At 37.0% G+C, this 42,823-nt stretch carries 30 protein-coding genes, 1 rRNA gene, 1 pseudogene and 3 riboswitches; of the genes and pseudogenes, 8 read left to right on the plus strand and 24 right to left on the minus strand.

The features are described 5' to 3' along the window. From ACFQU5_RS15010 to ACFQU5_RS15070, 13 genes and pseudogenes are all read right to left on the minus strand, one after another. Positions 1-77, minus strand: a 16S ribosomal RNA gene (locus ACFQU5_RS15010); the annotation flags it as partial. A gap of 555 nt (positions 78-632) precedes the next feature. Continuing rightward, positions 633-1,874 (minus strand): annotated as a pseudogene (locus tag ACFQU5_RS15015) (NCS2 family permease); the annotation flags it as partial. A 106-nt stretch (positions 1,875-1,980) separates the two neighbouring features. Continuing rightward, positions 1,981-2,082, minus strand: a riboswitch (purine riboswitch). Between the two features lie 228 nt (positions 2,083-2,310). After that, positions 2,311-2,472, minus strand: a complete 162-nt coding sequence (locus ACFQU5_RS15020; RefSeq protein WP_390289398.1) for a hypothetical protein — start codon at positions 2,470-2,472, stop codon at positions 2,311-2,313. Between the two features lie 40 nt (positions 2,473-2,512). Next, the gene (locus tag ACFQU5_RS15025; protein ID WP_390289401.1) at positions 2,513-3,307 is read right to left on the minus strand and encodes a YsnF/AvaK domain-containing protein; all 795 of its coding nucleotides are present in this window, start codon (positions 3,305-3,307) and stop codon (positions 2,513-2,515) included. A 236-nt stretch (positions 3,308-3,543) separates the two neighbouring features. Beyond that, entirely contained in the window at positions 3,544-4,467 is a 924-nt protein-coding gene (locus tag ACFQU5_RS15030; protein ID WP_390289404.1) for a TIGR03943 family putative permease subunit, read from the minus strand. A gap of 9 nt (positions 4,468-4,476) precedes the next feature. Then, a complete protein-coding gene (locus ACFQU5_RS15035) occupies positions 4,477-5,472 on the minus strand; it encodes a permease (protein WP_390289406.1) in 996 nt (331 codons plus the stop codon). A gap of 313 nt (positions 5,473-5,785) precedes the next feature. Continuing rightward, complete coding sequence (locus ACFQU5_RS15040) at positions 5,786-5,935, minus strand: hypothetical protein (RefSeq protein WP_390289409.1); 150 nt, start codon at positions 5,933-5,935, stop codon at positions 5,786-5,788. Between the two features lie 407 nt (positions 5,936-6,342). After that, on the minus strand, positions 6,343-7,893 hold the full coding sequence (gene guaA / locus ACFQU5_RS15045; RefSeq protein WP_390289412.1) for a glutamine-hydrolyzing GMP synthase: 1,551 nt from the start codon (positions 7,891-7,893) through the stop codon (positions 6,343-6,345). A gap of 123 nt (positions 7,894-8,016) precedes the next feature. Continuing rightward, a riboswitch (purine riboswitch) is annotated at positions 8,017-8,118 on the minus strand. A 31-nt stretch (positions 8,119-8,149) separates the two neighbouring features. Next, the gene (locus tag ACFQU5_RS15050) at positions 8,150-10,348 is read right to left on the minus strand and encodes a transglutaminase TgpA family protein (RefSeq protein ID WP_390289415.1); all 2,199 of its coding nucleotides are present in this window, start codon (positions 10,346-10,348) and stop codon (positions 8,150-8,152) included. Further along, positions 10,345-11,538: a DUF58 domain-containing protein gene (locus ACFQU5_RS15055; RefSeq protein ID WP_390289418.1), complete on the minus strand. Its 1,194-nt coding sequence runs from the start codon at positions 11,536-11,538 to the stop codon at positions 10,345-10,347. The genes ACFQU5_RS15050 and ACFQU5_RS15055 overlap by 4 nt, the downstream gene beginning before the upstream one ends. Beyond that, a complete protein-coding gene (locus tag ACFQU5_RS15060; protein WP_390289421.1) occupies positions 11,535-12,479 on the minus strand; it encodes an AAA family ATPase in 945 nt (314 codons plus the stop codon). The genes ACFQU5_RS15055 and ACFQU5_RS15060 overlap by 4 nt, the downstream gene beginning before the upstream one ends. Positions 12,480-13,123: 644 nt before the next feature. Next, positions 13,124-13,951, minus strand: a complete 828-nt coding sequence (gene nadE, locus ACFQU5_RS15065; protein WP_390289424.1) for an ammonia-dependent NAD(+) synthetase — start codon at positions 13,949-13,951, stop codon at positions 13,124-13,126. Between the two features lie 14 nt (positions 13,952-13,965). Beyond that, a complete protein-coding gene (locus ACFQU5_RS15070; RefSeq protein ID WP_390289426.1) occupies positions 13,966-15,435 on the minus strand; it encodes a nicotinate phosphoribosyltransferase in 1,470 nt (489 codons plus the stop codon). Between the two features lie 625 nt (positions 15,436-16,060). On the opposite strand from ACFQU5_RS15070, the gene ACFQU5_RS15075 reads away from it, so the two are divergent. From ACFQU5_RS15075 to ACFQU5_RS15085, 3 genes are all read left to right on the plus strand, one after another. Beyond that, entirely contained in the window at positions 16,061-16,795 is a 735-nt protein-coding gene (locus ACFQU5_RS15075; protein ID WP_390289429.1) for an ABC transporter ATP-binding protein, read from the plus strand. Next, entirely contained in the window at positions 16,792-17,550 is a 759-nt protein-coding gene (locus tag ACFQU5_RS15080) for an ABC transporter permease (RefSeq protein WP_390289432.1), read from the plus strand. Before ACFQU5_RS15075 ends, ACFQU5_RS15080 begins: the two co-directional genes overlap by 4 nt. Positions 17,551-17,637: 87 nt before the next feature. Continuing rightward, on the plus strand, positions 17,638-18,615 hold the full coding sequence (locus ACFQU5_RS15085; protein WP_390289435.1) for a proline dehydrogenase family protein: 978 nt from the start codon (positions 17,638-17,640) through the stop codon (positions 18,613-18,615). A 135-nt stretch (positions 18,616-18,750) separates the two neighbouring features. Here ACFQU5_RS15085 and ACFQU5_RS15090 read toward each other — a convergent pair whose 3' ends face one another. From ACFQU5_RS15090 to ACFQU5_RS15125, 8 genes are all read right to left on the minus strand, one after another. Further along, on the minus strand, positions 18,751-19,359 hold the full coding sequence (locus ACFQU5_RS15090; protein WP_390289438.1) for a response regulator: 609 nt from the start codon (positions 19,357-19,359) through the stop codon (positions 18,751-18,753). Between the two features lies 1 nt (position 19,360). After that, the gene (locus tag ACFQU5_RS15095; RefSeq protein WP_390289441.1) at positions 19,361-20,488 is read right to left on the minus strand and encodes a sensor histidine kinase; all 1,128 of its coding nucleotides are present in this window, start codon (positions 20,486-20,488) and stop codon (positions 19,361-19,363) included. 143 nt (positions 20,489-20,631) lie between these two features. Continuing rightward, positions 20,632-21,657 carry a Delta(5) desaturase DesA gene (gene desA, locus ACFQU5_RS15100; RefSeq protein ID WP_390289479.1) on the minus strand — a complete coding sequence of 342 codons (1,026 nt, stop codon included), beginning with the start codon at positions 21,655-21,657 and terminating at the stop codon, positions 20,632-20,634. 291 nt (positions 21,658-21,948) lie between these two features. Then, positions 21,949-25,380, minus strand: coding sequence for a methionine synthase (metH, locus tag ACFQU5_RS15105; RefSeq protein WP_390289444.1), 3,432 nt, complete (start codon positions 25,378-25,380; stop codon positions 21,949-21,951). Beyond that, positions 25,373-27,220, minus strand: a complete 1,848-nt coding sequence (locus tag ACFQU5_RS15110) for a bifunctional homocysteine S-methyltransferase/methylenetetrahydrofolate reductase (protein ID WP_390289447.1) — start codon at positions 27,218-27,220, stop codon at positions 25,373-25,375. Before ACFQU5_RS15110 ends, metH begins: the two co-directional genes overlap by 8 nt. A gap of 213 nt (positions 27,221-27,433) precedes the next feature. Next, a riboswitch (SAM riboswitch) is annotated at positions 27,434-27,533 on the minus strand. 86 nt (positions 27,534-27,619) lie between these two features. Beyond that, positions 27,620-29,017, minus strand: a complete 1,398-nt coding sequence (hemG, locus tag ACFQU5_RS15115) for a protoporphyrinogen oxidase (protein ID WP_390289450.1) — start codon at positions 29,015-29,017, stop codon at positions 27,620-27,622. Between the two features lie 182 nt (positions 29,018-29,199). Then, on the minus strand, positions 29,200-30,075 hold the full coding sequence (locus tag ACFQU5_RS15120; protein ID WP_390289453.1) for a tetratricopeptide repeat protein: 876 nt from the start codon (positions 30,073-30,075) through the stop codon (positions 29,200-29,202). 248 nt (positions 30,076-30,323) lie between these two features. Further along, the gene (locus tag ACFQU5_RS15125; RefSeq protein ID WP_390289455.1) at positions 30,324-31,208 is read right to left on the minus strand and encodes a LysR family transcriptional regulator; all 885 of its coding nucleotides are present in this window, start codon (positions 31,206-31,208) and stop codon (positions 30,324-30,326) included. Positions 31,209-31,398: 190 nt separating this feature from the next. On the opposite strand from ACFQU5_RS15125, the gene ACFQU5_RS15130 reads away from it, so the two are divergent. Beyond that, complete coding sequence (locus ACFQU5_RS15130) at positions 31,399-32,172, plus strand: alpha/beta hydrolase (RefSeq protein ID WP_390289458.1); 774 nt, start codon at positions 31,399-31,401, stop codon at positions 32,170-32,172. A 241-nt stretch (positions 32,173-32,413) separates the two neighbouring features. On the opposite strand, the gene ACFQU5_RS15135 is transcribed toward ACFQU5_RS15130, so the two are convergent. Next, positions 32,414-33,595, minus strand: coding sequence for an endonuclease Q family protein (locus ACFQU5_RS15135; protein WP_390289461.1), 1,182 nt, complete (start codon positions 33,593-33,595; stop codon positions 32,414-32,416). Positions 33,596-33,815: 220 nt separating this feature from the next. Here ACFQU5_RS15135 and ACFQU5_RS15140 point away from each other — a divergent pair, with 220 nt between their 5' ends. Together ACFQU5_RS15140 and guaD are read left to right on the plus strand one after the other, a co-directional pair. Continuing rightward, positions 33,816-35,777 (plus strand): methyl-accepting chemotaxis protein, encoded by a 1,962-nt coding sequence (locus tag ACFQU5_RS15140; RefSeq protein ID WP_390289463.1) that lies wholly within the window; start codon positions 33,816-33,818, stop codon positions 35,775-35,777. A gap of 142 nt (positions 35,778-35,919) precedes the next feature. Beyond that, positions 35,920-37,278, plus strand: a complete 1,359-nt coding sequence (guaD, locus tag ACFQU5_RS15145) for a guanine deaminase (RefSeq protein ID WP_390289466.1) — start codon at positions 35,920-35,922, stop codon at positions 37,276-37,278. Between the two features lie 48 nt (positions 37,279-37,326). Here guaD and ACFQU5_RS15150 read toward each other — a convergent pair whose 3' ends face one another. After that, on the minus strand, positions 37,327-37,698 hold the full coding sequence (locus ACFQU5_RS15150; RefSeq protein WP_390289469.1) for a DUF423 domain-containing protein: 372 nt from the start codon (positions 37,696-37,698) through the stop codon (positions 37,327-37,329). Positions 37,699-37,977: 279 nt separating this feature from the next. Between ACFQU5_RS15150 and ACFQU5_RS15155 the strand changes: the two genes are divergently transcribed. Further along, a complete protein-coding gene (locus tag ACFQU5_RS15155) occupies positions 37,978-39,015 on the plus strand; it encodes a PTS sugar transporter subunit IIC (RefSeq protein WP_390289472.1) in 1,038 nt (345 codons plus the stop codon). A gap of 171 nt (positions 39,016-39,186) precedes the next feature. Here ACFQU5_RS15155 and ku read toward each other — a convergent pair whose 3' ends face one another. Beyond that, positions 39,187-40,026, minus strand: a complete 840-nt coding sequence (gene ku, locus ACFQU5_RS15160; RefSeq protein ID WP_390289474.1) for a non-homologous end joining protein Ku — start codon at positions 40,024-40,026, stop codon at positions 39,187-39,189. A 101-nt stretch (positions 40,027-40,127) separates the two neighbouring features. Here ku and ACFQU5_RS15165 point away from each other — a divergent pair, with 101 nt between their 5' ends. Beyond that, positions 40,128-41,969: a DNA ligase D gene (locus tag ACFQU5_RS15165; RefSeq protein ID WP_390289476.1), complete on the plus strand. Its 1,842-nt coding sequence runs from the start codon at positions 40,128-40,130 to the stop codon at positions 41,967-41,969. Positions 41,970-42,823: the final 854 nt, after the last annotated feature.

Genomic DNA, 42,823 nt, shown 5'->3' on the forward strand with positions numbered 1-42,823 from the left:
CATCAAGTCCGCTCGACTTGCATGTATTAGGCACGCCGCCAGCGTTCGTCCTGAGCCAGGATCAAACTCTCCATAAAAGAGAAAATTTGATAAAGCTCAAATTTTGTGCTGGCATCAATTTTGATGTCCAAAATTTTGTTTCCCTAAATTAATAGAAGAAACTATGTTTCATTAACGTTTTGTTGTTCAGTTTTCAAGGTTCATATGTTATCTATTTATTATATTACTATAACAAATCGTTGTCAACACTTTTTAAAAGCATTGATTGTTTGAAAGTAACTTTTAAATAATAACATCTTTCAAAAGTAGATGTCAATATTTTTGCGGGTCATCTTTTTCAATTATTCAAGAGATGATTTTTAATACTTTATCATGTCAACAGCTTTTAATATCATTACTTTCAAACTGGCTAACCAGCTCATCAGCAACGTTTACAAATATACCACCCTTATATCTAGATAACAAGCCCAAAGTGAAAAGTAAAACAATTTAGTTTTATACAAATAATCAGATGAGTTTTCTTTATTATATAGAAGAAGATTAACAAAGCATCCTTTTTTATATTTAAAAATAGCGCGATCAGCTACTAATACAGTAGCTGATCGCGCTTTATAAATATTATTAAGTTAAANCATTGTTAATGGATAGAAGATGAAGCCAACTGCGATACCTGTTGCAATTGAATATGTTAATGGCATCATGATCATAGTTAAAAATGCCGGTACTGCAATTTCAAAGCGATTCCATGCAATTTGCCCAAGAGAAGCAACCATTAACACACCTACAACAATTAAAGCTGGAGCTGTAACTGCATTAGTTACAACTGACAATAAAGGAGAAAGGAATAATGCCAGCAAGAATAATATACCTGTTACTACTGAAGCAAAACCAGTTCTCGCACCAGCTGCTACCCCCGATGAAGATTCAACATAAGATGTTATTGTTGAAGTACCGAAAATAGAACCTATAATAGTAGCAATAGAATCAGAAATTAATGCTTTACCTGCACGAGGTAAACGATTATCTTTTACAAATCCAGCTTGGTTGGCAACTGCCATTAAGGTTCCTGCATTATCAAAGAAGTCTACAAACAAGAATGTAAGAATTACAGAAAGCATTGTTAATGAATAGAATTCCGGGTCTGAGAATGCACTGAACAATGAGCCAAATGTTGGCGCGATACTTGGTGGTGCCGAAACTACACTGCCAGGCAATTCAACTAGTCCAAAAATCATTCCTACGATCGCAGTAATAACCATACCGTAGAATACGCCACCCTTTAATCCTTTTACTAAGAAAATAACCGTGATGATAATACCAAAGATTGCTAGTAAAACTTCTGGATCGTGTAGGTTACCGATACCCACTAATGTTGCATCGTTATTAACGATAATATCAGCGTTTTGCATACCGATAAATGCGATGAACAATCCGATACCCGCACCTACCGCTAACTTTAACTCCATTGGAATGGCGTTAATTAATTTTTCACGTAAACCCGTTAATGTTAATAATAAGAAAAATACACCAGAAATAAATACTGCCGCTAAAGCATGTTGCCATGGGCTGCCATTTACCAAGATTACTGTATAAGCGAAGAATGCATTAAGTCCAAGCCCAGGAGCAAGTGCCAATGGATATTTTGCCAAGAATCCCATAACGAAACATCCAACCGCAGCTGAAATTGCTGTTGCTACAAAGACTGCACCATAGTCCATTCGCAAAGCATCTGGTAGATCTTTTACATCCGCTAGAGTTAACGTTAGTGGGTTAACAACTAGAATATATGCCATTGCTAAAAATGTAGTGAAACCTCCAAGAATTTCACGGCCATATGTAGTACCTAGTTGATCAAATTGAAAATACTTTTTCATTTTTTCCTCCGAATGATTCGTCCACAATGTCAAAAATAAAAAGACACGCACCTAACAAGAGTTGCATGTCTACGATTTATTAGAATAACTATACAAGTATAGCATTTACTAATACATTCTAAATCGTAGTCAAGCTATTTAAGGTAGCTTGGTAGAAACTCACGAGCCATATTCTCGACATTATACGACGATATATTTAATTTACTCATGTAATATATCATCTCGCTTTATGAATTTCAACCACTTTTACGAACATTTTTTTGTAAATTTTAATTAAAGTTCGTGAATTGGGCACTTATTTCATATGACGCTTTAATGATTATTTCGCAATAATACTGACATTGGAAGTATACACTACATTCGAAATTGATATGCAAACAATAAAGATCCCAAACGAAAAGAGCAAATCCACACCAATGGATTTGCTCTCAATTCTTTAGTTTTCGTCTACTCTTTCTTCCTCACTAGAAGATGTGTCTTTTGTTTTTTCTTTATTTTTTTCATCTTTCACTTTTTCATTCAATTCTTCGTTGGGCACATCATCAAACGTCGCGCTATCTTCCAATCGGTCAATTCTTTCTTTTCCTTTATGAGCCACGTCTTTTCTCTCCTTTTCTTAAATACTTAGATATAACGTATTAGAAACCACCTTGCTGGCGATTGAACGTATTATCATTCAGTCTATCTGTCGTATCATCGATTTCTGCTTCTTCACGTCGAACTGTATCAGTGATTGTTTCAGTATCCATTACTTTACGTTTACCGACCACGATTTCTTCCGTTACAACGTCTTTTTTTGTTACTTCTACTTTCTCTTCTGTAATCGGAATATGAATTGTGCCTTCTTCATCTAAAGTACTATTCGTAGAGAAGTTAGCAGTGCCGCCTTCTCCAACTTCCCGATCCACAGGTCGTCGCTCAATATATACTTCTTCACGTTCTACCGGCACTTCGATTGTTTGCTCGTCTATGTGTACATTTTTATTAACATTCACTTCACCGGTTTTTACACGGTTTTTATCAATATTCAAGCGTTCTTCATGAAGCTCCAATGTTTTTTCATCGTTAAAGTCAGAGTCAAGAGTACTGCCGTTGTAATAAGTGTCATAGTCTGAATCGACATACAATAGAAATTTGCCATTGCGTAGTTCATTGTAATAACGTTCTCTTTCGGCATCGTCAATCCCCAGGCGGCGGAAATTATCATTCACTAAATCTTCACCGGTCATAAAGGCTTTAAATTTATCCCACCAGCTCGCACCTTCCATTCCATCAGAGGTTCCGGCATATCCACGGTGCAATGTATATTGGTCATCACGGTTTGATACGATAAACATATCTTCCTCTTTATATCCTTGCAAGCGTAGTCGATCCATCTCCGCTTCCAATTGTGCCTCGGTATCATAAATCCCATATAATTCACGTTGTTCCATTTTAAATTTCCTCCTAAAGTAAAGTGATTGCATATGATTGTTACTACTCTTTCTATTACCGCATCTCGTCTCGATGAAACTTATATTATTAAAACCAGCTTCGGTTTATATCAAGCACGGATGTCAATTCATGATTTTCAAAGAGGCTATGCTGTCTCAAAAAACCGCCTCCAATGTTTCGGAGATGCCATGCACACAAAAAAGAGAGTCCCCATCCAGGACTCTCTCACAATAAATTAATTACCTAACACTTTTAGAACAGGGTAGATATAAGGTTCACTTGGTTCATCTATTACATTTAAACTTGTCGCCTTTAAAAGTGGTAAATCATAACCGTTATAGTTCCCCACTTCTAACACACCTTCTATTTCTACCCACGCATCTTCCTGTATGGTTTTTGCTCCACTAAATTCGGTTAGAAAACCAATGATGCTAGCATCCGCTATACAATGAGTAATCAGAAATCGTGAAATCACTAGCTGATTGCTTGTTAGCCCCTCTTCTTTAAAAACAAAGCCGCTCAATTTAATCTTTTTTCCAATATAGGATTCTAGGTTATCGTTAATTTCCTCATAATACGTGCTGAACATATCCTCGGTCATTTGAATACTTTCTGATTGCTGCAGCAACTGCAACTTCCCATCATACTCTTCTTCCGACAGGTAGTTCTCATTAGGGAGGGGAACATGATCGCTAGAATAGATGTCAATTCCTTCTTTTTCTACCAAAGATTCCGCACCTTCCATTAAAGACTTTCGCTCCGTCCCTCCATTCCGCCCCTCACTGCTGCCTTGAGATAATAGGAACCCTTTATTTGCAGCAATTGAAGAATCTAATGTAGCAGGTGGAATCATAAACCCCGTAATGATTGGAAAAGCAATGATACTATAGCTAACTACCCGCCTCAAACTCCAATGGCTATTTCCATGATCGGGATTACATCTATGCGAACAGACGTGGTGAGTATGTTTTTCCTGCCAGATACGTGTCACTTGAATAAGCAATAATACAAAAAAGCAGATGGCAGCCATCTTACTCATAAAATCATATTTCGGATTAATGTACTTGGTGATGTCCCCCGTAATATGAAGATTTGCTAAAAACAGAGTAAACAAACCCAGCAATAGCGCCTTTAAAAAATGCTGAAAATGGAACACCATGCACACCTCCTATAGTAAGCTTGATAAATTCACAAATATAAAGACGATACTCGTGATTAATATGAATAAAATAAAGACAAATTTCGCTTTGAATACACTTAATAACATAATCGTATTTTTCAAATCAATCATTGGTCCATAAACTAAAAATGCTAAAATAGACGTAGTTGAAAATACATTTCTGAAAGAAGCACCAATAAATGCATCCGCCTCCGAGCATAGCGATAGTATAAATGCCAACGACATCATAACCAAAGTTGATTGAAACTGTGTATCACCAAGTTGCAAAAGCGCTTGTGTAGATACATAGGTTTGTAGAAAGGCCGCAACAAAAGCTCCAGCAATTAAGTATTTGCTCATATCAAAAAATTCATCTACTGAATGATTTAACATCTCACGAATTCGTGTAACAAATGGCTGCCTTTTGTTCCCTCGCACCTCCCGATGATGGCTCTCCTTTGATTTTTTAAGTTGGTTTGATTTAAATAAGAAACTAATTATCAGGGCAATCGTCAACGCTGCAACAAATCCGACTCCCATGCGAAGCAAAGCCATCTCCAAATCATTCCCAAACGCCATATAAGTCGATAAAATAACTATTGGATTAATGAGCGGACCTGTTAATAAAAAACCTACTCCCGCATAAATAGGCACACCTTTTCCAATCAATCTACGTACAATCGGTACAATCCCACATTCACAGGCTGGAAACGCCGCTCCTACAACACAGCTCATTACAACCGCTAAAAACTTATTCTTCGGTATCCATGCACGTATATGGTCTTCTGTAATGAAAATCTGAATAAAGCCGGCAATTAACACCCCTATTAATACAAATGGTATCGCCTCAATTAATATACTGAGGAAAATGGTATTTAATTGATTAAATGAATTCGGAAGTGTGAACGAATTACTTTTTAGAAACAATGAAATTAAGCAAGTCAACAGAATTCCTAATACAAATACTGTTGAGATATTTACAGATCTCTTCTGCCTCGATTGCATCGAATCTCCTCTTTCTATCAGCTGTTTTTTATACTTGTACAAATTCAAAAGCAAAAAATAGATACCTCATACTATAGTATTTATTTCAAATCGTAATAATTCCTATTTATTTTAGATTGAACATAAAAAAACTCTCTTCTATTTGCTAGTAACAAATAAAAGAGAGCTATTTAAAATCATTTAATTATCGTTAAACGATCGCCTTCCCACTCAATTCTTGCTGGCGGCTTATAAGCAACATCATACAGTATGCTTGCCCACCATTGATATATAAGGGTTTTACGATTTTAGTCTTCCTATGTTTTCATTCATATTATTTATCTGTTTGTTCTTGCTTCTTTTTCAAATACTCTGCACGTATTTTTTCCAGTTGTTGCTTCTTATCAGATTTGGCAGGCTTGTGTTTTTCATGATACTTTGCCACAGCTACCTTACCTTTGGTATCCAATTGATATTTCCCCACTTTGTTCACCTACTTTTCCTGTCTTTAAAGAGAATCTATTCAACAATATAATATACCTTATTTTACTGAAGTAAATCTCTTTACTTTATTAGTGTACTGCCTAACCTTGCATATATCCGTAAAAACAATAAAAACTTAGTAAAATAATTCATCGCCAAATGGTATTCCTTATACTTATCTTTGCGTCCTTAAATTTGCCGATTCATTTTAAAGTCATCAATCTACTCGGTAATTTTGACCAACATAAAAAAACCTCTTCTAGTTACTTGTTATCAATAACTAAAAGAGGATTTAATTTTTGACATATAAATAGTTGCACGTTAATCACGATTCAGTTCTCAACAAACTGCATTAGACATTTATATGACCACGTTTATAAACTGTTTAGATTCTATTACTGAACAGCCCTATTCCCACTCAATCGTTGCAGGTGGCTTAGACGTAATATCATACAGCACGCGGTTTACGTGTTTTACTTCGTTTACGATACGTACCGAAATTTTTTCTAATACGTCCCAAGGGATACGTGCCCAGTCGGAAGTCATACCGTCGATGGATGTTACCGCGCGGATACCTACCGCATAATCGTAAGTACGTGCATCACCCATAACACCTACTGAACGGATGTCCGGAAGTACGCAGAAGTATTGCCAGATGTCACGATCAAGTCCTGCATTTTTAATTTCCTCACGCAAGATGTAGTCTGCTTCACGCAGGATATCTAATTTTGCTTCAGTGATTTCTCCAAGAACACGGATACCTAAACCTGGACCTGGGAATGGTTGACGCCATACGATTTCTTCCGGCAATCCAAGTTCTAGACCCAAAGCACGCACTTCATCTTTAAAAAGTGTATTTAAAGGTTCGATTAACTCAAACTTCATATCTTCTGGAAGTCCGCCAACATTATGGTGAGATTTGATTGTTTGAGCTGTTGCTGTTCCAGATTCAATAATATCTGTATAAAGAGTTCCTTGGGCAAGGAAATCCATATCTTTTAATTTTGTCGATTCTTCGTCAAATACATAAATAAACTCGTTACCGATAATTTTACGTTTTTGTTCCGGATCTGAGATTCCTTCCAATTTACTCATGAAGCGTTCACGAGCGTCGATTTTAATAACTTTCATATCAAAATCTTCTGTGAAAGTTTTCATTACCTGCTCAACTTCACCTTTACGGTTTAAGTTGTGATCCACGAACATACAAGTTAATTGATCCCCAATCGCTTTATGTATCAATACCGCTACGACAGAAGAGTCTACCCCACCGGATAATGCACAAAGAACTTGTTTGTCACCAACTTGTTCACGGATTTTATTCATTTCAATCTCGATGAAGTTTGCCATTGACCAGTCACCTTTTGCATGGCAAACATCAAATACGAACTGGCGTAAAATATCGTTTCCATATACAGAGTGACGTACTTCCGGGTGGAATTGCACGGCATAGAAGCCACGTTCTACATTTTGCATAGCTGAAATTGGGCAAGATGCACTTGTTGCAATAACTTCAAATCCTGCAGGCACTTCTGTTACAAGGTCACCATGACTCATCCAAACCACTTGTTCTTTTGGAAGATCACCAAATAATTGATTATCAGAAGTAATGTTGATTTCTGCTTTCCCATACTCACGATGATCTGCACCCTCAACTTTACCACCTAAAGCATACGACATTAATTGCATACCATAGCAAATCCCTAAGATTGGTAATCCTAAATCAAAAATGGCTTCGTCTACTTTGAATGCTTTTTCATCGTATACAGAATTTGGACCACCTGAGAAAATTATCCCGGCAGCGTTCATTTCTTTAATTTCTTCAGCCGTAATTGTGTGTGGATGTAATTCAGAGAAAACACCAAATTCACGAATTCGACGTGTAATTAATTGATTAAATTGGCTACCAAAATCGAGTACAACGATTTTTTCTTGTTCTTTTAACAATGGAGTCGTCACGCTTTTTACACCTCTTCTAAATTTTAAAGGCCCTTGCTTCTTTGTAAAAAAACGCGTTCAAAAAGAGATCTTTCTGACGCGTTCATTGTTTAAAGACAAGGCGGATACAGCTTAGCCTTAAGACATAACCGTACCCACCCTCATAGATAAGTTATTTAAGGTAACTTAGTAGATACATCCGAACCCTATTATCGGACTTATATGAAGGCAGCCTAATTATATTTTTTCTAAATTCTACCCTTAGTATAAGCTAAAATCAACTAGTTATCTGATTGATTAAATATTCCCAACTTTCTTTCATTTGGGGCACATCTACTTTATAAGCATTTTTTGAATAGATTGTTTGTTCATAAGACTTTGTTAACCTGGACATGTGACCTGTTTCAAAATAAGCATCAATTTCTTTCGCAAAAATTTGTAGTGTTTGACCTTCTTTTCGCTTGAAACCTTTCAGCTCCAGCAACTTCAACAATTGCAAGAAGGATGTTTCAAACGTAGATTCATTAAATTCTCTTCGTCCATATAACGTTCCGTATACTTTTGGCAGCCATACTCGACGTATTTTATAAAGAACAAAAACACCTACAATAACTAGCACAAACATAATAATAAAGATAAACTTATTTTGTTCAAAGAACTCGGATATATTCTTAGAAAACTGATTTTCTTGAGTGGTTGTTTGTTGTGTCTCGGGTTCCTCTTCAACCACTTCATCCGGTTCAGTTTCCTCCTCGATCGTCAAGACTTCCTCTTGATAAGCATCTGTTTCCAAGTCATAGTCAATTGAGCGGGAACTATTAAACCCAATAGTAGGTTCAAAATTAACCCATCCGACACTTGGAATATAAGCCTCTACCCATGAGTGAGCATCATTATTTGTAATTTGATAGGTACTTGTTGACCCCTGGTTATCAATTACATCCCCACCCGCAAATCCTTTCACCCATCTCGCCGGAATCCCCACAGAACGTAATAAAACAACCATTGAAGTCGAGAAATTGTCACAATAGCCGATTTTCGTGTCGAATAAAAATTGATCTACATAGTCCTGATCCTCAAAAGGGATTGCCACATTATCCGTATCGTATCGGAAACCATTTTGTTTAAAGTACATTTCGATTGCGCGAGCCTTGTCGTACGGCGTTTCTCTACCTTCCACAATATCAGCAGCTAATTCTTCCACTCTTGCAGGCAAGGTTTCAGGTAATTGTAAATAACGCTCCGCTATCATTGGATCTATCTCTTCTGTCGGATTTTTCAAGGAGCTATATAGATATACTGGCTTACTATAATCGACCGAATACTCCGGTAAAGCAATCGGAGCTCGATCTACATAAGGTATTACTTTTTCTGTATCCATCTCCATCATAAATTCAATATCAGGTATTCCTGTCACCGATGGATCTATGGATTTCATCCCATATGGCTGTATAACAAATTCATAGGGATACATCACATTAATAGTGGCTGTCTTCGTATCTTCTTCAGGTCCTTTTGGCAAGGAAGACTGGATCAATTCGCCAGGCGCATAAGGGCTCAGTGCTCCTTGAGAATAACTTGAGTTCTCCCAGCCTTTCGATGTATAAACATCCTTTGTTTCCACACGCCAATACTGCTTTGTAGTTGCCTCTGCTAAAAATACTACAGTATCATCCGCAACAAAGGATCCACCTAACTGACTATCATTCTCTCCATAGCCTACTTTCTTGATCCCGCCCTCATCAACTTCACCCCCACCTTGACCTGCAGCGGATTTAATAAAAGGAACTGGATCAGGCCACTGAGGAGGGGATTTTGGCAGGAAAATCGCTATACTGCTAACAGCAATTACCAACAAAACAACCGGGGCAGCTAATTTTGAATATTTCAATAAATCCATTTTAATATTAGCCTGATTGAATAGTCGCTTAATAAGTAAGAAGATCGTCATAATTAAACCGAGCAGCATAATTCTTACAATCGCAAAAGATCCATCATATTCTGTAAAAGTATCAAGTGCTCCAACAAAAAACACAGTTAACACGAGGAAGTAAAAGACATTCATCCGCACTACAATCCAGTGATGAATCAAATAGATTAGCATCCAAATTAAGACAAAGAACAAGAAAGTCCTGAATGAATCTGTAATATTCAGCCAATCCGCACTTAAAAGGGCTGCAATATTCTTTTGAAAATCATTAAATAAAAAATCGATTCCTTCTGCAGAAAGCACAAACACTCCGCCATATACAAAGACGATAAACCATATTATATAAGCAAATTTAACGAGCCAAGACACAATAAAATGTACTGGAAATAAGCTAAGTGCAAGGGAAATTGCAATAAACAATAGGATCAATTCCATGTATCCTGTTTTTGACAACTCCATAATCGGCACTAGCCACTCGCGTAAAATGAAAAAGATAATAATATAATAAATTGCTAATTCTATTAAACTAAAATTATTCTTCTTCACGGTTTCATCACCTCCGTGAATGCATTTTCAAATTGGTCAACTGTTATATGAATTACTTTTACATTTCCTGCACTCAAGCGTTTCTCTATAACTTTTTGACCTTTCCCAGCTACGACAAAGCAGACAATACCCCGTGCAAACTTTGCACTATTCATAAAGAAATCCTTCAATTCTTTAGAAAGCTCACCCGTCACAAGAACAAGAGTAGCCGAATTAATTAATCCCATTTCTTTAGCAAGAATTGAATCAATCATCTCTATGGAATCCGGTTTAATGACAGCTAAGTGCTGCATCACTTTTTCTAACCGACTTTGGGATTTTAGTTTCGGAAAAATCCCCCTTTTTTCACCTGTTGATAAAAAAGAAATGTCACCATGGTTTACGATGACACTTTGCAGGAGAGACGCAGTTAAATCCACAGCATATTCAAAATTCTTAGCCGAAGACTGATCGATCGCAAGGAATAGATCTTGAGTTTGACGATCTTCAAATTCCTTCGTCCGCAAAGTTTCATTTTTTGCGAAGGACTTCCAATGGATCCAAGAATACCTATCTCCTGATTGATAATCTCTAATTCCCGTTACCAAGGAGGTATCCTTTACCATCGAAAACTGAGCAGCTACTCCTCCATGCTCAAATTGCATTTGTAGAGGTTTGTATTTAATAGTTGTGAGTTTCGGCAGGATGACGACCGATTTATTTTCTTCAATCATTTTTGTACGCACTGTCCATCCAAAGAAATCTGTAAAAGTAAATTGAATACCTTGAAATTGCATTTTTCCTCGCTTTAAGTCATCCAACTCATAGGACCACTCGAATTTACGTTTCCAACCAACAAAATAAATCTGACTGAAGTTCCCTTGATATTTCCCCGACAGATGATCAGTCCCAACTTCCTCAACAGTCATAAAAATCAAAGGAATCCATGTCTTATTTCGAAAGCTCACAGATACTTTTGCAGAATCACCGCGATGCAGTCTAGAAGGTGTTATCTCCCGGTGCAATTCATCAATCTTAATAGGGGCAAATGATAGCAGCAGGGAATAAAGTAAAAACGGCGTTAAGGAATAGAACACAAACCAACTGACAAAACCACCTTGGAACATCGCATAACTAAATGTAGTGATTGCAAGTAGAATAATGATGACAAACCGACCACCACCACGTAAATACGCTTTCAGCTTCCTCATTGTTCAGCATACCTTTTAATTGGGATAACTGATTTTTCAATGATCCGCTTAACTACTTCTTCCGTAGTTACGCCCTCATATCTCGCTTCCGGCTTTAAAATAATACGATGACCAAATACAAATGGCGCTAAATACTGTACGTCATCTGGTTTTACGTAATCACGATCATGCATTTTCGCATAAGCTTGAGCTGCTTTCATTAAGGCAATAGATGCACGAGGGCTTACACCCAAATACACCTCACTTACATTTCTTGTTGCTCTAGCTAGCTGCACGATATAGCTCTTCACCGAATCTTCAATATATACATTTCTCACTTCCTCTTGGAGTTCCAAAAGTTCCTCTAGGGAAATGACCGGCGTTAGGTGAACAATCGGTTCGGAATTCGCGGCACGCCGCAATACCTCAACTTCTTCTTGGGCAGAAGGATAACCCATTTTTATTTTCAATAAAAAACGATCTAGTTGCGCTTCCGGCAGCGGGTATGTACCTTCGTATTCAATCGGATTTTGCGTTGCCATAACAAAAAACGGTTTTTTAATAGGCAATGTCTCTCCATCAATCGTTACCGAAGCTTCTTCCATACTCTCAAGTAACGCAGATTGTGTTTTGGGGGAGGTACGATTGATTTCATCTGCTAAAATAATATTTCCAACAATTGGTCCTGGTCGAAATTCAAATTGGAGGGTTTTCGGGTTATATATTGAAACACCTATGACATCGGATGGGAGTAAATCAGGTGTAAATTGGATACGTTTAAACTCGGCACTTACTGATCTAGCTAAAGCTTTTACCATCATAGTCTTTCCGACTCCTGGCACATCTTCCAGTAAAACATGCCCTCCCGATAGTAAAGCAACCACACTTAATTCAGCTACTTCCCGCTTTCCAATCATTACTTTTTCTATATTTCCTATTATCGATTCTACTTGTTTATGCATATCTACCAATCCTCCACAGTCTCTAACAATAGTCAGAATTTACACACATTATATATAGAGCATAAACGAAAAGGAGGTACGAAGCCAATTAATCGCACTGAAAATTTACCTAAAATTTTACAAGTAAAAATCCCTTTTTTAATCCAAAAAAATGCCCCAACATTTAGTTGAGACATCTTACAATCAGATTGATGAACGGTAAGCATGAATGCAAGTTACTTTTTTTCTAGCCTTTTCTATTTTCTCGGAATGTTTCAATAAAAAATTTCGCAAAGAAGCAATTGACAGCGCATCAAACCGCAACCCATTAACAGCTAGACTGTTCGAGTTCGTTTTCAGTACGACTTTCCGAGACGAATTAATTCTCTCTTGCCGTTTCTTTCTTTTGCGATTTTCCCGCCCATCAGAAAACTGACTATGCTCACCTTCTTGCATGACACGAAAAATTTGTTCATTCGAATGCAAATACTGCCTCGAATTGCGAAAAATACTATTAGGCGTTTGTTCTACTCTTGTTGTTCACATTCGCACTTACCTCCTTTTCTGACATTGTTAAATGAAATTATTTTGAAAAAATCATTATAAAATAAACATAGTGCAAAAAAGTTCAACGTATTAAAAACTTGTTAACACTATGTTGATTATTATTTCCAAAAATCATCAAAAATTGTTATTGGTAAGTGACGTTTATGTTGAGTTTTTAGATAATGTCCCTCAATAATGTTTCTTGTAGCTTCCGGCACTTCTTTACCTTCTAGATAATCATCAACCACATCATAAGTGACACCTAGTGCCGTTTCATCTGGTAATGCCGGGCGATCTTCTTCTAAATCTGCTGTTGGCGTTTTCAAGTATAAGTGTTCTGGACATCCTAAATGAGCTAAGATTTGTCTACCTTGTCGCTTGTTTAACCGGAAAATAGGTGTTAAATCTACACCACCATCACCGTATTTTGTGTAAAATCCAGTAATAGCCTCAGCTGCATGGTCAGTCCCAACTACTACCCCATTATTCATAGCAGCAATGGAATATTGAACCTTCATGCGTTCCCGAGCTTTTTCATTCCCTTTTGCAAAGTCACTTAACTGTATACCCGCTTCTTCCAAAGCATAAACACTTGCTTCAACGGCCCCTTTAATATTTACTTCAAGTATTTTTGTCGGTTGAATGAAGGCAAGAGCATCTTGGCAATCTGACTCATCCGCTTGCACACCATAAGGCAAACGAACGGCGATGGTAGAGTATTTTGCCTCTTTTGTTTCTTCATTCAATTCATCTACTGCGATTTGAATCAGTTTTCCAGTTAAGGTAGAATCTTGACCCCCACTTACACCAATCACGAAACTCTTCAAAAAAGAATGCTTTTTCGCGTATTCCTTTAGAAAGTCAACAGATTTACGAACCTCTTCTTCCACTTTAATCTCAGGTAGCACTTTCAACTCTTCAATAATTTGTTTTTGCAAATCTTGCATGAAAAGTCACTCCTTTATTGATTTTCAATATCATGAACCATATTGCGAACCTCTTCAATATTTCGCATTTTGTTATCCCAACATTTTTTACTTAAGTCAACTGGATACTCTTCAGGGTTTAAGGAACGTTTATATTCATCCCATAATAACTCTAAATTATCAGCAGCATATTGCTTCATATCTTGTACCGAAGGACTCTCATAAATTACTTTTCCTTCTTCCACTACTTTGATATGCATTTGTCTTGCATCAAAATTTGTTACAAATTTCGAGATAAACGTATGCACAGGGTGGAACATTTTAATTCGCTCTTCATCTTGCGGATTTTCATCAGCCATCACTATATAGTCGCCTTCCGCTTTACCATTTTCTCTGTTAATAATGCGATAAACATTCTTCAAACCCGGGGTAGATACCTTCTCGGCATTAGCAGAAATCTTAATTGTATCTTTCATTTCGCCTAGTTCATCTTCGATGGAAACCAACTTATATACTGCACCCAATGCAGGTTGATCATAGGCGGTAATTAATTTTGTACCAATCCCCCAAGAGTCAACTTTTGCACCTTGTGCTTTTAGATTTAAGATTGTATATTCATCTAAATCATTTGATACAATAATTTTCGCATTTTGAAATCCTGCTTCATCCAGCATCCGTCTTGCCTCTTTAGAAAGAAACGCAATATCTCCACTGTCTAAACGAATCCCGACAAAATTAATTTTATCTCCTAATTCCTTTGCTACACGAATCGCATTTGGGACGCCCGATTTTAATGTGTTATAAGTATCTACTAAAAACACACAATCCTTGTGTCGTTTTGCATAAGAGTGAAATGCCTCATACTCATTTCGATATGCTTGCACCATTGCATGTGCATGGGTACCCGAAACTGGAATATCAAAAAGCTTCCCCGCCCGAACATTTGATGTAGAATCAAACCCGCCAATGATTGCCGCTCTCGATCCCCAAATCGCCGCATCCATTTCCTGGGCTCTACGAGAACCAAATTCTGCCGCACCTTCATTCTTAATAATTTGTTTTATTCGACTTGCTTTTGTCGCAATTAAAGTTTGATAATTTACGATATTAAGAATAGCGGTTTCTATTAATTGGGCTTCCACAAGTGGTGCTTCTATTCGCAAAAGCGGTTCATTTGCAAATACTAATTCCCCTTCTTTTACAGAATAAACAGAACCAGTAAAAGTTAATTTTTTCAAATACTCTATAAAGTCTTCTTTATAATTTAATTCTTCTGATAAAAATGCAATGTCACTTTCCGAAAAACGGAAATTTTTTAAGTACTGTAAAATTCGTTCCAGTCCCGCAAATACAGCATATCCATTTCCAAAAGGCAGCTTTCTAAAATACAATTCAAAAACAGCTTTTCGATTATGGACGCCATCCGCCCAATAGCTCTCCGCCATATTGATTTGATATAGATCCGTGTGTAAAGTTAAGCTATCATCAGCATAATTCGATTTCATAGGATGCCCCTTCTCCCCGTTTCATAATTAGTCACATTATACACTATTTAACATTAAAGTAGAAAAACACAACTTGACCATAATCGTTTTGGGAGAAGTCGCATTTTCGTTGCTTTCCATGAGTTTCCTATTCAACAAACATGTTATAATTCCTTTTTCTCATTTCACATTAGATTATGTTACATTTCATCACACAGTTTACTGAGAATCTAAAAAGAGCTAGTTTATAATTGATAATATATAATATCTCCACTCAAAAAAAACATCTAATTATGTACCCAGACAATGTGTCGCGTGATAATTCCTAACACAAATTACAAAAAACTATTGATTTATTAATCAATAAGCATTATTATGTTAGATATAGTAACGCGAAGCAGTATTGAATGATGAATAACATCCTTATTACAATTCAAGGATATTCTTAACAATTGCGCTTCAAGGGATTTCTATCGATTACTAGACTTGTTCCCTTAGCAAGCTAGTTATCAATACCTTTTAGCTAACTCGTGCCCCCAAATCTTACGAGTTAGCTTTTTTTGTCTGAACTAATCAACCTATTTAAATTAACTTATAACAAGAGTTATAATATTGCTAAGTTTTACAAATAGGAGAAAAATATGATATGAAACAAACTTATACTTCTGCAATCAGATTTGAAAATATTTGTTATGAAGTGGACCAGATGTCTATTTTAAATAATATTACCGGTTCATTTTATAAAGAGAAAATCACTACCCTTGTCGGTCCATCCGGGGCTGGAAAATCCACATTATTAAAATTGTGTAACGCTTTAATTTCTCCAACTTCTGGAGAAATCATTATTGAATCCATTCCAATCGATTCAATTGAACCGACTATTCTCCGAAAAAACATCGGAATCGTTCTACAGAGTGCACCGATTATTCCCGGCACAGTATATGAAAATATTGCACTTCCTTTTACCCTGCAGCAGAAAAAATTAACCGAAAAAGAAGCAATTTTATTTTTAGAAATAGTAGGACTTGAGCATACTTTTTTATATCGCCAGGCAGACGATTTATCAGGTGGTCAAAAGCAAAAAGTTTCAATTGCACGCTCTCTTGTAAATAAACCTAAAGTACTTCTTTTAGACGAAATTACGTCTGCACTCGACCCTGCTTCTGTAAATGAAATAGAACAACTTATTTTAAAAATAAACCAAAATTCACGGGTAACAATTGTTTGGATTACGCACAATATCGAACAAGCAAAAAGAATAGGTGACATTACTTGGATTATGATGGATGGTCGGTTATTGGAAATTGGGGAGAGCAATATTTTAAGTACTTCAAGGAACGAACAGGTTCAACAGTTCGTTAATGGAGTACACACCAAATGACATATACCAACCTCTCTCTGACATTATTTTTTGTCCTAATTCCACTGGTTCTTTCAAAATCCTTAAAGCTTGGTCTTGAAAGGGATACGATTAATGCCACTTTACGTTCTATTATTCAATTACTGGCAGTCGGTTATGTATTAAAGTTTATTTTTGATGCACAAAGCTTTGTTTTTATGGTTTTGATGATATCTTTAATGATTTTAACAGCTACGTTAAATGCTCGGAAAAAAGGGAAAGCTATAAAGGGGATTACATGGAAGATTGCGATCACTCTTATTATTATCGAGGCTGTTACACAAGGAATCCTTTTAGGTTTTGAAATTGTACCAGCTACGGCACAATACATCATTCCAATAAGCGGCATGTTAATCGGAAATTCAATGGTATTATCCATTCTTTTTTTAAATCGCTTTACCGCTGAAATTGAATCAAGCCGTAATCAGATCGAACTTATTTTGTCCTTGGGAGGAACTCCTAAACAAGCAGTTCATCGTCAGCTTATAAACGCCATTCGAGCCAGTTTGATTCCTACAATAGAGAGTCAAAAAACAATCGGACTAGTTCAATTACCCGGAATGATGAGTGGACAGATTATCGGGGGAGCAGACCCCGTACAAGCCGTACAATTCCAATTGCTTATCGTTTTTGCTTTACTGACTACAGCCGCTTTATCGAGTATATTAGTCGGATTTTTTAGTTACCCGACATTATTCAGTGAGCGTATGCAATTAATAAAAAACTCCACTTCTTAAATTAGAAAATTTGTACTTTTCCCAATTTAATATTATTATTTTTTTGTATGTTATAATAATTGCAAAAATAGAAATGAGGTACCAATTATGCCAGTATTACGTGATTTTTTCATTACTTTATCTGAGAACCAATTCTTAAATAGTGCTGCTCAAAAATATGGTTTAAAAATGGGTGCACAAACTGTAGTAGCAGGTACTAATATCCCAGAAGTAATTCAAAGCATGAAAGAATTGAATGCTCAAGGTATTTCTTGTACTGTTGATAATCTGGGTGAATTCGTTTACGAAAAATCAGAAGCAACAAAAGCAAAGGACCGAATCCTTGCTGTAATTGAAGCTATCCATGAAAACGATGTAGATGCTCATATCTCTCTTAAGCCATCTCAACTCGGTTTAGATATTGACTTCGATTTTTGTTACGATAACTTGATGGAAATCGTAGGAAAAGCGCATGAATACAAAATCCATGTCAACTTTGATATGGAGAATTACGATCGTCTTCAGCCGTCCTTTGACTTGTTAGATAAAATTTCACAAGTGTACGATAATGTTGGTACAGTTATTCAAGCATATTTCTTCAACGCTCAGGAAAATACTGAGAAGTATAAAAACTATCGTTTGCGTATTGTAAAAGGTGCTTACAAAGAACCTGCAGAAGTTGCTTACCAAGATAAAAACGATATCGATCTAAACTTTATCGAGTTGATTGAATATCATTTATTAAATGGAAAATTCACATCAATCGCGACACATGACCATAATGTCATTAACCATGTAAAACAATTTGTAAAAGATCACAATATTCCTAACGAGAAATTTGAATTCCAAATGCTTTACGGTTTCCGTAAAGAAATGCAATTAGAGTTAGCTAAAGAAGGCTATAATTTCTGTACGTATGTACCATTTGGGGATGACTGGTACGGTTACTTTATGCGCCGTTTAGCAGAACGCCCCCAAAACATTAACCTAGTAACTAAGCAAGTTTTTACTAAGAAAACCAACACTGTTCTAGGTGTTGCAGCTGCAGCATTTGTTTTAGGTCGTCTAACTAAAAAATCGAAATAAATAAAAATAGGTTGCCTCGGCAACCTCTTTTGTTATATTTACCGCGTATTCACGATGATCTAGATCTATTAAAGACAATGTCTATTGAAAATTTCGGGTTAGGGCTTCATTAGGTTATGAAGGCCAAAATGCCTTTCATTTATTCCAACCTTTTTCTTTAAATCTGGATATGGCCTCAATTCGATTGCCTACACCTAGTTTATCTAATATTGTGGATATATAATTTCGTACAGTCCCGGCAGACAAGAAAAGTTCTGCTGCGATTTCTTTTGTTGTTTTTCCTTCTGCCACTAACTCTAAAACTTGACTTTCCCTCTCTGTTAACGGATTTTCACTATCATCCTCATAAACAAAGTCAACAAGCTCCGGTGCATAAATACGTCGTCCATCCATTATCACTCGAATGGAATGAACTAATTCTTCAATTGGGCTATCTTTTAATAGGTATCCGCGTACACCTGCTTTTCTTGCTCTTTCAAAATAACCCGGTCTAGCAAAAGTCGTTAAGATAATAATTTTGCAATCGGTATTTTCTGACAACAATTCCGCTGCATCAAGTCCTGTTTTAACTGGCATTTCTATATCCATAATACAAATATCCGGCTTTAATTCACTGACTAATCCGACTGCTTCATCGCCGTTTTTTGCAATGCCGACTACTTCCATATCATCTTCCATATTAAGCAGTGATTTCATCGCACCAAGTAACATCCCTTGATCTTCTGCAATTACGATTCGAATCATATCACTCACTTCCTTTCTGATGTGTAATGGCTAGTGGAATACTGATTAAAAGCTTTGTGCCATTTTTATTTCCAATTTGAACAGAGCCGTTAATAAATTCTAGCCGTTCTCTCATGCCTTTTAATCCGTTCCCAGCAATATTTAACTTTTCGTTAAACCCTTTCCCATTATCATTAACAGTCAGGATTACTTCATTATCATTTTTTTCTATTATTATGGCACATTTTTTAGCTTCACTATGCTTCACTACATTGGTAATAGCTTCTTTTAAACTCATACTTAAAACACTTTCCACTAAAACCGGCAGTTGTAATTCCTCACTGCTTCCTTCTATTTCATAGTCAATTTCAGCAGCTGCCAGAATTTGTTTGACTCTAGCTAACTCCTCTTGAAGTTTTACAGCACGCATATCGGATACTAGTTCCCGTACTTCCTTCAATGCAAAGCTTGCTGTATGACGAATCTCTTTTATTTCCTGTATGGCTGCTTCTGGATTTTTTGTGACCAGCCTACTTGCTAAATCACTTTTCAAACCAATCATCGAGAGCTTCTGTCCTAAGGTATCATGCAAATCTCTCGCAATTCTTTGCCGTTCCTCATGAATGATCAATTCAGCAATTCGTTCATTAGCTGTTTCAAGCTGCCCCTGCAACTTTTCTCTTCTATTTTTACTATATAATGTAAATGGCAATAATACTACCCCAACAACTGTAATAATGATAAACGGTGTTTGCGATAGAAATAAATCTAAGTCGATAAAATATCCCCCGACGATCGATAGAATCGTAAAGCCGATATGTAAGCCATACATGATAAAAAATCCTACATTATTTCTAAAATTCCCAATAAAGAATGCGGTAAATAGCGATAAATAGACGTATCCATACATCAATGTCATAGCTATATTCAACACCATTTCAAAACTAATCCACATGTACAACAAAGCACTTTTTGAATTAAAGGAAAAATAATGAGATAAGAAAAAAAGTAAGATTAATACAACACCTATAGAAATTTCGATTATAGATAGGGACCGGATAATAAAATAGAATGGCATTATACAAAAAATAACCCAGACATAAATACTGATCCACGGATTTTTCGGTAAGATTGTATACCAGCTTTGCATGACATTCCTCACATTTCTTATATTTTTCGTTTCCATCTTTGTTGTATAACTATGTTAGGTACTATTATAACAAAATCACGGTGTACCCCTAAAGGCAACACCGTGATTTTATTAAAACACCCCATGTACTTCTCAAAAATCCCTTAAGCTTGAATGGAATTGTTTTTGATTCGTAAAGATCGTTCAACCTCTTTAAAAGAAATAAACTTTTTGTTTTTTGGATCATAAAGCTTATATCGAATTGACTCTACACTTGTTTTTAATGTAATCGTTGTCGCTTTTTGTAAAGGCGGAATGGATTCATGGGCTGCCTCCAAGTTATAATTTGGCACACGCGGCGCTAAATGATGAACATGGTGGAAACCAATATTACCCGTCACCCACTGAAGGAGTTTCGGCAACTTATAATAAGAACTTCCTTCAACAGCTGCTTTTACGTAATCCCAGTCAGTTTCATATTCAAAATACGAATCTTCGTACGTATGTTGAATGTAAAATAACCAAATTCCTAATCCACCGGCTAAAAACATTGTTATACCGTGTACAAGCAAGAACGTTTGCCATCCAGTTACTACTATTAAAGTGATACAGATAATTAGCAATGCTGCATTAGTAAAATACGTGTTCATGCGCTCTTTTTTCTTGGCATCTTTACGGTTAATTCGGTTCGCAACCAACACCAAAAATAAGGGACCTAACCCAAACATCACAATTGGATTACGATATAAACGATATCCGAATCGTCCTAATTTAGATTTTTGCAAGTATTCATCGACCGTTAACATTTCTATGTCACCAATACCACGCTTATCTAAATTGGAGCTAGATGCGTGGTGAATCATATGCTCTCTTTTCCATTTCTCATAAGGGAATGATGTTAAAATTCCTGTAATATTTCCGATAACCGCATTAGCCGTCTTACTTTTAAAAAACGAGCCATGTGTACAATCATGGAATATAATAAATGTCCGTACTACAAATCCCGAAGCAAGAATACTACAAGCTACTGTAAACCATGCAGAAAACTGTAGTAAATAGTAACCTGCACCCCAAATAGCAAGCAGCGGAACAATTGTATTTATTATTTGTAATATACTAACTTTTAATTGTGATTTTGCAAATGGTGCTACGTCTTTACGTAACTGTTTTGTCTTTTCAGCATCAGTCATAGCCAATTTCCATACCCTCTTTCTTCGTTTTGTTACTAATTTCATTATAAAAAATGACCACTTATGCTAGTAGGAGCAAACATCATATATTTTTTATTACAAATGTCATATGACCAGGTGCTAGATGTTAATAATGTTATTATAAGCAGATTTAAGTATCTATATTAGAGAAGAACAAGTTTTGATACATTTTAATTTTCTTCCTTCTTCGTTTTGTCCGATTCTCAACCCAAACAAAAAATGGAGAAAAACATTTCGTTTTTCCCCACTTTTTTATTCAACTAGTTACACTTACACATTAAAGTAACGTGCATCCGGATGGGCGAATACAATAGCCGATACACTTGCTTCCGGCTCCATCATAAAGCCTTCTGTTAGTTGGACACCGATTTGTTCCGGCTTAAGGAGTTTAAATAATTTTTCTTGATCCTCTAAGTTTGGACAAGCCGGGTAACCGAATGAGAATCGTTGACCTTGATATTTTGCAGCAAAACGTTCTCTCATAGTAAAGTCTGTTGCATCTGGGAAGCCCCACACATCGCGAATCTCCTGATGAAGCCTTTCCGCAAAGCCTTCTGCAAGCTCTAAGGCAGTTGCTAATAATGCATGACTTTCTAAGAACTTACCGTCAATTTTCAATTGATCGGCAACATTTTTCACACCATGACCAGCTGTTACAACCATTAGCGCAACATAATCCATTTCACCACTATCTACTGTTTTTAAGAAATCGGCTAAACACAAAAACGGTGCCTCTTTCTGCCTCGGGAAATGGAATCTCTCAATCTCCCGTTTAGAATCCTCCGGGCTATAAATTACCACATCATCCCCGTCTGCTTGTGCAGGGAAGAATTGATACATTCCAGAGGGTGACAATAAATCAGATTTCAAATAGTCATTTACTAATTCATGTAATTCCGTAGCTCTTTTATCCTTCTCAGCTAGAAGTTTTTCCACACTTCCTTTTAGCCCTAAATGGTGACCTATGAGGGTTCTCATATTTACATAAGGATGTAAATGGGCAACTGAATAATTTCGTTTAATATGTTGTACTAGATCTATCGGAACAAAAACTTGAGCATCATTTACTGTTCTGACTGGCTTCTGATCAACAGGTTTTGGTGGCCGTGCTGCACGTTTTTCATCTGCCAAAAGCCTTTTTTCCTGCGAATCGCGTAGCTCCTGAATGAGTACATCGCGTTCAGTTGGATTCATTAGACGATTTGCATGATCAAGTCCTTGCATCGCATCCTTTGAATAGATAACAGGACCATCATATTGAGCTGCGATTTTCGTTTCTGTAAAACGTTTAGATAATGCCGCTCCACCAACTAGAATCGGTACATCTATACCTACTCCCTTGAAATCCTGAGCTGTTATTACCATTTGTTGTGCCGATTTAACCAGTAAACCTGAGAGTCCAACAAAATCGGGTTGTTCCTTTCGAATAGCTTCGATTAGCTCGGCAGGCGTTACTTTAATCCCCAGGTCTACTACTTTAAATCCGTTATTACTTAAAATAATGTCCACAAGATTTTTCCCAATATCGTGAACATCCCCTTTAACGGTGGCTAGAACCACTTTACCTTTTCCTGAACTATCCTCATCCTTTTCCATGTATTGCTCAAGATGAGCAACGGCCGCTTTCATGACACCGGCACTCTGCAACACTTCAGCAACGATTAATTGATTATCGTTAAACAAGCGTCCTACCTCAGCCATCCCTGCCATTAACGGTCCGTTTATAATATCTAAAGGTGTTTCAAAGATTTTTCTTGCTTCCTCTAAATCAGGGATTAAACCCTCTTTAGTACCTTCAATAATATAATAAGCAAGTCTTTCTTCTACTGTATCTGGAATATTCGCGACAGATTTTTCTTTTTTCTTATCCCGATAGAAATCTGTAAACACAGCTAACGTTTCATCATTCGTATTAAATATTAAATCATTAGCCAATTTAATTTCTTCTTCAGGAATGGATGCAAATCGCTCTAGCTTCTCTGTATTTACAATTGCATAGTCTAATCCAGCTTGTGTGCAATAATATAAATACACCGCATTTAACACTTCGCGCCCAACTGGTGGCAAGCCAAACGAAACATTGCTTACCCCTAATACCGTTAGTGTATTTGGGTATTTTTCTTTAATCAATCGAATCCCTTCAATTGTTTCCTCTGCTGCGCCAATGTATTGTTCATCACCTGTACCTACTGGGAAGACAAGGGGATCGAAAATAATGTCTTCCGGAGCAAGCCCCCATTTCTCTGTTAACAATTGATAGGACCTAATTGCAACCTCCAACTTTCTGGTGCGGTCAACTGCCATCCCTTTTTCATCAATTGTACCGACAACAACAGATGCCCCATATTTTTTTACAATTGGCATCACTGCATCGAATCGCTCTTCTCCATCTTCTAAGTTAATGGAATTAATTATGGCTTTACCTTGCGAATATTTTAGCGCTTCTTCAATTACCTTCTCATCGGTTGAATCGATGACCAGAGGCACCTTTACCTTCTTAACAACCTCTTGCATAAAGTTCGTTATATCGTCCAATTCGTCACGATCAGGATTTGCTAAACAAATATCAATTACATGTGCCCCATTTTTCACTTGAGCCCTTGCAATTTCTGCTGCTTCTTCAAATTTACCGTCAATGATTAGCTGCTTAAACTTACGAGAACCTATAACATTCGTACGTTCTCCTATAAATAATGGACGCATCGTATCATCATATTGTAACGATTCAATTCCAGACACGACATGCCCATGTGTGTTAGTTGGAATCGGTCTTGGTTCATAGCCTTCCACTGCCTCACGGATCGCTTTTATATGGGACGGTGTTGTACCACAGCAACCCCCAACAATGTTTAACCAGCCTTTTTCTGCAAAACCACGCAATTTAATGGACAAGGAATCAGGCGTTTCATGGTAATGTCCTTCTTCATCAGGAAGACCAGCATTTGGATAACAACTTATGTAGCTTGTAGATAATTCAGATAAAGAACGAATATGATCTGTCATAAATTCTGGCCCAGTTGCACAGTTCAGACCAATTGATAACGGTTTAATATGTTCAATTGAAATATAGAACGCATCAATCGTTTGACCAGCTAACGTTGTTCCCATTGGCTCAATCGTGGCCGAAATCATGATTGGGAGTTGTTTTCCTGTTTCTTGGAATGCACGGTTCACAGCTAGAGACGCAGCTTTTACATTCAACATATCTTGACTGGTTTCAAGTAAAAGAAGATGTGCCCCTGCTTCAATTAATGCTTTTGCCTGCACATAGAAGTTTTCAGATAACTCATCAAAAGAAATACCGCCAGTTACTGATAAAGTTTTTGTCGTCGGTCCAATCGCACCTGCAACAAAACGCGGCCACTCATCTGTTGAGTAATCTTGCACTGCAGATAAAGCCAGTTCTACAGCACGCTTATTAATTTCCTCTGCCTTTGAACCCAGTCCATACTCGTTCAATACTAATGGCGTTGCTCCAAATGTATTGGTACAAATAATATCTGCACCAGCTCCTAAATAAGCACGATGAATCTTAGATAGAACATCTGGACGTGTTAAAACTAAATTTTCATTACATCCGTCTAATTCTTCTCCACCAAAATCATCAGCCGTTAGGTTTTCTTCTTGTAGCATTGTTCCCATTGCACCATCGATAATTAATATTCTTTTTTGTAATTGTTCTTCTATCATCGGGTTATACATTCACTCTTACCCCTTTGTTTTGCTCATCAAGTTGTTTGATATATTGCATTAGTTGGATTGTCATATCGTATCTTATAAACGGTGTGATTAAATAAATACCGTTAAAGTATTTGACAGCAGCATCTAGTAGTTCTTTTGCAATGGCAATTCCTTCAACTGTCTCTTTTTCTTTATCCCCTTCACAAGCCTTCATTCTTTCCAGCACTTCTTCAGAAAGCTTTATACCTGGCACTTCATGATGTAAAAATTCTGCACTGCGGAAACTAGTTAAAGGCATAATTCCTATATAAATCGGTGTTGAAAGGTGCTTTGTTGCCTCATAGATTTCTTCTATCTTTTCTTTTGTATAAACTGGTTGAGAGATAAAATAATCTGCACCGTGTTCTATTTTCTTTTCTAGACGCGCCACCGCTCGATCAAGTACTCGAACATTTGGATTAAAGGCTGCAGCTACAGAAAAGTTTGCCTTTTTACGTAAAGGTTTACCTGAGAAAGAGATTCCTTCATTTAATTTTTTAATTAATGAAATTAACTCCATGGACGACACATCATAAACGCTAGTTGCCCCTGGAAAATCACCTACTTTTGTTGGGTCTCCTGTTACAGTTAAAATATCATGTAAACCCAGTGCATTTAACCCCATTATGTGCGACTGTAATCCAATTAAATTACGATCACGGCAAGTAATATGAGGCATTGTTCGGATACCATGCTGCAGCTTCAAAATAGAGCCCATCGCAACATTACTAATACGAGGAGATGCCAATGAATTATCCGCCATCATTATAATATCCGCACCTTCGCTATAGAGTGTCTTGGCCCCTTCCACGAAGGCTTCAATCTCTAAATGTCTTGGTGTATCCAATTCAACAATGACAGAACGTTCACGTTTTACCTTTTCGTGAAGCGGTTCTAAATTACTAGGTTCTGCCTCTCGAATGAAGATTTCCTTTTGCACTTTCGCAATCTTCACTTCAATTGGCTTTAAATGCCTTAGTTTTTTTTTCGCTGCTTCAATATGCTTTGGCGTTGTGCCACAGCATCCACCAATCAGTCGAACACCTTGGTTTCGTAGCTGCACAGCCGCTCTTGCAAAGTAATCAACTTCTGATTCATAAATCACTCGCCCCTCTTCGATATCTAATAAAGACGCATTTGGGTAAGCAGATAAAAATGCCTTTTCCGGTAATTCAACTCCTTCAAATGCTTGAAGTGTATGATGAGGACCTAATCGACAGTTAACCCCAACGATATCAGCCCCCAAATCTTGAAGATCTTTAAGGGCTTCATTTAAGTTCATCCCATTTATCAGTACGCCAGGTTCAGGCATGGATACTTGTGCAATGATGGGTAATGAAGTTACTGTGCGCAGCATTTTAATCGTTTCGGTTAACTCCTCAAGATTATAATAAGTTTCAAGTAAAAGTCCATCTACCTTCCCGTCAATTAAAGCTCTTGTTTGCTCTTTAATAGCCGCTAGTATCTCATCAAGTGTCACATCACTTTTACGCACACCACGTATTGCCCCGATTGACCCCAAAATAAACTGATTGCCGTTCCCCACTGCCTTTTTTGCGATGGAAACTGCTGCTTCATTAATTTCCTTTACTCTAGCTTGCAGACCATAGCGTGCGAGTTTAATAGCATTTGCACCGTATGTATTAGTTTGAATCACATCAGCTCCAGCAGTTATATATTCAAGATGGATTTGTTCAATTAAATCAGGTTTTATAATATTCATTTCTTCATGGCAATTATCTAGACCATATGAATATAGTAGAGTCCCCATTGCTCCATCGGCTGTTAATACTTTTGTTTTTAACACTTCAAGTAGCCCCATACATCCCATCCCCTTTTTCATTCTAAATATTCCGTTTATTTAATGCGGTGTAATAGTTTTTCACGTACCTTATTTAATGAATATCACATGAAAAATTAATACTTTTAGAACTTCTCAATTTATCTCATAGCAACATCATCCGTATAAACCTTCTTATTTCCATAAAAAAATAAAAGCCTTCTTATGAAAAGAAGGCTTTTGTTTTTGCTATCCTCCTCATCTTTCGGCTTATGCCGCTGGATTTAGCACCTTACAATTTTTGTTGGTTGCTGAAGCTTCATCGGGCCAGTCCCTCCACTTCTCTTGATAAGAGTTCTATTTAGTTTTAATATGTTAAAACGTATCATATCTTTAAAATGCGATTTCGTCAATAAGTTTTCAGACTTTTGAGATATTACTCTACTTTTGGATTGCTGCTAGACTTTTCAGTATTTTATCGGCTGTGTTTTTTCCATTTTCAATACAAGCCCCAATTCCTACACCAAAATAGGAGCTCCCTGCAATATAGAGATTTGGATATTTTGAATTTAAGTCGACTAATAAGGAGTCCAACGCTTCCTTATGAGCTAAATCATACTTTGGCATCATATTGATCCATCTCGCTACATTCACCACTATCGGTTCATCTTGGATATTAAGGCTTAGCTTCACATCTTCTAATGCAACTTTCGTTAACTCTTCCGTTGTCATTGCAGCTAATTCTTCGTATCGAGGATTCGTGTTTTTATAGAATAATCTAACGAGCAAATTGCCATCCGAAGAAGTGTGCTTCCATTTCCTGCTAGTCCATGTTGATGCATTACAAACTAAACCACTATTATGAGACACGATAAAACCCGTCCCATCGGCAGGTAAAATCGAATCCGGTAGACTAAAGCCCAAATACATTGTTAGAGCTGAAGCATTCGTAAACTTACCTAAGTCCCGATCAAGTTCTTCATCATTTAATATACTTTTAACAACGTTATTCGGCACTGCTAGTACAACCACATCTGCTTGTACCATTTCCCCATTGGAAAACTTCACATTATATAACGCACCATTTTTCTTCACACTTGTTGTTTCAATGTTTTTATAGAATTCCACTTCAGGAAGAAGTTCCTCCAGGCGATTGATTAGAGCTGAAAGTCCATTTCGAAATGAAATAAATTTTTTATTGGCTGCCTTATCAAACTGCTCTCTATTTGCTTCAAAACCCTTCATGATGCTGCCATACTTGTCCTTATAATCAACCAAATAAGGTAATGTGGATGCAAGAGATAACTGATATAAGTCGCCGGAGTACACCCCTGCAAGGACCGGGGCAATTTGCTTCTCGACTATTTCTTTTCCTAAGAAGTACTCTAGAAAGTCCCCTATTGAACTATCCTTTGTAAAACGATCATTAGGGATTTCAGCATCCTGTAAAACACGCTGTTTTCCTTCTTCAGAAACTAAAGTACTTGCCTGCAAGGATTCCAAGCTCATTGGTATACCAAATGTAGAACCTGCTGGAATCGCATGTAATTCATTATTTGTATGAATATACGATATACCCGTTTCGTTATATACTAATTCCGATTCAAAATCGAGCTCTTTTATAAGTTCAAGGACATTTGGGTGACGAGCAACAATAGAATCGGCACCCGTTTCCATAATAAAGCCGGATTCACGCACAGTATGCATTTTTCCACCCATATAAGAATTCTTCTCTGCTAGTATGTAGCGAATCGGCTCACCACTCGGTGCTTGACGTTTTAAATAATGTAGTGTGCAAAGACCTGTTATTCCTCCACCTACAACAACAACTGTTTTCATAAAGACACTCCTAACCGTTCATTCTATCTGCATCTCTAGTATAAACGTTTTTTTATAAAAGTACCTGTGAGTTGTTTTACAAAAATCGCACAAGAATAATGCTCAACCGCATAATTACATACTAATCAAGAATTCTATATCCTTACTTCTTATGAGTAGAAATTTACTAATTGAGTAGTAATCTATTCCTCCCCGAATTGCATCTGATGCATTGCTGCATTACGCCACTTAGCTGCTTCTTTTCGATTTTTTGGAACGTCGATTCCTAGCTCATAGATACTTGCAATGTTTAGTTTCGCTTGATAATCACCGAGTAATGCTGCTCTTTTGTAATAGTAGAGTGCTTTTTTCCCATTTCGAGGGACACCTAAACCATTCTCATATAAAAAACCTAAATTATAGAGAGAATCCATATGATGAGATTCAGCTGCTTTTTCGAACCATTCTAATGCATGATGGATAATCTTCTCCTGTCCAAGCAGACCATCTAAAAAAACCGTACCTATCCGATATTGTGCTTCTTCATAACCGCCTTTTGCAGACTGTAAATAATAGTGGAAGGCTCTCTCTACATCCGGATTCATGCCAATACCTTGTTCATACATGATGCCTAGAGTAAACATTGCTTCCACTACATTTTGTGAAGCCGCAATCTCAAACCAATATAAAGCCTCTTTTGCATTAACCTCTACACCTTCACCATTTAAGTACATATCTGCTAAATTATTGGCACTATCAGCATGTCCCTTTTCGGCCGCCTTTTTATAATACAAAAGGGCTTTATCATAGTTTTCTTCTATACCTAGTCCTTCAAAATAACAATTGCCTAATTCGTACATGGCATCTACATTCTCTAAAAGAGAAGCTTCCTTCAACCAATGCACTGATTCACTATATTTATCCATCATCCTATAAATGTAGGCAATTTCAAGCATGGCAATGCCATTACCTTCTAAAGCAAGATTTAATAGATTCAGCGCTTCTTCAACTTCTTCAGAATCAAACAGTTCGATATGGTCACGCAGTAATCTTTCAAACATTTCACGGTCATCAAGCATTGGACTCTTCACCTTTTACAAAGATTTTCTAAGATTATAATGATCATTTTCCTTTATATACTCCATCGTGTAGAAAAGCTCTCTTTTCGACTTTGTTACACTTTTTAGAAAAGTACACCCAGACTTTCTTGAAAACGCTTTCTAGACAAAGTGGGCAGCAAAAGTGTTGACCCGAATAGAACATGACGATCATGAGGAGACGAACGGGGCAACCGTTGCTGCGTGAAAGCGTTTTTTAACAGTTTGTATCATTTTTCTTTAAAATACTCTACTAAATAATCCTTAAACTGAACGGCAGCAGGCGATAAATAACGGCCACCAGCCCACGAAACCCCAATCTTCCGTTCGCATATTGGCTCACTCACCCGAATTTTGCAAACGTTATATTCATTTAACCCCTTAATATTCGGAATGAGGGAAACACCTAAACCAGCCCCAACGAATCCAGCAACAGTATGCATTTCTTCACCAGCAAATGTCATATTTGTTGTAATCCCCGCTTCCTTAATCAATTTATCTACAATTTGACGCAATGCATTTCCGCGTTTTATTGAGATAAAGGGTTCATCCTTTATTTCCTCAAGTTTAATTGTTTCCCGATTTGCAAATCGATGGTTTTTTGGAACAATTACAAATAATTCCTCACTCCATAAATCAATCCACTTGATATCAATTGATTTAGACTCAATACGTTGGGATAAACATAAATCAACCTGTCCTTCCTCAAGCCATTTCAAGAGATTATAAGAAGCAGCTTGAGTTAATGTAAACTTCATATTTGGATATTTCTCTGGAATATGCGCCATCAATTCGGGGACTACTTCCATCCCCAAAGTATGAATAAATCCAAAAGCTACATCGCCATATCCGGGCATGACGAGACTACTGATTTCCACCTTCGCCTTCTCAAATTCACGCAAAATTGCATCAACGCTTGTTAAAAAGAGTTTGCCATAACGGTTTAAACTAATTGAGCGTCCTTGTCGATCAAATAAAGGAACACCAATTTCTTGTTCGATATTTGAAATTGACTTACTTAGAGCTGGCTGTGAAATATTTAACTGTTCTGCTGCATGTGTCATATGCTGCATTTCTGCAACGATTTTAAAATACTCAAGCTGCTGGATCTCCATTTTATACCTCTCTCTATTAATAACTATTTGGAATGATTATGATAAAAACAATAAATTGTACTTATGTATTGTTAACACTATAATAAGCTTAGACATAAAGTTTTCATATCAAAATTAATAAATAAAAACAATACTTTATATAAAAAGTTCGAATGTTTGTCACAACTAATTAATTAAAGGAGTCAAAAAAATGAAAATCATTCCTCCAAAACCATTTATGATTGAAAAAGGTAACCGCGCCGTTCTTTTACTTCATGGTTTTACTGGAAATACGAACGACGTAAAGCGTTTAGGCAGATATTTAGCTGAACGCAACTATACAGTACATGCACCATTATACAAAGGTCATGGTGGTGACCCTGTGACACTTATTCAAACGAATCCAATTGAATGGTGGAACAGCGTACTAGAAGGTTACGATGAACTAAAAAATAGAGGTTATGATGAAATTGCTGTTGCAGGTGTCTCACTTGGTGGTATTTTCTCTTTGAAACTTGGAGAAGAACGTCCTACAAAAGCAATTGTTGCAATGTCCGCTCCTGCAATAGCCAAAAGTGTAGACAGTTTACAGGAAAGAATTATTGACTATACCATTAAATATAAAAAATTAGCTGGCACATTTGACGAACAATCCGATCAGCCTCAAGAAATCGCTGAAAAATACCGCATGCCTGCTTTAGAATATTTACAAGGCATGATTAATGAAACTAGCGAAAAGCTACAAACCATTCAAACACCAGTTCACATTTTACGTGGGCTACGTGATGATGATTATTACTGCGAAAGTGCAGATTTAATATATAATTCCGTAAAATCTCGCATTAAGTCCGTTAAAAGCTTTATCAACTCTGGTCATATTCTAACGCTTGACCAAGAAAAAGAGCTTGTTTTTGAAGAAATCTATCGTTTCTTTGAAGGACTTGAATGGAATGAAGAGAAAATGAAAATTTCTCAAATCTCTTGATATAAAATTTGAGAAACATGGTTATATTATTAATGTATCCCCTAGCAAATTTTTGTGGTAACCCAAAACCGCAAATTCCCCAATTTGCTATAAATTATATGTCCAAGTGACATACATCCCTTTAAAACAAGCTACGTTTAAGATTCCCCGTCTTAAACAATGTGGCTTGTTTTTTTATTTCTATATAATTGGGATACTTTCCTTATCAACAATCGTTTACATAAGACTCTTTTGCCGCTAGTTACATGGAATTCTTCACGTCAATTTTCCCATATACGCCTCCCCCACCAACTGTTATGCCCAATTTTCCTGTTCGCGCTAAATGAATGCTGTTGGCTAATTTTACAGGAATTACTTCCATTAGTTCTTCAAACGATGCTTCGTGCAGAATATTCATTTCAGTACCAAACACATCTAATAATTTAGTTATTGTCTTCGGTCCAATTCCAGGGATAAAATCCAGGGGTACTTGGTGGATATAGGGTGGTCTTTCCACTTCTTGTAAAGGTGAATCTGACAATTCTGCAATTCTTTTAGCCACGCCTTTGATCAAGTGTTCTTTTCCGCAATATGGACACCGAGTATGTCCTTCTTCCGCTATTTGTTCACCACAATCAGCACACACCGTTTCATGGTATTTTCCAAGTAGCGGATTCAATCCATAATTTGCAACAATTGCTCTACCTTCCTTTTGATGGAGTGCCTTTTTTAATTCCTCAAAATTGGCATCTGCTACTCTTATTTTTTGATATTCACGAGCAAGCTTTCCAAGCGAATGGGCATCTGAATTCGTCACAAAGGAATAAGGTGCCAGTTCACTCATCCCTTTTACCATATATGTGTCAGAACTTAAGCCTAGCTCAATTCCATCTATTAACTTTGGATTAAATACTTCACTTAAACTCTTCTTCACCCCCTTACCGTAAAGGCTTTTAAAAGGAGTAAATACGTGGGCAGGTATGAACAGCCCGCCCAACTCATATACCTTTTGCTGTAATGTCTTTCCATCACAATAAATTCGCTGCGAGCTTAAGTGAATATTTTTTTGATGTGAACTCATCCATATCGAAAATTCCCGCATCTTTTCAATCGTCTTGAAGTATGCCAGCACATGAATTGGCCCATGACAATTTTTATCGTAGATTTCAATTTCTGACCCCGGAATCAGCGTTGTCTTTTCGTATCGGACTCCACCACCTGAAAGTTCTTTTGCTTTTCCATCTCGAATCAGTTGCTCCAGTTCCTCGATTACTTCCGGTGAATGACAATCAATAATGCCGATTAAATCTAGACCCTTCCTCGATGTTGCCGTTTCCAGTATATTCTTTAACGTTAAATTTCTACTTCCTGTAATTTTAACCGCTCTTCCCTTTTCAGTACGCCCAATATGTATATGTAAATCAGCGTAAATTTCTTTTAACATTATCAACACTTCCTTACAATTCTTTTTAATAAGAAGATTACCCCAAATGATGTGTTTTGTTTCAAGCTTGAACAGCATCAAATAAGATTTGTTTCATTTTTGTAAATTTTAAACGATACCTATCATTTGAGAACATTATTATGTTAATTTAATTTTTGTATGCAAAATTGTACTTAGCATAAATGTACATCCAGTGTTGCACATCATTAGGAGGCATCAAGTGAAAACTATTAAGATGAAATTAACTTCAATATTACTTGCTTTATCTATAGTACCCTTAATTTTAATAACTACGATTATTTTCTTCGTAACTGCCAAGGGTTATTCTGATTTAACAGAAAATCAACAAGATAAGATGATACATAATGTCCAGAGTGAATTAGAGAATGTCTCTCGGGATCTATTGAAAATAACAAACTCCTACTCACAAAACGAACAACTGATTTCCAGCTTTCAATCAGGTAGTCGTGAACAGTTGTTAAAGGCTGTTAATGAAGTTTTCCCTCGATTACAGGAAGAACACAATCTGTCTGTTTTCGAAATTGGTGATAAGAGCGGAGTTGTCTTTTTAAGAGCACATAACCCTGAAAAACACGGTGATGACAAAAGCGATCTACAAGCCATACAAGCTGCCTTAAATGGACAATCGATTTCTGGTTTTGAAGTGGGGCAAAGTGGTCTTTCTGTTAGAGCCTTCGCACCGGTATTAGCAGGTGATGCTGTAGTCGGTACTCTACAAACAAGTGTTGAAAGCACTTTCCTGGAACAGTTAAGTGAACAGTTAGATGGTGTAACAATAAGTTTATATAATCCGGAGGGCACTACGATTTATTCTTCCAACCCAGCAGGTCAAGAATCAACACTTTCAGAAAACACATTAGCTCAAATAGGTAATGGTGAGATACCTATATTGGAGTTGAATAATACAATTGAATCAATAATTCCCATGTATGACCCAACCGGAAGTGAAATTATCGGTGGAATTGGTGTTAAGCAAGACATTTCAATAATCCAGCAAGTTCAGAATCAACTGCTACTCATTGCCACTCTTGTCATGATAGGAACAATACTTATCGTTCTTATAATAGCAGTCTACTTCAGTGGCACAATTTCGAAACCAATTGTTCAACTTGCAAATTCATTAAATGAACTTTCCCATGGTAACTTGAACATTGAAACTGAACAAAGCAGGAGGAAAGATGAGCTTGGCCAATTATTGAATTCTATGCATCTAATGAAAAATACACTTTACGAAACAATTTTAATGGTATCTCAATCTTCCCTTCATGTTGCGAGACAAAGTGCCGATCTAAAAGAAGCCGCAGACGAAATACAAGCAGGGTCACAGCAAATTTCTTCTACTATGACTGAAATATCAATTGGTTCAGATAGTCAGGCGGGTAATATTGCCGACTTGGCTTCAAATACAAATGATTTCACTATGAGGATTCAAAAAACTTGTCAAACAGGTTATGAAGTAAATGAATCAACAAAGGTAGTTCTTGAATTAGCCACTGAAGGAAAAGAAAAAATGCATACTTCTGATGGGCAAATGATGAAAATTAATCAAGTTATGAAAGAAGCGGTTCATAAAATGGCAGGCTTGGAAATACAGACGAAAGAAATTTCAAAGTTAATTTTAATGATTGAAGAGATTGCAACTCAAACAAACCTTCTCGCATTGAATGCTGCAATAGAAGCAGCTCGAGCTGGAGAGCATGGAAAAGGGTTTGCAGTGGTTGCAGAGGAAGTAAGAAAACTAGCTGATCAAGTTTCAAATTCGGTTAAGGATATTACGAAGATTGTTACTTCTATTCAGAATGAAACACATCTTGTTGAATCATCTCTCGAAAATGGATATAAAGAAGTTCAACAAGGTTCTTCCCTTATCCAATCGACAGGTGAAACGTTCAATAGAATCCACACATCAATTTCTACTATGGTAGAAAGTATTGGCAACATCACGAATGATTTAGAGGATAATGTCGCTCGCACACAGCAAATGAACAATTCTATTGAACAAATCGCCTCAATTTCGGAGGAGACGGCTGCCGCGGTGGAACAAACAGCTGCAACAACACAAGAATTTAACAGTTCGATTGAAGAAATTTCAAACAACACTGAACAACTTGCCTCTCTTGCCGATGAATTAAAAGATTTAGTCCATCTTTTTAAACTATAATATCAAACACCTTTAAGCTAGCTGGAGAGCTTAAAGGTGTTTTGTGTTTTATTTAGAGAATATTTGTTAGACGCCTATATTGTTTTCTACTATAATATCAATATGTAAAATTTTCCGAATTTTCAATCAAGGAGGCTCATTCATGATAAATTACGCACATGTTTTCCAAGGAACTTCATTTTCCAGCAAGAGTTTTTCAGAAATAACTATATTAAAAGACTACCTCTATTGTATTAATCAAGACGGAATCATTGAACAGTTGGTTTCTCCTGAGGATGAGCAATACGAATTTTTACTAAAAGAATATGAAGGAAAAGAAAATTTTCATTATTTAGCAGAAGGTGAGTATTTATTGCCAGGATTTATTGATCTACATGTCCACGCCCCCCAATGGGCTCAAACTGGCACAGCCCTCGACCTGCCACTGGAAGATTGGTTAAGTACGTATACATTCCCTGTTGAATCAAAGTTTTCGGATATAAATTTTGCACAAAACGTTTATGAAGATTTAGTTAAAACCTTACTTGCCAACGGAACGACGACGGTACTTTATTTCGCAACTGTACATAAAGAAGCGAGTCTCTTATTAGCCAAACTTTGTGCAAAGCTCGGACAACGTGGCCTGGTGGGAAAAGTAGTCATGGATAACGTCGATCAATGTCCAGATTATTACCGGGATGCCAATACAGAGACAGCCATTAAAGAAACAGAAGAATTTATAGTCGAGGTTCAGCAGTTAAACGAACAAACAAAACAAGGAATTTATCCCGTTGTGACGCCACGATTTATACCAAGCTGTACAGATGAGGCTTTACAGGGGTTAGGTGAACTTGCAGCAAAATACAACACCCATATTCAATCCCATTGCAGTGAAAGTGATTGGCAGCATGGCTACGCAATAGACCGTTTTGGCCGACATGATGCATTTGCATTAAATGAGTTCGGATTACTACAAGAAAAATCCATTATGGCTCACTGTAACTTCATAGCCGAAGAAGATGCACAACTGTTTGCAGCAACTGGCACAGCAGTCGCTCATTGTCCGATTTCTAATGTCTTCTTCTCTAATGGTGTGTTGCCTGCTAAGCATATTCGTGGTTTAGGTGTTGATGTTGGTTTAGGCACGGACGTCTCCGGAGGGTTCTCACCCAGCCTTTTCGATAACATCAGACAGGCTGTGATTTCTTCAAGAATGCTGGAGGAAGGTGTAGATACAACGGTTTCTGCTGACAAAAGAGGCGTCTGTTCTTCTCGCCTAACTACAAATGAAGCATTCTACTTTGCTACGGCTGGTGGTGGAGAGTCCTTAAGCTTACCAATAGGTAGAATCGAAGAAAATTATGCGTGGGATGTACAAGTTATTAATACCACCCTCCCTTCTGCAAAACTACCTATATTCAACGATCCATTAGAAGATGTCTTCCAGAAAATACTGTACCTAGCTCGTCCAGAAAACATAAGTGAAGTATGGGTACAAGGAGAAAAAGTGCATCAGCGATAGAAAAAAATAAGGAGGGTGCTCGGTATTGGACACCACTCCTTTTCTTGGTTAAATTACTTCAATAAATACCAGGATCCAACCTGCCAAAAATAATAGACCACCAATTGGTGTAATCGCCCCTAACTTTTTAACTCCAGTTACAGACAGAACATACAAACTTCCTGAAAAGAACACAACTCCCGCAAACATTAAATACCCTGCCCAAGATAATAAACTAGAGCTTCCTAATAAGGCATCCATTGAAAGAATGCCTAGCAGTATTAATCCTAATGCGTGGTACATTTGATATTGGACCGCTGTATTCCAGATTTGTTCATAACGCGGCTCGGGAAACTTATCTTTTAGAGCATGAGCCCCGAATGCACCGAGTACTACTCCTAAAAAAGCTACAATTGCGCCAATAACTAATAAGACGTTCATATATAAACGCTCCTTTTATGTATTTAACCATTCTACTATATAGTTTTCATTACACTTATTACAATAAAAATGCTAAATATGTTAGAGAAGCTACGAATCTAAGAATATCCCGCCAGTCCTATAGTATTTACAATCCTTAGGATTAAGTTAAATTAGCTGAAATTTATTAGTTCAACGCGTTGAAGCGTTAAACTTTTTGTTGATTCTGAATTGTTATACATATATAATTACTTACTACATACTGGAAAACTATAATGATCATAGAAAGAGGTTATACATATGAAAGACTTCTTTAGTAAACTCTTAACCGGGATGAGTATTGCCATCGTTGTCGCTCTAATCCCTAATGCTTTACTTGGTGAAATATTAAAATTAATCATACCTTCCGTTCCGGCACTTCAACATCTGGTTGATGCAACAGTCGTGATCATGAGTATGCTTCCTCTGTTAACTGGTATTTTGGTAGGTATGCAATTCAAACTAACTCAAATTCAAACAGCGTGTGTTGGGATTGCCACTGTAATAGGAAGTGGTGCGATTATGAAAACCGCTGAAGGCCTATTTACTTTAAACGGCATAGGTGTAACACTAAACTCAGGTTTAACAGCTGCTCTTGCTGTACTATTTGTTAAACTTGTGGGTGAAAAATTGAAGGAGTATTCCATTCTTTTAATGCCGATGTTATCAGTAGTTATCCCAGGTATGATAGGGTACATGATTTTACCTTACGTAAAAACAAGTGCTGGTCTAGTAGGTGAAGTGGTTGGTTACTTAACAGGTCTGCAGCCTGTCTTAATGGGGGCATTATTAGCAGTAATTTTTGGAGTTGTAATTATCTCACCTATTTCAACAGTTGGGATCGCTACGGTTATCATGCTGTCAGGTATTGGATCTGGCGCTGCGAATTTAGGTATCTGTGCAGTTGGTATGGGATTATTCTTAGCAAGTCTAAAAGTTAATTCATTGGGTACTGCTTTGGCACATGTTTTAGGGTCACCTAAAATTCAGATGCGAAACTTCTTTATGAAGCCAACCATTGCAATCCCTATGTTAATAACCGCTGCCATACTTGGTGGACTTGCTGGTGTATTCAATGTCCAAGGAACTCCTTATAGTGCAGGATTTGGTTTATCCGGCTTAGTTGGACCGTTAAATTATATAAATTTAGCTGATGGTGGTTGGTCTGCACCCAACATCGCCATTATGCTAAGCATGTTCTTTGTCCTTCCACTCATCCTGAATTTAATCTTTATCTATGTATTTAAAAAGAAATTGAAACTTATTAAAGATGAAGACTATAAATTAGACTTTGACTGAGAACAAAAGCGGGAAGCGTCCTGCTTATCGCCCTCAAGCGCTGGAAGACCTTAATGATAATGAAAAACACAACTTGAGCCAAATAATGGTCGAGTTGTGTTTTTTGTTCGCATTCATTTTATATATAGAAAGCAGTTCAATAGAGAAACCGCAGCCGGAATTTATCCGGAATTAAGCTTCTTTCTTCTCTGCTGTTGTCTTCCGCTTTCTTGTTGTCGTTTTCTTTTTGGTAGTAGATGTTTTATCAAGAGATGCTTGTAAAGCTGCCATTAGATCGGTCATATCAGATGGAACAATATTCTCCTTATCGCTTACGGTTACAGTTAACTCACCATTTTTCTTCTGTTCAATTAATTCGAGTAAAGCAGTTCGATAATCATCCTGATACTTTTCGGGTTCAAATTTTGCTGTCAATTGTTCGATTAACATTAATGCGGTATCGAGTTCCTTTTCAGTGACTTTTTCTTCGCTTGGAATGTTGGGAACTTCCCCTGAACTTCGCACTTCATCAGGAAAATGAATTGTCTCCATTATTAAAGTTTCTCCGTAGACTCGAACAATGGCTAGCTGTTCCTTGGAGCGAATTGTTATTTTCGCAACGCCAATTTTTCCTGAATCACTTAATGCCTTCCGTAAAAGTGCATAGGCCTTTCCCCCACCAGCGTCTGGGGCCAAAAAATAACTTCTTTCAAAATAGATGGGGTCAATCTCCTCTAGCTTCACAAACTCAATAATTTCTACTGCTTTGTCTTCATTTTCTTTTCGTAGCCTTTCAAGCTCTTCTTCATCTAATACAACAAATTTATTTTTTGAATACTCATATGCTTTTACTATATCTTCACTTTGGACTTCCTTATCACATATTGGACAAACCTTTTGATAATTAATCGGGCTGTTGCATTCTTTATGGAGCTGCCTAAGTTTAACATCTTTATTTTCAGTTGCTGTATGAAGCTTCACTGGTATATTGACAAGTCCAAAGCTAATACTGCCTTTCCAAACTGTATGCAAATTTCGTCACCTGCTTTTTTCTTATTATGACGATTCCAACGGTTAACTATGTATAACCATTTAAATAAGTTAAAAACTAACCAAAAAAAGAGGTCTTTAACATGAAACCGATGCTCTTAACTTCGGCAAACACTGTCCCGACTAATAACGATTGGATATATGAAGTAAAGTATGATGGATTTCGATGTATTTTAGAATGGGACACAAATGGCGTAACTTTAGTCAGTCGAAATGACAAAGAATTAACAGAGTATTTTCCTGAAATCGTGCAATTTTGCCATGATATAAGAGATCAAATCTCTTCCTATCTGCCAATCGCCTTAGATGGTGAAATTGTTTATTTGCAGAATGACTATAAAAGTGATTTCTCAACAGTCCAGTCTCGTGGAAGGATGCGTACTAACAAGACAGTTAGTGAATCAAGCGAAAAATTCCCCTGTAATTTTATGGCATTTGATCTACTAAAATTAAAAGGCGAAGATCTTACGCAAACAACTCTCGAAGTGCGTAAAAACAAACTACATTCTTTGTTTAAAAGCCTTCTGCTACCACTTTCTCCATCCTCTAAGAATAAGGGCAGTCTTCAATTAGTTGAGGTATTTAATAATAGTGAAGCGCTATGGAATGGAATAAAAGAGTGGAATGGAGAAGGAATGGTTGCCAAGAAAAAAAGCAGTCTTTGGGAGAGTGGAAAAAGGACAAGCCTTTGGTTAAAAGTGAAAAACTGGCGCATCGTAACAATCATTCTAACTCAATTTGATCAGACAAACGGTTATTTTAACGGAGCCGTCTATTCTGATGATGAAATAATAGAAATCACCACTTTCCGTCACGGTCTTGCCGATGAAGAATTGCAAACACTTGCGTCCTTCTTTCAAACGAATGGCACGAAAACCTCCACTACAACTTGGACACTTCCTCCTTCTATATGCATAGATGTGGCATGTATTGATTTTGATGGAAAAAAGTTGAGGGAACCGCGCTTTGAGTCTTTTCGGTTTGACGTAGACCCGACTGAAGTGACTTGGAGCAGAATGTTGAGGGGGCTAAATCCAGTACCTGAATCGGTGGCGATTACTCATCCAGATAAACCTGTTTGGCCAGTCGTTGGTTTAGTTAAGGATGATTATATTTATTATCTTCAAGAAATAGCACCATTCTTTTTACCCTTTTTAAAAAATCGCTTATTAACATCAATCCGATTTCCCCATGGTGTACCTGGTGAAAGCTTTTATCAAAAAAATGCCCCCGAGTACACACCAAGCTTTATCGAAACATGTGTTGAGGAAGACATCGAATATATCGTTTGTAATGATATGAAGACGCTGCTGTGGTTAGGAAATCAACTGGCAATTGAGTTCCATATTCCATTTAGAACCATTGATACAAAATACCCTACAGAAATTGTATTTGACCTAGACCCACCTTCTGTTGATCATTTTTCATTAGCGATTGAAGCTGCACTGAGTATGAAAGCCATATTTGATAAATTCAATCTACAATCCTTTATCAAGACATCTGGCGGCAAAGGGTTACAAATTTATATTCCACTCCCAAAGGATACGTTTACATTTGATGAAACAAGAATTTTCACAGAGTTTGTATGCCGTTTTTTAGTAGAACAAAATCCAAAATGGTTTACAATCGAGCGAATGAAAATAAACCGTGAAAACCGGTTATATTTAGATTATATTCAGCATGCCGAAGGAAAAACGATTGTCAGCCCCTATTCGCCAAGAGGAAATGAACATGGCTTAATAGCAACTCCCTTAGAATGGCAAGAGGTAAACAGTAGTTTAAGCCCCAAAACATTTACGATATCGGCTGTATTGGAACGCATAAAAACTAAGGGGGACTTGTTTCAGGACTTTTATGCTGTTGGTGAAACACAGCCGTTTGGAGCTGTGCTTACAACCTTAGTGCAGTTAACGAAGAAGAAATAAAGTGTAGTGTTATTTATGAGAAGGAGACTTTTCACGGGATTAAATAGATTGAAATGTCTTTCATTTTACCAATGAAAGACATTTCCCTTCTGGATCTTTATCAGAATGTCCTTCATCTTGCCCATAAAAGACATTTCCCTCCTGGTTCTTTATCAGAATGTCCTTCATCTCGCCTATGAAAGACATTTCCCTCCTGGTTCATTATCTAAATGTCCTTCATCTTGCCCATGAAAGACATTTCCCTCCTGGTTCATTATCTAAATGTCCTTCATCACACTATGAAGGACATTTCACTCCCGTACCAATACCAAAATGTCCTTCATCTCGCCTATGAAAGACATTTTACTCCTGCTTCATTATCTAAATGTCCTTCATCTCGCCTATGAAAGACATTTCACTCCCGTACCAATACCAAAACGTCCTTCATCTCGCCTATGAAAGACATTTCACACCTGTTCCAATATCAAAATGTCCTTCATCACACCTATGAAAGACATTTCACTCCCGTACCAATACCAAAACGTCCTTCATCACACTATGAAAGACATTTCACTCCCGTACTAATACCAAAATGTCCTTCATCACACCTATGAAAGACATTTCCCTCCTGTTCCAATATCAAAATGTCCTTCATCACACCTATGATAGACATTTCACTCTCGTACCAATACCAAAACGTCCTTCATCACACTATGAAGGACATTTCACTCTCGTACCAATACCAAAACGTCCTTCATCACACCTATGATAGACATTTCACTCTCGTACCAATACCAAAACGTCCTTCATCACACCTATGAAAGACATTTCACTCTCGCACCAATACCAAAACGTCCTTCATCACACCTATGAAA

It is taken from the genome of Ureibacillus sp. GCM10028918 (assembly GCF_042666115.1).
Classification (GTDB): Bacteria; Bacillota; Bacilli; order Bacillales_A; family Planococcaceae; genus Ureibacillus.

Bases quoted from the DNA above. Each gene is read 5' to 3' on its own strand.
- ACFQU5_RS15025 (WP_390289401.1), bottom strand. From the start codon at position 3,307: ATGGAACAACGTGAATTATATGGGATTTATGATACCGAGGCACAATTG.
- ACFQU5_RS15030 (WP_390289404.1), bottom strand. From the start codon at position 4,467: ATGGTGTTCCATTTTCAGCATTTTTTAAAGGCGCTATTGCTGGGTTTG.
- ACFQU5_RS15035 (WP_390289406.1), bottom strand. From the start codon at position 5,472: ATGCAATCGAGGCAGAAGAGATCTGTAAATATCTCAACAGTATTTGTA.
- ACFQU5_RS15055 (WP_390289418.1), bottom strand. From the start codon at position 11,538: ATGAGGAAGCTGAAAGCGTATTTACGTGGTGGTGGTCGGTTTGTCATC.
- ACFQU5_RS15060 (WP_390289421.1), bottom strand. From the start codon at position 12,479: ATGCATAAACAAGTAGAATCGATAATAGGAAATATAGAAAAAGTAATG.
- nadE (WP_390289424.1), bottom strand. From the start codon at position 13,951: ATGCAAGATTTGCAAAAACAAATTATTGAAGAGTTGAAAGTGCTACCT.
- ACFQU5_RS15070 (WP_390289426.1), bottom strand. From the start codon at position 15,435: ATGAAATCGAATTATGCTGATGATAGCTTAACTTTACACACGGATCTA.
- ACFQU5_RS15075 (WP_390289429.1), top strand. From the start codon at position 16,061: ATGAAACAAACTTATACTTCTGCAATCAGATTTGAAAATATTTGTTAT.
- ACFQU5_RS15080 (WP_390289432.1), top strand. From the start codon at position 16,792: ATGACATATACCAACCTCTCTCTGACATTATTTTTTGTCCTAATTCCA.
- ACFQU5_RS15085 (WP_390289435.1), top strand. From the start codon at position 17,638: ATGCCAGTATTACGTGATTTTTTCATTACTTTATCTGAGAACCAATTC.
- ACFQU5_RS15090 (WP_390289438.1), bottom strand. From the start codon at position 19,359: ATGATTCGAATCGTAATTGCAGAAGATCAAGGGATGTTACTTGGTGCG.
- ACFQU5_RS15095 (WP_390289441.1), bottom strand. From the start codon at position 20,488: ATGCAAAGCTGGTATACAATCTTACCGAAAAATCCGTGGATCAGTATT.
- desA (WP_390289479.1), bottom strand. From the start codon at position 21,657: ATGACTGATGCTGAAAAGACAAAACAGTTACGTAAAGACGTAGCACCA.
- metH (WP_390289444.1), bottom strand. From the start codon at position 25,380: ATGTATAACCCGATGATAGAAGAACAATTACAAAAAAGAATATTAATT.
- ACFQU5_RS15110 (WP_390289447.1), bottom strand. From the start codon at position 27,220: ATGGGGCTACTTGAAGTGTTAAAAACAAAAGTATTAACAGCCGATGGA.
- hemG (WP_390289450.1), bottom strand. From the start codon at position 29,017: ATGAAAACAGTTGTTGTTGTAGGTGGAGGAATAACAGGTCTTTGCACA.
- ACFQU5_RS15120 (WP_390289453.1), bottom strand. From the start codon at position 30,075: ATGCTTGATGACCGTGAAATGTTTGAAAGATTACTGCGTGACCATATC.
- ACFQU5_RS15125 (WP_390289455.1), bottom strand. From the start codon at position 31,208: ATGGAGATCCAGCAGCTTGAGTATTTTAAAATCGTTGCAGAAATGCAG.
- ACFQU5_RS15130 (WP_390289458.1), top strand. From the start codon at position 31,399: ATGAAAATCATTCCTCCAAAACCATTTATGATTGAAAAAGGTAACCGC.
- ACFQU5_RS15135 (WP_390289461.1), bottom strand. From the start codon at position 33,595: ATGTTAAAAGAAATTTACGCTGATTTACATATACATATTGGGCGTACT.
- guaD (WP_390289466.1), top strand. From the start codon at position 35,920: ATGATAAATTACGCACATGTTTTCCAAGGAACTTCATTTTCCAGCAAG.
- ACFQU5_RS15150 (WP_390289469.1), bottom strand. From the start codon at position 37,698: ATGAACGTCTTATTAGTTATTGGCGCAATTGTAGCTTTTTTAGGAGTA.
- ACFQU5_RS15155 (WP_390289472.1), top strand. From the start codon at position 37,978: ATGAAAGACTTCTTTAGTAAACTCTTAACCGGGATGAGTATTGCCATC.
- ACFQU5_RS15165 (WP_390289476.1), top strand. From the start codon at position 40,128: ATGAAACCGATGCTCTTAACTTCGGCAAACACTGTCCCGACTAATAAC.